The organism is Streptomyces sp. NPDC050548 (genome assembly GCF_044457385.1).
GTDB lineage: Bacteria > Actinomycetota > Actinomycetes > Streptomycetales > Streptomycetaceae > Streptomyces.
On the sequence record NZ_JBITGV010000020.1, the window covers coordinates 1 to 57,671 of the forward strand.

The 57,671-nt window shown below is 71.4% G+C and carries 44 protein-coding genes, 1 tRNA gene and 2 pseudogenes (1 of these 47 running past the window's edge); 27 read left to right on the forward strand and 20 right to left on the reverse strand.

The features are described 5' to 3' along the window. Positions 1-794 (reverse strand): annotated as a pseudogene (locus tag ACIBJH_RS39385) (LuxR family transcriptional regulator); the annotation flags it as partial. A 405-nt stretch (positions 795-1,199) separates the two neighbouring features. Continuing rightward, positions 1,200-1,271, reverse strand: a pseudogene (locus ACIBJH_RS39390) (alpha/beta hydrolase); the annotation flags it as partial. Between ACIBJH_RS39390 and ACIBJH_RS39395 the strand changes: the two are divergent. Then, positions 1,257-1,778 carry a sigma factor-like helix-turn-helix DNA-binding protein gene (locus tag ACIBJH_RS39395; protein ID WP_399121745.1) on the forward strand — a complete coding sequence of 174 codons (522 nt, stop codon included), beginning with the start codon at positions 1,257-1,259 and terminating at the stop codon, positions 1,776-1,778. The pseudogene ACIBJH_RS39390 and the gene ACIBJH_RS39395 sit on opposite strands and share 15 nt — an antisense overlap. A gap of 67 nt (positions 1,779-1,845) precedes the next feature. Next, positions 1,846-2,493, forward strand: a complete 648-nt coding sequence (locus ACIBJH_RS39400) for a hypothetical protein (protein WP_399121746.1) — start codon at positions 1,846-1,848, stop codon at positions 2,491-2,493. Here ACIBJH_RS39400 and ACIBJH_RS39405 read toward each other — a convergent pair. Continuing rightward, positions 2,490-3,137, reverse strand: a complete 648-nt coding sequence (locus ACIBJH_RS39405) for a hypothetical protein (protein WP_399121747.1) — start codon at positions 3,135-3,137, stop codon at positions 2,490-2,492. The genes ACIBJH_RS39400 and ACIBJH_RS39405 overlap by 4 nt on opposite strands. Before the next feature lie 82 nt (positions 3,138-3,219). Further along, positions 3,220-4,179 (reverse strand): thaumatin family protein, encoded by a 960-nt coding sequence (locus tag ACIBJH_RS39410; protein ID WP_399121748.1) that lies wholly within the window; start codon positions 4,177-4,179, stop codon positions 3,220-3,222. Positions 4,180-4,452: 273 nt separating this feature from the next. On the opposite strand from ACIBJH_RS39410, the gene ACIBJH_RS39415 reads away from it, so the two are divergent. Then, positions 4,453-6,309: a sigma-70 family RNA polymerase sigma factor gene (locus ACIBJH_RS39415; RefSeq protein ID WP_399121749.1), complete on the forward strand. Its 1,857-nt coding sequence runs from the start codon at positions 4,453-4,455 to the stop codon at positions 6,307-6,309. Positions 6,310-6,330: 21 nt separating this feature from the next. On the opposite strand, the gene ACIBJH_RS39420 is transcribed toward ACIBJH_RS39415, so the two are convergent. After that, a complete protein-coding gene (locus ACIBJH_RS39420; RefSeq protein ID WP_399121750.1) occupies positions 6,331-7,332 on the reverse strand; it encodes a thaumatin family protein in 1,002 nt (333 codons plus the stop codon). Between the two features lie 313 nt (positions 7,333-7,645). Between ACIBJH_RS39420 and ACIBJH_RS39425 the strand changes: the two genes are divergently transcribed. Beyond that, complete coding sequence (locus ACIBJH_RS39425; RefSeq protein ID WP_399121751.1) at positions 7,646-8,200, forward strand: DUF3455 domain-containing protein; 555 nt, start codon at positions 7,646-7,648, stop codon at positions 8,198-8,200. A gap of 82 nt (positions 8,201-8,282) precedes the next feature. Here ACIBJH_RS39425 and ACIBJH_RS39430 read toward each other — a convergent pair whose 3' ends face one another. Then, positions 8,283-10,361, reverse strand: a complete 2,079-nt coding sequence (locus ACIBJH_RS39430; RefSeq protein WP_399121752.1) for an ATP-binding protein — start codon at positions 10,359-10,361, stop codon at positions 8,283-8,285. 240 nt (positions 10,362-10,601) lie between these two features. On the opposite strand from ACIBJH_RS39430, the gene ACIBJH_RS39435 reads away from it, so the two are divergent. Further along, the gene (locus tag ACIBJH_RS39435; protein ID WP_399121753.1) at positions 10,602-11,861 is read left to right on the forward strand and encodes an alpha/beta hydrolase; all 1,260 of its coding nucleotides are present in this window, start codon (positions 10,602-10,604) and stop codon (positions 11,859-11,861) included. An 8-nt stretch (positions 11,862-11,869) separates the two neighbouring features. Here ACIBJH_RS39435 and ACIBJH_RS39440 read toward each other — a convergent pair whose 3' ends face one another. Further along, positions 11,870-14,644, reverse strand: a complete 2,775-nt coding sequence (locus ACIBJH_RS39440) for an AAA family ATPase (protein ID WP_399121863.1) — start codon at positions 14,642-14,644, stop codon at positions 11,870-11,872. Between the two features lie 200 nt (positions 14,645-14,844). Here ACIBJH_RS39440 and ACIBJH_RS39445 point away from each other — a divergent pair, with 200 nt between their 5' ends. The 3 genes from ACIBJH_RS39445 to ACIBJH_RS39455 all read left to right on the forward strand — a co-directional run bounded on the left by ACIBJH_RS39445 (position 14,845) and on the right by ACIBJH_RS39455 (position 18,383). Then, complete coding sequence (locus ACIBJH_RS39445) at positions 14,845-15,513, forward strand: LuxR C-terminal-related transcriptional regulator (RefSeq protein WP_399121754.1); 669 nt, start codon at positions 14,845-14,847, stop codon at positions 15,511-15,513. A 177-nt stretch (positions 15,514-15,690) separates the two neighbouring features. Further along, entirely contained in the window at positions 15,691-16,374 is a 684-nt protein-coding gene (locus ACIBJH_RS39450; RefSeq protein WP_399121755.1) for a DUF4255 domain-containing protein, read from the forward strand. Beyond that, a complete protein-coding gene (locus ACIBJH_RS39455) occupies positions 16,371-18,383 on the forward strand; it encodes an ATP-binding protein (protein WP_399121756.1) in 2,013 nt (670 codons plus the stop codon). The genes ACIBJH_RS39450 and ACIBJH_RS39455 overlap by 4 nt, the downstream gene beginning before the upstream one ends. A 16-nt stretch (positions 18,384-18,399) precedes the next feature. Here ACIBJH_RS39455 and ACIBJH_RS39460 read toward each other — a convergent pair whose 3' ends face one another. Next, positions 18,400-19,821 carry a hydrolase gene (locus ACIBJH_RS39460; RefSeq protein WP_399121757.1) on the reverse strand — a complete coding sequence of 474 codons (1,422 nt, stop codon included), beginning with the start codon at positions 19,819-19,821 and terminating at the stop codon, positions 18,400-18,402. Between the two features lie 281 nt (positions 19,822-20,102). On the opposite strand from ACIBJH_RS39460, the gene ACIBJH_RS39465 reads away from it, so the two are divergent. The 12 genes from ACIBJH_RS39465 to ACIBJH_RS39520 all read left to right on the forward strand — a co-directional run bounded on the left by ACIBJH_RS39465 (position 20,103) and on the right by ACIBJH_RS39520 (position 33,882). Beyond that, complete coding sequence (locus tag ACIBJH_RS39465; protein WP_399121758.1) at positions 20,103-21,686, forward strand: phage tail sheath family protein; 1,584 nt, start codon at positions 20,103-20,105, stop codon at positions 21,684-21,686. A 57-nt stretch (positions 21,687-21,743) separates the two neighbouring features. Continuing rightward, complete coding sequence (locus tag ACIBJH_RS39470; RefSeq protein ID WP_019063375.1) at positions 21,744-22,187, forward strand: phage tail protein; 444 nt, start codon at positions 21,744-21,746, stop codon at positions 22,185-22,187. After that, entirely contained in the window at positions 22,187-22,666 is a 480-nt protein-coding gene (locus ACIBJH_RS39475) for a hypothetical protein (RefSeq protein ID WP_399121759.1), read from the forward strand. Before ACIBJH_RS39470 ends, ACIBJH_RS39475 begins: the two co-directional genes overlap by 1 nt. Next, entirely contained in the window at positions 22,663-22,821 is a 159-nt protein-coding gene (locus ACIBJH_RS39480; protein WP_200716683.1) for a DUF6760 family protein, read from the forward strand. The genes ACIBJH_RS39475 and ACIBJH_RS39480 overlap by 4 nt, the downstream gene beginning before the upstream one ends. Before the next feature lie 2,466 nt (positions 22,822-25,287). Then, positions 25,288-26,328 carry a hypothetical protein gene (locus tag ACIBJH_RS39485; protein WP_399121760.1) on the forward strand — a complete coding sequence of 347 codons (1,041 nt, stop codon included), beginning with the start codon at positions 25,288-25,290 and terminating at the stop codon, positions 26,326-26,328. Between the two features lie 94 nt (positions 26,329-26,422). Beyond that, positions 26,423-26,845, forward strand: a complete 423-nt coding sequence (locus ACIBJH_RS39490; RefSeq protein ID WP_019071368.1) for a phage tail protein — start codon at positions 26,423-26,425, stop codon at positions 26,843-26,845. A gap of 23 nt (positions 26,846-26,868) precedes the next feature. After that, complete coding sequence (locus ACIBJH_RS39495; protein WP_200716866.1) at positions 26,869-27,588, forward strand: LysM peptidoglycan-binding domain-containing protein; 720 nt, start codon at positions 26,869-26,871, stop codon at positions 27,586-27,588. Next, positions 27,588-29,495, forward strand: coding sequence for a VgrG-related protein (locus ACIBJH_RS39500; RefSeq protein WP_399121761.1), 1,908 nt, complete (start codon positions 27,588-27,590; stop codon positions 29,493-29,495). The genes ACIBJH_RS39495 and ACIBJH_RS39500 overlap by 1 nt, the downstream gene beginning before the upstream one ends. Positions 29,496-29,532: 37 nt before the next feature. Beyond that, positions 29,533-29,979: a GPW/gp25 family protein gene (locus ACIBJH_RS39505; RefSeq protein WP_362974273.1), complete on the forward strand. Its 447-nt coding sequence runs from the start codon at positions 29,533-29,535 to the stop codon at positions 29,977-29,979. 3 nt (positions 29,980-29,982) lie between these two features. Beyond that, positions 29,983-31,941, forward strand: a complete 1,959-nt coding sequence (locus tag ACIBJH_RS39510) for a putative baseplate assembly protein (RefSeq protein ID WP_399121762.1) — start codon at positions 29,983-29,985, stop codon at positions 31,939-31,941. 31 nt (positions 31,942-31,972) lie between these two features. Continuing rightward, positions 31,973-32,539 carry a phage tail protein gene (locus tag ACIBJH_RS39515; RefSeq protein ID WP_399121763.1) on the forward strand — a complete coding sequence of 189 codons (567 nt, stop codon included), beginning with the start codon at positions 31,973-31,975 and terminating at the stop codon, positions 32,537-32,539. Beyond that, a complete protein-coding gene (locus ACIBJH_RS39520; RefSeq protein WP_399121764.1) occupies positions 32,536-33,882 on the forward strand; it encodes an NADase-type glycan-binding domain-containing protein in 1,347 nt (448 codons plus the stop codon). Before ACIBJH_RS39515 ends, ACIBJH_RS39520 begins: the two co-directional genes overlap by 4 nt. Before the next feature lie 34 nt (positions 33,883-33,916). Here the strand turns inward: ACIBJH_RS39520 and ACIBJH_RS39525 are convergent, their stop codons facing one another. Continuing rightward, on the reverse strand, positions 33,917-34,375 hold the full coding sequence (locus tag ACIBJH_RS39525; RefSeq protein WP_399121765.1) for a cupin domain-containing protein: 459 nt from the start codon (positions 34,373-34,375) through the stop codon (positions 33,917-33,919). A 166-nt stretch (positions 34,376-34,541) separates the two neighbouring features. Between ACIBJH_RS39525 and ACIBJH_RS39530 the strand changes: the two genes are divergently transcribed. Beyond that, entirely contained in the window at positions 34,542-35,156 is a 615-nt protein-coding gene (locus tag ACIBJH_RS39530; protein ID WP_399121766.1) for a TetR/AcrR family transcriptional regulator, read from the forward strand. A 29-nt stretch (positions 35,157-35,185) separates the two neighbouring features. On the opposite strand, the gene ACIBJH_RS39535 is transcribed toward ACIBJH_RS39530, so the two are convergent. The 3 genes from ACIBJH_RS39535 to ACIBJH_RS39545 form a co-directional block, all read right to left on the reverse strand. After that, positions 35,186-37,537 (reverse strand): hypothetical protein, encoded by a 2,352-nt coding sequence (locus tag ACIBJH_RS39535; protein WP_399121767.1) that lies wholly within the window; start codon positions 37,535-37,537, stop codon positions 35,186-35,188. Between the two features lie 3 nt (positions 37,538-37,540). After that, a tRNA-Gln gene (locus tag ACIBJH_RS39540) sits at positions 37,541-37,613 on the reverse strand. Positions 37,614-37,664: 51 nt separating this feature from the next. After that, positions 37,665-38,690: a YbhN family protein gene (locus tag ACIBJH_RS39545; RefSeq protein WP_399121768.1), complete on the reverse strand. Its 1,026-nt coding sequence runs from the start codon at positions 38,688-38,690 to the stop codon at positions 37,665-37,667. Between the two features lie 174 nt (positions 38,691-38,864). On the opposite strand from ACIBJH_RS39545, the gene ACIBJH_RS39550 reads away from it, so the two are divergent. Further along, positions 38,865-40,340, forward strand: a complete 1,476-nt coding sequence (locus tag ACIBJH_RS39550; protein WP_399121769.1) for a glycoside hydrolase family 3 N-terminal domain-containing protein — start codon at positions 38,865-38,867, stop codon at positions 40,338-40,340. 3 nt (positions 40,341-40,343) lie between these two features. Here ACIBJH_RS39550 and ACIBJH_RS39555 read toward each other — a convergent pair whose 3' ends face one another. Then, entirely contained in the window at positions 40,344-41,600 is a 1,257-nt protein-coding gene (locus ACIBJH_RS39555; RefSeq protein WP_399121770.1) for a glycosyl hydrolase, read from the reverse strand. An 8-nt stretch (positions 41,601-41,608) separates the two neighbouring features. Here ACIBJH_RS39555 and ACIBJH_RS39560 point away from each other — a divergent pair, with 8 nt between their 5' ends. After that, positions 41,609-42,616, forward strand: a complete 1,008-nt coding sequence (locus ACIBJH_RS39560; protein ID WP_399121771.1) for an N-acetylglucosamine kinase — start codon at positions 41,609-41,611, stop codon at positions 42,614-42,616. After that, positions 42,613-44,835: a glycoside hydrolase family 3 N-terminal domain-containing protein gene (locus ACIBJH_RS39565; protein ID WP_399121772.1), complete on the forward strand. Its 2,223-nt coding sequence runs from the start codon at positions 42,613-42,615 to the stop codon at positions 44,833-44,835. The genes ACIBJH_RS39560 and ACIBJH_RS39565 overlap by 4 nt, the downstream gene beginning before the upstream one ends. On the opposite strand, the gene ACIBJH_RS39570 is transcribed toward ACIBJH_RS39565, so the two are convergent. The 6 genes from ACIBJH_RS39570 to ACIBJH_RS39595 all read right to left on the reverse strand — a co-directional run bounded on the left by ACIBJH_RS39570 (position 44,825) and on the right by ACIBJH_RS39595 (position 54,099). Beyond that, a complete protein-coding gene (locus ACIBJH_RS39570; protein ID WP_399121773.1) occupies positions 44,825-45,709 on the reverse strand; it encodes a carbohydrate ABC transporter permease in 885 nt (294 codons plus the stop codon). The two genes, ACIBJH_RS39565 and ACIBJH_RS39570, sit on opposite strands and share 11 nt — an antisense overlap. Then, positions 45,706-46,722, reverse strand: a complete 1,017-nt coding sequence (locus tag ACIBJH_RS39575) for a carbohydrate ABC transporter permease (RefSeq protein ID WP_399121774.1) — start codon at positions 46,720-46,722, stop codon at positions 45,706-45,708. The genes ACIBJH_RS39570 and ACIBJH_RS39575 overlap by 4 nt, the downstream gene beginning before the upstream one ends. Continuing rightward, positions 46,722-48,092, reverse strand: a complete 1,371-nt coding sequence (locus tag ACIBJH_RS39580) for an extracellular solute-binding protein (protein WP_399121775.1) — start codon at positions 48,090-48,092, stop codon at positions 46,722-46,724. The genes ACIBJH_RS39575 and ACIBJH_RS39580 overlap by 1 nt, the downstream gene beginning before the upstream one ends. Before the next feature lie 128 nt (positions 48,093-48,220). Further along, positions 48,221-48,850, reverse strand: a complete 630-nt coding sequence (locus ACIBJH_RS39585; protein WP_399121776.1) for a peptidyl-prolyl cis-trans isomerase — start codon at positions 48,848-48,850, stop codon at positions 48,221-48,223. After that, the gene (locus ACIBJH_RS39590; protein ID WP_399121777.1) at positions 48,847-53,082 is read right to left on the reverse strand and encodes an NEW3 domain-containing protein; all 4,236 of its coding nucleotides are present in this window, start codon (positions 53,080-53,082) and stop codon (positions 48,847-48,849) included. The genes ACIBJH_RS39585 and ACIBJH_RS39590 overlap by 4 nt, the downstream gene beginning before the upstream one ends. A gap of 132 nt (positions 53,083-53,214) precedes the next feature. After that, positions 53,215-54,099: a MurR/RpiR family transcriptional regulator gene (locus ACIBJH_RS39595; RefSeq protein ID WP_399121778.1), complete on the reverse strand. Its 885-nt coding sequence runs from the start codon at positions 54,097-54,099 to the stop codon at positions 53,215-53,217. A gap of 118 nt (positions 54,100-54,217) precedes the next feature. Here ACIBJH_RS39595 and ACIBJH_RS39600 point away from each other — a divergent pair, with 118 nt between their 5' ends. Further along, on the forward strand, positions 54,218-54,982 hold the full coding sequence (locus tag ACIBJH_RS39600; RefSeq protein WP_399121779.1) for a sugar isomerase domain-containing protein: 765 nt from the start codon (positions 54,218-54,220) through the stop codon (positions 54,980-54,982). Between the two features lie 160 nt (positions 54,983-55,142). Here the strand turns inward: ACIBJH_RS39600 and ACIBJH_RS39605 are convergent, their stop codons facing one another. Continuing rightward, on the reverse strand, positions 55,143-55,928 hold the full coding sequence (locus ACIBJH_RS39605) for a DeoR/GlpR family DNA-binding transcription regulator (RefSeq protein WP_399121780.1): 786 nt from the start codon (positions 55,926-55,928) through the stop codon (positions 55,143-55,145). 107 nt (positions 55,929-56,035) lie between these two features. Between ACIBJH_RS39605 and ACIBJH_RS39610 the strand changes: the two genes are divergently transcribed. Both ACIBJH_RS39610 and ACIBJH_RS39615 read left to right on the forward strand, forming a co-directional pair. Then, positions 56,036-56,683 (forward strand): bifunctional 4-hydroxy-2-oxoglutarate aldolase/2-dehydro-3-deoxy-phosphogluconate aldolase, encoded by a 648-nt coding sequence (locus ACIBJH_RS39610; RefSeq protein ID WP_399121781.1) that lies wholly within the window; start codon positions 56,036-56,038, stop codon positions 56,681-56,683. Between the two features lie 85 nt (positions 56,684-56,768). Further along, positions 56,769-57,671, forward strand: partial view of an MFS transporter gene (locus tag ACIBJH_RS39615; protein ID WP_399121782.1) — the 5' portion only. 402 nt of this gene lie beyond the right edge of the window; the window shows 903 of its 1,305 coding nt (coding positions 1-903); the start codon lies at positions 56,769-56,771; its stop codon lies off the right edge, out of view.

Here is a 57,671-nt window from a genome sequence, read left to right on the forward strand (position 1 = left end):
GGGGCCCGCAGCGCGGTGGTGAGCACCCGGAAGGCCGAGACGACGTCCGCGTCGGAGTACAGCATGAGCGAGGCAGCGGCCGAGGCGGTCGCCAGCGAGCCGACGTCGGCGTCCAATCGGCGCGCGTCGGCGAGGAGTTGGGAGACCGACCGGAGATCGCCCATCACCTCGGCCGCGAAGTACGCGGCCCCGGCCAGGCGCTGCGACCGGTGCTCGGGATCCGGGCTCAGATCGGCCGACCGTGTCATCGCCGCCACCGCCGCGGACGGGTCGCCGCGTTTGAGTGCCTGGATCGCCTCGTTCTGGAGGAGGGTGGCCACCTCCTCGTCGGGGCCGAAGGAGGCATCGGCGAGGTGCCAGGCGCGGCGTCCCGGATCGGCGCGCCCACAGCCGGCGAGTGCCCGGTGGGCCTTGCGCCGTTGCTCGGGCCGGGCCAGTTCCACGACGGCGGAGCGCACCAGTGGATGGCGGAAGACGACCGAGTGGCGGCGGTCGACGACGACGATGCGCTCCCGTTCGGCGATGTCGAGGTGCTCGGCGGCATCGGGCCCCACCACGCTCTCGGCGGACAGTGCCTGGCCCGAACCGTCCAGGGCGAGCAGCAGGAGCAGATCCCGGGTCTCCGGCGCGAGCGCGGCGATCCGGGCGGTGAAGATCCGGGTGAGCCGTTCGGTCAGTGGCAGCACGGCGGGCAGCATGTCCGCCGTGGGGTACCGGTCCGAGGCCAGCGTCGCCGGCAGTTCGACGAGGGCGAGGGGGTTGCCCTGGGACTCGGAGACGATGCGCCGCCGCACGTGCTCGGCCAGCTCCGGGTAGCGGGCGAGTGGCGACCAGCGGCCGTTCCCGGGCGGCGAGCAGGAGCAGTGACAGGGCCGCGGTCGAGATGAGGATGCGTGAGGGTGTCGCGCCCTGGCCGAAGCCCAGTGCCACCCGTAGAGCGCTCTCGTGGTCCGGGCCCTGGGCTTCATCCCGTGGTTCCCGATGGCCACCGGCCGGCGCGCGCGCCAGTCGTCCGGGCCCGAGCGGGAGAGCCCGCCCTTGGTGGCGATCACCAGGTGCTCGGAGTACGGGTGCAGGGCCTTGCGGATGAGCCCCGGCCTCCTCGGGGTCCTTGGGGTCGCCCCACACTCCGGGGCCCGTCAACTGCATCGTGCCTGGCGACCAGCGTCCAGGAGGGGATCGTGTGCCAGGCGGCGGCCGTGGCCGAGGAGGCGAACGACCACGCCGTTCCAGCTCGAAGCGTCGGCGAAGGCGCCGTGCACCAGTACCACCGTGGGCTTGGGGCGGCGCGGCTGGTATGGGCGGAGGCCAACGGGATCAGGGACAGGCCGGCCGAAGCGGTGACAGCGGCGGTGATGAGAAGGGTGCGCAGCCGGGTGCTCCTGCTGCAGCAGGAGGGCAAGATCCGCCCGGAACGCCTCTACAGCACCGAGGGATCGGTACGCGGCTGGCTCCTCACCGTGACCCGCAACCTCGTCGTCGACCGGATGCGCAGCGCCGTCGCCCGCCACGAGACCGTCGGCGCCGAGGACAAGGACATGCCCCTGCCCGACCACACCGGCGCCGTACTGGCCTCCGTGGTCGCGACCGGCCTGCTGCGCCGGCTGTCCCACGAGCACCGGGAGGTCCTGCTGCACACCTATCTGTGCGGCCGGACCGTCCAGGAGACCGCGCGCGTCCTCGGCATACCCGCGGGCACCGTCAAGTCCCGCCGGCACTACGCCCTCAACATCCTGCGCTCCGAGGCCGGCGAGAACATCCGACGCGAAGTCGCCTGAACCTTCACGACACAGACCCCGTGTACCTGCCGACCACACGTCACGGGCAGCGCACCGGGGGATCGCAATGGCACGTCGGCACTCCAGACCCGAGGAGAAGGCGGTCTCGTACGAGGAAGCGCTCGCCCTGCACACCCAGGGTGGGCCGATGCGCCCGCTGGTCGCCGTGGGCGGTGACGTCCTCACCCCGCTCGGCCCCGACCTGACGGACGAACCGGCCTTCGTGATCGCCGGACCGCCCCGCACCGGACGCAGCACCGCCCTGCTCGTCGCGGCGGAGTCGCTGCTCGCCGCGGGCTCCGGCCTCGTCGTCCTCGCGCCCCGGCGCTCGCCGCTGCGCCGACTGCGCGGACGGCCCGGCGTGGCCGCCCTCATCACCGACGCCGAGGTGACGGCCGACGAGTTCCGGCAGATCCTGGGCAGTGTGCCCGAGGAGTACGGCGTGATCGTCGTGGACGACGCCGAACTGTTCATGGGCGCCGAGATCGACTCCGACCTCGCCCGGCTCGCCCGCGGCGGCTCCGGAACCGGCTGGGGCGTCCTCGCCGTCGGCGACGCGGAGTCCCCGGCGCCGAACCGGAACGGCTGGATGGGCCGGGTGAAGCGCAACCGCACCGGCATGCTGCTCTCCCCGCAGCCGGGCCGGGGCCTGCTCCACCTCGGCGACGGCATACCGCGGCCGGTCCAGGTACCGCTGCTGGAAGCGGAACTCTAGAAGCTGGCGGCGACGCCCTCGCTCTCCTCGGGAGAGACCTGGACACCGTCGTCCGTCACGAAGCGGAACGTGCACGTGATGGCGTCGAAGAGGTCGTACACCTCGTGTTTCAGCGGCAGGTTGGGGCTGGCGAGGGTCACCACTAGGAAGTCCTCCGTGCTGCCGGGCACCGGCATCATCGTGTGCGTCGTCAGCAGCTTGACGTCGACGTCCCCGGTCAGCCGGGTCGCCTCGGTTCCGGTGACGCGCACCACCGTGCCGACGTGGGGCACCTTCACCGAGGTGACGACCCGGTCCTTGGGCGCCACACCGTTCGCCGAGGAGACACCGAGCCGCGCGGACAGCACGGGGAGGGCGAGTTCCTCGCCCTTGGGCGTGTCGACGGCGAAGACCATGCCGTACGCCATGAAGAGGCCCTCGGTGTACATCGTCGCCGTGCCCGCGGCGAGCAGCGCCCCGTGGCGGCGGGCCGACATGGCCACCTCCCGGCCCTGCCGGAACATGTCGTCGATCCGGGCCTTCTCGAAGGGGTCGTCGGTCGAGGCCAGGGCCTGAGCCCGAGTCCTGGCCAGTTCCTTCCCGCTTCGGTCGACCTGCTCCCAGGAGTCCGGGATGTCCAGCAGAAAGCGCTGTGCGGTGTTCATCGGTCAGCTTCCACCTTTTCCGCTGTCCAACGTGTGGTGTCCGCCGTGAACACGAGGTCGGAGGCCCGAAACGTTCACCGGCCTACGACCCGGTCGTCCCGAAGGTGATCCGGTAGTAGCAGGCCCCCTTGCACGGCATCGTCGCCCCGTCGTCGAAGGCGTACGAATAGGCGTAGGGGGCCGCCTTCTTGAAGACCTGGGTGTAGTCGACCGGCCACTTCGACGGGACGCAGTTCTCGCGGCCCGCCCAGGCACCGCGACAGCAGTACGTGGCTCCGCCGAAGGCCGCGCAGGGCGGCTTGCAGCCGACGACCTGCCCGCCCGACACCGCCCGCATCGCGGTGGGGCAGTTGACGTCCGAGGTGCAGACGCCCTTGTAGCAGCCACTGGAGCTGACCGGGTCGACGGTCGTGGTGTGGGAGATGTTGATCCACATCGGCAGGTTCGAACCGTCGACCATGCTCACGTCGTAGAAGTCCATCCCCGCGTACGCGTCGAACGTGAACTCACCCAGTGTGGTGGGCGGGTTGGCGCCCTCGCAGACGCTGGTGCAGTCGCCGGTCGCGCAGTGCCCTGCGGCCGTCGAAGTACACCCTGTCCGACCCCAGATCCGGCCGCCCCAGTTGTTCGCCACGGTCACCGACAGGCTCTGGCCCGGGGCGAGTTCGCGGCCCTTCGGATAGACGGCGGTGTTGGTGACGATCGCCCAGACCGTCTTCGGGGTGCGGTTGACGACCGTGATCAGGCGCTTGCCGGCGGGGGCGGTCGAAGGCTGGTTCGCCGCGGGTGCGTCCGCCTTGGCGGTCGGCTCGGGCGTGCCCTTCTTCGACGCGCCGGCCTTGGGGGAGGGGGAGGCCGAAGGCGACGGGGAGGCCGAGGTGCTGTCGCTCGCCGAGGGGGAGGGCGAGGCGCCGCGGGACGCGGCCGGGCGCGCGGCCGCGTCCTGGTGGGCCGTAGCGCGGGTGCCGCCCGTTCCGGACGGCGTCCACACGCTGTAGGCGATCAGCACGGTGGCGGCCGTCGCGAAGGCGGCCGCCGCCACGTACCACCAGCGTCGGCCGTCCCGCCGTCGGCTCGCACTGTGTCTTCTGCGTCCTCGTGCCATCGTCCTCGGGCCTTCCTGATGCGCTTCGGATGCGGTCCAGATGCGGTCCTGCGTATCGGTGACCTTTTCGGCGGCGGCTCGACAACATAAATTCGGACGCGACCGGCTGATTTCTTTTGTTGTCCTGTTTTCTGTAGTCCCTGCGCGCGTCGGCGGTCTCCGAATCAGAGAGTTGCCACGGCCGGACCACACGCGGAGGAACGAACCCAGATGCGCAAGAAGCCCAGGAGTGGCCCCGACGCGGGCGTGGTGACGGCCGCGTGCGCGGGGGACCGGCAGGCCCTGGATCACCTGCTGACGCAGTGCCTGCCGCTGGTCTACAACATCGTCGGCCGGGCCCTGAACGGTCACGCCGACGTCGATGACGTCGTACAGGAGACGCTGTTGCGCATGGTGCGGGGGCTGCCGAAGCTGCGGGATCCCTCCGCGTTCCGGTCCTGGCTGGTGGCCATCACGATCAGGCAGGTGCGGGACCGTGAGCAGGCGCGGGCCACGGACCGCGACCGCAGGGCGCATCTGGAGGACGCGGAGGCGATCACCGACCCCGCCCTCGACTTCGCCGGACTGACCATCCTGCGCCTGGGACTGACCGAGCAGCGCCGTGAGGTCGTCGAGGCCACCCGCTGGCTCGATCCGGACGATCAGGAACTGCTGTCCCTGTGGTGGCTGGAGGAGACCGGCGAACTCGAACGGGCCGACCTCGCCGGTGCGTTGGGCCTGTCCGACCGGCACGCCTCGGTCCGCGTGCAGCGCATGAAGAAGCAGATGGAGGTCTCGCGAGTTGTGGTGCGGGCGCTGGTCGCCGCGCCGCGCTGCGTGGAGTTGGACGAGACGGCCTCGACGTGGGACGGCGCGCCAAGTGCCTTGTGGCGCAAGCGATTTGCCCGGCACATCCGCGACTGCGGGGTCTGCCGGGGACTGGACGAAGGCCTCCTCCCGATGGACCGGCTGCTCAGCGGCCTGCCGCTGCTGGCCGTACCGGCCCACTTCGACGTGTCCCGGCTGCTGGACGCCGCCCCAACTCCCGCTCCCTCAGGGCACGGTGGAACACACCGGCGACTTGGGAGCCGCTCCGCCCGTATCGGCGGCAAGCAGCTCGTGGGCGGTTCGGCGGCGGTCGCCGTCGCCGTGGTGGCCGCGCTGGTCGCGCCCCGGCTGACGGGCGGTTCCTCCCCTACGACGGCGGTGGCGTCGCCGTCTCCCACTCCCGTGGTCAGTGTCACGCCGAGTCCCACGCCCTCACCCTCGGCCTCTCCCAGTCCGTCCCCGAAGGCCAAGCCGAAACCCTCGCCCTCGAAGCACACCCCCGCCGCTCCCGTGCACATCGCCTCCGGCGCCAAGAAGGGCGTCGGGGTCTGGTCGTTCGGCGGGGTCAGCCAGGCGCTCGCGGCCAGCGGGGCGAGCTGGTACTACACCTGGTCCACCCAGCACTCCGGCATCACGACCCCCTCCTCGGGCTCCTTCGTGCCCATGATCTGGGGCGCGAAGTCCGTCACCGACTCCTCGCTCGCCCAGGCCCGTTCGTACGGCCCGTATCTGCTGGGGTTCAACGAACCGGACATGGCGCAGCAGTCGAACATGACGGTCGAGCAGGCGCTGCAGCTGTGGCCGAAGCTCATGGCGGCGGGCAAGATCCTGGGCAGCCCCGCGGTCGCCTACGGCGGGGACACGGCGGGCGGCTGGCTGGACCGCTTTATGTCCGGGGCCAAGGCGAAGGGCTACCGCGTCGACTTCATCACCCTGCACTGGTACGGCGGCGACTTCCGCACCCCGCAGGCCGTGCAGCAGCTGAAGTCCTACCTGGCCGCCGTGTACGCGCGCTACCACAAGCCGATCTGGCTCACCGAGTACGCGCTGATCGACTTCTCCCAGGGCACCCGCTTCCCGACCGCGCAGCAGCAGGCGGACTTCGTCACCGCGTCCACCAAGGCGCTCGACGGACTGTCCTACGTGCAGCGCTACGCGTGGTTCGGGCTGGGCGCGGACCCGTCGAAGCCGAGCAGCGGGCTCTTCACGAACGGTACGACGACGACCGCGGCGGGCCGGGCCTTCCAGTCCGCGGACTGACCGGCCCGGCCGCGCGCACGGTCAGGGGCTCACTCCCCAGGTGATGCGGTAGCCGCACTCTCCCGAGCAGGTGAGGACGCTGGTCGCGTCGTCGTTGACGTAGGAGTAGGCGAAGGGCTCGGCCTTCTTGAACACGGCGGCCGAGTCGACCGGCCACGACGAGGGGACGCACTGGGGGCGCGCCGCGTAGGCGCCCGTGCAGCAGGTCTTGTCGGTCTTGAACACCAGGCAGGCGCTGAGGCACGCGACGACGCGACCGCCCCTGATCCGCTGCAACTCGGCGGGGCAGGTCGCGTTGGCGTCCCGGGTGCACCCGGCGGCGGAGCAGCCGTTCGCGTCGATCCTGTCCTTGGACGAGCCGCCGTAACTGTTGATCCACATCGGCAGGTTGTTGCCCTCGACCAGGCTGACGTCGTAGAAGTCCATGCCGTTCCAGGCGTTCAGGTTGAACTCGGCCAGTGTGGAAGGGAATTCACCCCAGGTAGACCCGCACTGGAAGTGGCCGCAGTCCCCGGTCGTGCAGTGGCCGTTGCCGGCCGCGTCGAAGGAGCAGCCGGTGCGCGCCCACACCCGGACGTCCCAGTGGTCGGGGACGGCGAAGCTGACGCTCGCCCCGGGCTTCAGCACCCAACCCGTGGCCTCCACAGGGTGTTTGGGGTCCGCGGCGATCGCCGGCCAGATCGTCCGGTCGAGCCGGTTGACCAGGGTGACGGTCCGCTTGCCGACGGCCTTCGCCTGCCCGGCGGTCGTACGGGACGGCGAGGCGCTGACGTGAGGCGACTTGTGCGCGCGGGGAGTGGGAGAGGGCGAGGACGTGGTCCGCGCCGACGAGGTCGTCGTGGGCGAAGTGCGGGGGAGCGACGGGGAGTTGGCGGTCGCCGTGGCGTGCGTGGTCGACGGGTCCGCGACGGTACGGCCGTCCGACGACGACCCGGTCTGCGCGCGGGCCAGCAGTACTCCGGTCACCACCGCGAGGCAGGTGAGGACCGCGGCGGCGATCATGGCGGCCTGTCTACGAGGCATCTCTCAACACTCCTGTCCGTGCCACGTCTCCGCCGTGCGGTGACGCGGCCGGCGGAGCTTCCGTAGAGGAGACCGGCGGCCGTCGTGCCGGACAACCGAAAACGGGACGGCAATACCTGTTTCGGACGAGCGCGCCGTGAGTGAGCAGTACTGGCCACAAGTCGATCAGAAGTTGGCAACCCGGTCGCGATTGATCGGCCGTACATTGCGTCAGCGGGGCCGAAGATCATCTGATCGGCCCGGAAGTCCGGATACCCGCGACCTTGTCGCAGGAATCGCGACCATGTTCAGAAAGTGCTCTGGAGACACACCGATGAAGATCGCCAAACGTCTCGTCCTCACCACCGCGGCCCTCACCGCCGTAGCCGGCGCCACGCTCGCGAGCGCGACCGTCGGCCAGGCCGCCACCCCGAAGCCGCCCCTCCGCCTCGGTGTCACCGTGCCCGACGCGCTGAAGGTCCCCGACGGCAACAAGCTCACCGGCGTCTTCTCCGCCGCCGGCGTCCAGACCTACACCTGCACCAACGGCGCCTGGACCCTGCTGGAGCCCGCCGCCACCCTGTGGGCCAAGAACGACCGCACACACCGCTCCGTCGCCCTCCACTCCCGTGGCCCGGTGTGGGTGTCCACCGTCGACGGCAGCGCCGTCAACGGCTCCGCGGTCGCCAACTCGCCCAAGACCGGCACCATTCCGGAGCTGCTGCTGAAGGCCACCGCCACGCGCGGCACGGGCGTCTTCGGCGGCGTCTCCTACATCCAGCGCCTGGGCACCGACGGCGGTGTCGCCCCGGCCGGTGCCTGCACGGGCACGGACCAGGTCAGCGTCCAGTACACGGCCACGTACGCGTTCTACAAGCCCGCCGAGTAACAAGGCAGTTGATACGAGGGCAGGGGCAGTGGCCCTCCGGGCGACCGGGGGCCACTGCCCCTGCCGCTGGGCGGTAAGCCCCTCAACTCCCTTGCGGCGGCTCCTGTTCGGCCCTGATCCGGCCGTGTACCTCCCAGTCCCACACCGTCTCGCGCACCTCGTCCAGCGCGCGGGCCAGATGTCTGCGATACGTGCTGAACGCCAGGTTCAGCTTCCGCGCCACGGCCTCCTGCGTCGACGTCGAGTGGTACGTCGCCGTCAGCACCTCGTACAGATGCCGGGTCCGGGGATGGGCGTTCAGCCGCTGTACGGCCTTGCAGATCAGGTCGCGCAGCGCGGTCACCGGGTCGCCCTCGCTGAGGTCCTCCACCAGCCGGCTGCGCAGCAGCGGGTTGTCGGCGAGCCCGCCCGGGTCGAGCCAGCCGCGCAGCGCCTCGCGGACCGCGGCGTCCGACTCCTCCCGACTCAGCGATGTCAGACGGGACTTGGGCTCTCCGGCAGCCACCGCCGGTGCCCCGCCGAGCAGTCGGGCGTCGATCCCCTCGGCCCACTCCTCCACCCGCGCCGCCCGCCAGTCGTGGCAGAACAGGCCGTACCCGCGATCCGCGCGGACGGTCTGGCGGGGCGGCTGGAACATGCCCATGTAGGTCATCAGCGGCGCCCAGAACTTCGGTTCGGCACTGACGAAGCAGGACCAGGCACAGTGCTTGGCGCGCAGCAGCTCGAAGACGATCCGCATCCGCACCAGGTCCCACGACCGCGAGGGCCGGTGATGGTTCTCCTCGTGCACCATGAACCGGGCCACACCGAGGTGTTCACCCTGGCGCGGGGGAGTCATCGCCGACACCAGGTCCCAGGCCTCGGCCGTCACGGGGTCGGCCGCCCGGGTCTCGTCGTCGAGTTCGTCGATCCTCAACCAGGCCATGAATCCCAGCAGTCGGTCCGTGTCGCAGCTGCGGTGGACGTGGAACGCCTCGGGCTGCCGCGCCAACCAGTGGGCGACGACACGGGCGTTGTGCTCGCCCTCGACCCTCCGGGTCAGCTCGATCAGCACCGGGGCGTCCTCCGGCCGCAACGGTTGCTCATGGACGGCCGCTTCGTCCCGGCCGCCCTGGAACTCGCGCAGCCACTGGGCCCTGGAGACGATGTGGTTGAACTCGCGGGCGGCCCGCAGGGCTTCCTTCTCCGGCGCCTCGCGGACGCGCTCCACCAGATGACGGCGCACCCTGCGGTGCATGGCCTTGTAGCGCTCCGGATCGCGCCAGCGGAAGTCACTGTCGAGGGCGTCCCGGACCACGTCGTACGGGCACACCCCGAAGGGACCCGACTTCATGAACGACAACTGCCGCAGCCAGGCGAAGAGTTCGGTGGCGTCCTCGTCGGGGAGCGCCACCCGCAGCAACTCCTCGGTGGTGTCGGCGACATGGCCGCACACCTCCAGAGCCCGCCGGTGCGCGGACGACGGCGGCCTGCCGACCAGATGCGTCAGCAGCCGGTCGACGACCGTGCGCAGCGGCGCCCAGAAGACCTCGTCCGTCGACGTGTTGTCGTGCGCCGCCGCCTCCGCGGCCAGCCGCAGGGCGAGCGGATGGCCCGCGGCGAACCGGAGCAGCGCCGCGTGCGAGGACGGGTCGACCCCCTGAGAGGTGAGCAGGGCCGCCGAGTCCGCCGGCCCCAACTCCCGTAGCGGCACTACCTGGAGCACCTCGCTCCACCCGAGGTCCGCCTTCCAGAGCGGGTCGGGGGCGAGCCGTCCCGCGACGACGACCAGGGCACCGGCAGGTAACCGGGGGAGGAAGCGGTCGCGTATCCACTCCTCCATGTCCCGGTAGCGCTCGAAGTCGTCGACCAGCAGGACAGCGTCGTCCTGGACGAAGACCTCGGCGGTCGCCGACTCGAAGGCCGACGGGGAGCGGTCGATCGTACGGGCGTCGACGCTCACGACCGGCCGGCCCATGGCGCGTGCCTCCGCGGCGAACCGCTGGAGCAGGGCGCTCTTGCCGATGCCGCCGGGTCCGTGCAGCACGACGACCGTCGGGGCGCCCGGCTCTCCGGCCGCCGCGCGGCGGAAGAGAGCCAGTTCGCGCTCCCTGCCGACGAAGTACTGCAACCGGGCGGACGCCAGTCTGTCGGCCAGCACGGCGGAGTCCTCCTGCGCCATGGCGTTCCTTTCCCCGGAGCCGACCTCTTCGGGCCGCTGCGAAACCTACCGGGTCGGACCGGACCACGGGACATGGCCGGACCTTACGTAGGTCTTACCGGAGAGGGTGGGGCGTCCATGGAAACGGTAAGAGACCCGCTTCTTTGTCCTATTCGCGCTCGTTGAGGAACGCGAAGGGGTTCGTAGCCCTCCTTCTGTGTGAAGGAACGAGCACAGGCAAGGAACCGGGGACTGAGTGGCATGGGTTTGACCAGCGAGACTACCGTTTATGTGATGGCGGCCGTCGCCGTCGTCTGCGTGGCGCTGCTTGTCTGGCTGTGGCCGCGGCTCGCCAAGACCGGCGTCCGGCAGGTGCTCGGGCGGCTGACGGCCATCGGAGTGACACAGGTCACGATCATCGCCGCATTCGCGTGCTGGCTGAACTCCTCGTACCAGTTCTTCGGATCCTGGGACGAGCTGTTCGGCAACACCGACACCACGCCCGTCGGCGTGACCCAGGCGGCCGACCACAACGGCGGCGCGACCGGCGTCTCCGTCAAGGGCGCGCTGGTGCAGCCCGCCTCCGACGAGCAGCTGAACCGGGTCAGCGGACTGCCCACCGGCAATCCCGCGGTCAACGGCAAGGTGGAGTCCGTCAAGGTCATCGGCCGCCGCACCGGCGTCGTCGACCCGGCCTTCGTCTACCTGCCCCCGCAGTACTTCCAGAAGGCGTACGCCAGGCAGCGCTTCCCCGTTGTCGTCGCGCTGAGCGGCTACCCGGGCAGCATCTTCAACCTCGCCCAGTACCTGCGGGTCTCGCAGACCGCCGGTGAGCTGCAGAAGAACGGCCAGATGCAGCCGACCATCATGGTGATGATCCGGCCCACCATCGCCCCGCCGCGCGACACCGAGTGCGTGAACGTCCCCGGCGGACCGCAGACCGAGACCTTCCTCGCCAAGGACCTCCCGCAGGCCCTGAAGTCCGTCTACCGGGTCGGCCACGACGCCAGCGCCTGGGGCGTCATGGGCTACTCCTCCGGCGGCACCTGCGCCCTGCAGCTGGCGATGCGCAACCCGCACGTGTACACGACGGCCGCAGGGCTCTCGCCCGACTACAGGATCAAGGACGACCCCACCACCGGGAACCTCTTCGGCAGCGGACTGGGCCGTGTCAACCGGGTCAACGGACACGACCTGATGTGGCGGCTGAAGCACCTGCCCGCACCTCAGATCTCCGTCCTGGTCGCCGAGAGCAAGCACGGAGAGCGGGGCTATCCGCAGACCCTCGCCTTCATCAAGGCCGTCAAGGCGCCCATGCGGGTCGTGTCCATCCTGCCCGAGTCCGGCAGCCACAACTTCCCCACCTGGGTACGGGAGATGCCCGCTACCCTGAAGTGGATGAACCAGCAACTCACCTTCCCCCAGGACGTCGTGCCCCGCCACGTCGCCCCGAAGAAGGGCCACAGCACCGTACGCGCGGAGGGCACCGAGCCCACCCCGACCGCCCGCACTCGCAAGTAGCGCCCGCCTCAGGGGCGTTGGCCCCGGCCCAGCGTCCGGGGCAGCTGGCCCCGGCGCTGGATGCCCAACTTCCGGTAGGAACTGGTGAGATGGGTCTCCACCGTCCGGCGGGCCAGGTGCAGCAGACCGGCGATCTCGGTGTTGGTGCGGCCGTCGGCGGCCAGCTCGGCGACCCGGCGCTCGCTGTCGGTGAGCGACCCCGAACCGGTACGGGCCGGGACCCTGCGCCGCGCGCCGCTCTCGCCCAACGCCCGCTCCGCCAGGGCCCGTAGCCGGGTCGCGCCCAGCCGCTCGGCGCGCTCCGCGGCCTCCCGCAGACACCCGCGGGCCCGCCTCCGGTCCCCGACCGCGGTCAGCGCCCGGCCCTGCGCGATCAGCGCCGGCACCAACTCGGTCTCCGTCCCCTCCGGCGCCTCCCGCAACAGCCCCACGGCCTCCTGGGCCAGCTCCACACCCCGCCGCCCACCCGTCGCCGCGGCCAGCACCCGCAGCGAACGGCCCACCGTGCGGGGCGTGTTCCACACCCGGGCCAGCCGCAGCTCCTCCTCCGCCAGAGCGATCGCCTCCCGGGAGCGGCCGAAGACGAGCCGGCACTCGGCGGCGGCCGAACGCCACGGCGTGACGACCGGGCTGACCACCTCACGGGCCGACTGCCGGCGCCCGCACTCCAGGAAGTCGTGCAGCGCGCCCGCCGGATCCCCGCCCGCCGCGCGCAGCACACCCCGCGCGTACAGGAAACGGTTCAACTCCCAGGAGTCGGGCGCCGATCGCAGGTCGAAGCCGTCCGCGAGCCGCAGCGCCCGCGACTCCTGTCCGGTCGCCAGCAGCGCCAGCAGGATGTGGGCGTGCCCGTTCGACGGCGTGCCGCGCGCCCAGTTCCGCGCCCACGCCTCCGTCAGCAGCCGCCCGTGCTCGCCCCGGGCGGACAGGATGTCGGCCCGTACGTTGGTCAGCGCGTCGTGCATCGGATGCAGCAGGTCGGGACGCTGCCCGACCAGCCCGCGCTCCACCAGCCGCTCCGCCTCCGGGAGTTCGTCGGCCCACTGGGCCACGGCGGCGGCCGTGCCGAGCAGGAACGGCTCGGTCAGCGGGTCGGCGGGCTGGGCCAGCAGACCGCGCAGCCGCCGCATCGCCTCCGCCGCCGAGATCAGACCCGCCGTCGCCGCATGCCGTACGACCAGCGCCTGACCGGCCGTGCCGACCAGCTCCGGTGAGTCCTCCGCGGCACCACGGAGCCACCGGTACACGTCCTGCCGCACCGACTGGTCCTGCTCGGCCAGCAGCACCGAAGCGGTCTGGAGGGTGCGCACCAGTAGCGGACGGTCCGTCAACTCGTCCTCGGCCGTGCGCAGTACGCCCACGGCGGCCACGGTCCTGCCCCGGCCGGCCAGCGCCGTGCCGAGAGCGACGGCCGCGCGCATCGTGTCCTGCGGCGCCCCCGACAGCCGTAGCGCCTCGCTCAGCCGGGGGATGCCGGCCGAGGAGGTCCGCGTGTACTCCAGAGAGCCCAGCTCGGTCAGCAGCCGCTGTCTGCGACCGTCCGGCAACGGCTCCTCCAACACCCGGCGCAGAAAGGCGACGGCGTCGTCCGCGCGCCCGTCCCGCAGCGCGAGCGAGGCCGCCTCCTGGAGCACGGCCGACGTCCAGGGCGCGCCCACCGGGTCGGCGAGCAGCAGCTGCCGGGCGACCGTGTCGGGGGAGCCGCCGTGGCGCTGCATCGTCTCGGCCGCCGCCGCGTGCGCGGCCCGCCGCCTGACCGCGGGCACGCCGGTCAGCACCGCGTCGCGCAGGAGTGGATGCGCGTAGCGCGGGCGCCCGTCGGGGTCCGGGCGCAACACCCCGAGCCCGGTCATCGCGGTCAGCCAGCCGGCCACCCGCGCCGGGTCGGCACCCGCCAACTCGGCGATCAGCGCGGCCAGTTCGTCGACGGGAGCGGGCGCGGTGCGATCGGCGGGCAGCGCTGTGGGCGCGTCCCCGGCCCAGCCCTCGTCCAGCGCGGCGAGGATCCGCGCGACCTCGCCGGTGGCCGGGCCCGCGCACTCCAGCCACCAGGACACGGCCGCCGGATACGCCCCCGGGTACAGCGCGGCGGCCGTCTCCGGCACCTTCGGACTCCGGCCCGCGCCGAGGTCGTCGAGCAGGGCGCGCAGCAACAGGGGGTTGCCGGCGCCGGCCCGGACACAGTCGTCCACCCAGGGCCCGGGAGCGTCGGCACGCACCGAACGGACCAGCCCGGCCGCCGACTCGGCGGTCAGCGGGGCCAGGGTGAGGGTGCGCACCAGCGCGGGCGACAGCGTGTGGGTCAGCCCCGGCTCGGCCGGCTCGATGTCGTACTGGCTGCGCTCGGTGACCACCAGCAGGATCCTTAATCGGTCCACGTGCCGCGCCGACTCCACCAGCCATCGGTGCGAGGCGGCATCGGCCAGATGGACGTCGTCCACGGCGATCAGCAGCGGCGCCCGGTCGGCGTACGAGCGCAGTACCCGCCCCAGCCGGGCGGCGCTCGCCCGCTCGTCCCCGCCGACCGCGAGATCCGCGAACTCCGGTACCGGGCCGAGGAGTTGCTGGACGGCGGCGTACGGGACGGCCTGGTCGCGGGGCGAACAGCGGGCCCGCAGCACCCGCATGCCGTGCGCCGCCGCGTCCTCGACGGCGGCCTCCAGCACGGTGGTACGGCCAGTCCCGGTGGCCCCGCGCAACAGCACGAGACGCCCCGAACCGGCCCGGGCCTGCGCGGCCTCCGCCGCCAACAGCCGTGCGGCGTCCCGGTGTTCGCAGGGCATCACGGACTCTCCGGCGTCAGGTGTGGTCCCCGTCATCGCGGCCTCCTCGTATCCGTAGTGGTCCCTCGTCCGTCCGATCTCGTGGTGCTGCTCGTGGTGCTCCACGATTGCGCGCGTCCCACCCGCCCCACGAGGGTGAGGAGTACACGGCCGCCACCAGCACAACCGGGGTGGCACGTATGTGGATTCGAGGGAGAACGTTGCTCAACTCATCGCGGACCGCACATCCCGGTACTGCCGACTCCGGCGACCGGATACCCGTGGCGGTCCACGCCCCGGACCCGATCTCGCGCGAGGGAGCCCTCAGCCAGCTGCGCAGATACCCGGAGATCGACCTCCGTGAGGAGAACGACACGGGCCCCGGCAGGGTGGCCCTGTTCATCGCCGACACCCTCGACGAATCCGCGCTGACCAAGCTGCGCAGACTCGTACGCAGCGAGGGCGGGCGCGCTGTACTCGTCGTAGGAGCCCTGCGCGAGGCGGAGTTGCTCGATGTGATCGAGTGCGGGGTCGGCGCCATCGTCTGGCGCCAGGAGGCGACCGCGCAGCGCCTGGTGCAGGCCGTGATCGCGGCGGCCCGCGGCGACGGCGACCTGCCGGCCGATCTGATCGGCAGACTCGTCGAACAGGTCGGGACGCTGCACCGCAGCGCGGCGGGTCGGTCCGGAGTCCAGACGGCGGGGCTCGTACCGCGCGAGGTGGACGTCCTGCGGCTGGTCGCCGAGGGACTCGACACCGGAGAGATCGCCAGCAAGCTCTCCTATTCCGAACGCACCGTCAAAAACGTGATGCACGGGCTCACCACCCGCCTCCATCTGCGCAATCGGGCACACGCCGTGGCCCATGCCCTCCGCGAAGGCTACATCTGACCGAACGGGCACTCGAAGCCGGACACGCGGGCAACCTGTCGTGCCCTCCCTGTGTCCCCAACGTGCTTGCGGGCACGGCCGGTTGGCACGGCACGATCGGAGTACGGCCGACAGGGGCGTATCGGGCGCCGACGCGTACGGCGGGGCACGACAGCACGGCAGGGCGGGAGCACGGCGGTGATCCACGAGGTGGACGAGGTCCTGGGGGACCTGATCGGCGGCGGCGCACTCGCCGGTTCGGGCATCGAGGTCTCCTTCGACGCCCCGACCCGCGACTGGGCGGCCCGGCGCAACACCCCCACCATCAACACCTACTTGTACGACATCCGGGAGGACGTGCACCGGCGCCAGCGCGGGCATGTCGCCGTGCGCGACGAGCGGGACGTGGTCGTCAGACGCCGCCAGCCGCCGCGCTGGTTCCGGCTGTCGTACCTGGTGACCGCGTGGACGAAACGACCGCAGGACGAACACCGGCTGCTGTCCGCCGTGTTGGCCACCCTGATCCCGCGCGAACTGCTCGCCCCCACCGAACTTCCGGGATCCCTCCGCGACTTGGGCCTGTCGGTGCCGATCTCGGTGGCCGGCATCCAGACCGAGTCACGGTCCCTCGCGGAGATCTGGTCCGCCCTCGGCGGCGAACTCAAGCCCTCCCTCGACCTCGTCGTCACCGCGCCCTTCCCGGCCTACCCCGAGTACGACGCGGGCCCACCGGTCACCGAGGGCGCCGCGGTCCGCGTCCACGGCCTCGACGGCATGTCACCGGGACCGGAGGAACGGGCCCACCGCCCGCGCCAGGTGGCGGCGGCACGGGAGGCCCGAGAGGTGGCACGGCGCAGGAGGACGTCGGGGACGGGGACGTGACGGTCGGGGAACTGGGTGTGTCCCTCGGCGTGACTCCCGCCACCGAGCCGGAGGCCGACGCGCTCCTCGCCCGGCTCGGCCGCCTCCGCGAGCGTGTCGCCCTGCTGGTCGCGGAGCGCTCCGCGACCGACCCCACGGCCACCGACCCGCTGCGCGGCCTCTATCTCTCCGGGGAGGCCGTGGAGTACCTGCTCCTGCGATCACCCGAACCGGCGCCGCCCGTACGGGAGTCGGCGCCCGACCGCCTGGCCGCCCTGCGTCTCACCGGCCTCGACACCGCCCTCCTCCTCATCGCCCTCGCCCCCGACCTGGACCGCACCTTCGAGCCCCTCTACGGCTACCTCAACGACGACGTCGGCCGCCGCCGGGCCACCGTGGGACTGGCTCTCGACCTGTGCGGCATCCCCGCCCACGAGGCGGAGGGACGGGCCCGCTTCCACCCCACGGCCCCGCTCTCCGCCCTCGGCCTGCTCACCGTGGAGGAACCCGAACGCCCCTTCCTCAGCCGCTCGTTGCGGGTACCGGACCGCGTCGTGGCCCACCTGCTCGGCGACGACACCCCGGACGCTGCTCTCGCCGGCCACCTCCACCCACTGCCGACGCCGAGAACGCCGTACGACGGCCAACACCCGGACGGGGACGGCGAGTTCACCCACTTCGTGGACCGACTGACCGTGCTGCTCGCCGGCGGACCGCCGCTCTCCGTGTATCTGAGGGAGCGTCACGAGGGCGACGGACTCGTGTGCGTGTCGGCCGCGCTGGACGCGGCGGGAGTGCCCGCCGTCCGCTTCTCCGGTCCGGTCGAGCGCGTGCCGGAGCTGCTGCGCGAGGCACGGCTGGGCGGCCGTACGGTCGTGGTGAGCGGGCTGCCCGACCAACCCGGCTCGCTGGTAAGGGCGTTGGCGGCTGCCACCGATGTCGCTGTGGTGTTCGCCGGGGTCCGCCCGTACGACCCGCTGTGGTGCGAGAGCGACCCGCTGATCCTGGAGGCGCCCCGGCAGCGCGCGGCGGCGGTGCGGGCCTGGACGGAGGCAGTCGGAGAGGACAGCGGCTTCGACGTACGGGCCACCGTCGCGCCGTACCATCTCGGCGCCGACCGCATCGCACGCGCCGCCCGTGCGGCCCGGGGGCTCGCCGCGTTCGACGGCACCCCGCTGACCGCCGCCCATCTGCGGCTCGCCGCACGCCAGCAGTCGGCGTCGGGGCTCGAACAGCACGCCCGCCGCATCCAACCCGCGGTCGACTGGCGGGACTTGGTTCTGCCCGAGCGGTCACTCACCCAGCTCCACGAACTCGCCCTGCGCGCCCGCCACCGCGACCGCGTGCTCGGCGACTGGCGGCTCAGTGCGGGCGGCGGCCGGGGGCGGGGCGTGCTCGGGCTGTTCGCGGGGGAGTCCGGGACCGGAAAGACGCTGTCGGCGGAGGTCGTCGCGGCCGAACTCGGCCTGGATCTCTACGTGGTTCAGCTGTCGTCGGTCGTCGACAAGTACATCGGCGAGACCGAGAAGAACCTCGAACGGATCTTCACCGAGGCCGACCGCACCGACGCCGTGCTCCTCTTCGACGAGGCCGACGCGGTCTTCGGCAAGCGGTCCGAGGTCAAGGACTCGCACGACCGCTACGCCAACATGGAGAGCGCCTATCTGCTCCAACGCCTGGAGTCCTTCGACGGGATCGCGCTGCTCACCACCAACCTGCGCGCCAACATCGACGAGGCGTTCACCCGGCGGCTCGACCTGGTCGTCGACTTCCCGTTCCCCGACCCGGCGCAGCGGCTCGCCCTGTGGCGGCACGGCCTGACCCATGTGCCGAGCGCACCGGACCCCGAACTGGCCCCGCTGGCGAAGGAGTTCGAGCTGGCGGGCGGCTCCATCCGCAGCGCGGTCGTCACCGCTGCCTACCTCGCCGCCGGACGCGGGGACTCGGTCGGCGCGGCGGACCTCCTGGAGGGGGCCCGCCGCGAGTACCGCAAGGCGGGGCGGCTGGTGCCCGGCGAGGGCACCTGGTAGCCGCCCAACAGCCCCGCTACACCGTGAACTTGACGGCCACCAGCCAGCGGGAGTTGTCGAGCGTGCCGCCGAAGATGTACTTGGGGCGCGCGTCCGCACATCCCTGACCGCCCCAGTCCCAACCGGTGTTGCGGGCCGTCTCGCAGACCTGGCCGCTGCCGATGTTGAGGGCGAAGCCCGTCATGTACGGAGCGCCGTCCTTCGAACTGCCGATGTAGTTGTCCGCGTTGTCGGCGATGATCGCCGTCCACTTCGGCATCCACATGCCGTTGCCGTCGGTCGAGGCCGGGTTGTGGATGAAGGCGTTGGCGCCCGAGCCGAGGGAGCCGGACACCGCGATGTTCAGTGCCGTGATCTGCTTGGCGTCGTCGACCGTGCCGGTCGCGGCCCCGTCGCAGACCGCGTCCGTCCAGCCGTCGCCCGCGATGAACGCGCGATAGCAGATGTGCCGGCCGGAGTCCTTCGCGGCCAGCTTCTTCACCGCGGTCGCCGCCGTCGCCGGTTTCGGCTTGGGCTTGGCGGACGCCGTGGATCCGCCCCCGCCGCCCCCGCCCGCCGCCGCGGCGGTCGAGGTCACGGCGACCGGCGGGGCAGCCGCGGCCGTCGCGGCGGGCGGCGCCGGCACGCTCGCGGTCGGGGAGGGAGCGGGCGCGAGGGTGCTGACACCCGCGTCCTTCAGCTGCTCGGTGGCGGTCGTCTTCACCTGCGGCTTGTACGCGATCCACAGCATCAGGAAGGTCAGCGCGAGCGCGAGGACGGCCCCGAGGAAGGTCGCCAGCCAGCGCGGCAGGAACCCACGCTGGAGGTAAGTCCCCTCCACGGGAAGGGGGTTGGCACCGGACCGCAGCACGTTCAGCGTGTACGGCCGCTGCTCCTTCGGCCCGAACCAGATGATCTTCCGGGGCTTCAGGGACGCCTTGACGAACGCCGCCCGGCCGGGCTCGATCTGCACATTGCCCGGATGGATGTCGTACGACAGCTGGTCGCCGTTGTCGCTGCCGCTGATCGACGCCGTCAGCTTGGTGTTGCCGAGGTTGTCCACGGCCAGCCGGGGACGGCCCCGGAAGCGTCCCTTGACGGTCGGCGGCACCAGCTCCGCCCGCACCTCCGTGAACGGGGTGATCGTCAGATTGCCCTCGGGGACGGTGACCGCCTCCGGGTGCTCGGTCGGCGTGATGCGGACCGCGTAGGGGTTGGGGCCGGCCGTCGCGTCCGGGGTGCGGGGCGGCGCGAACGTCAGGTCGACCGTGCCCGTCGTACCCGGGTAGAGCCGCAGTGTCTGCGGCTCCACGGTGGTCCAGGGCGCGATGCCCCCGACCGGCTCGAAGCGGTACTCGTCCACGACGTCGCCGGTGTTGCGCAGCCGTAGCCGCACTCGGGTACTGCCACCGGGATCGACGGTCGCGGACGCGGGCTCCAGGGAGGTCCACAGACTCATGTGCCGACGCTACGACGGATGGTGAGCGAACGTCAGGAGCCGCCGGGGCAAGGGGCGTTGCCCAAAGGGGCGCCGTCGTAAACGCGGTTGCCGCCTCAGCGGCGAGGACTTCCGCCTCGACGGACCGGAAGGGCACCGCGGGGCAGGTCGCGGCAGTTGCCCGGACTGCCCCTGAGGGCACGGAAGTTGCCCCGAGACAGGCACCCGAGGACGTTTCGGCGGCCGGGGGACGCGCGTGAGGCTTAAGAGCGTCTTATCTCGTACCCCGAGGAGAGCAGAGCATGCCGTCCTACCTGTCGCCCGGCGTCTACGTCGAGGAGGTGGCCAGCGGCTCGCGCCCCATCGAGGGAGTGGGTACCTCGGTGGCGGCCTTCGTGGGTCTGGCCCCGACCGGTCCGCTGAACGAGCCGACCCTGGTGACCAACTGGACGCAGTACGTGGCTGCCTTCGGTGAGTTCACCGACGGGTACTTCCTCGCCCACTCCGTCTACGGCTTCTTCAACAACGGCGGTTCGGCCGCCTACGTCGTCCGCGTCGGCGGCACCGCGGAGGGCGCCTCGGCGGAGATCAAGTCCCCCTCCGCCGTTGCCGGTTCGGCCGCCCCGGCCGCGCTGCCGCCCGGCGAACCGGCCCAGCTCGGCACCTTCGCGGTGACCGCCGTGGCACCCGGCGACCTGACCGTCGAGGTGGCCGACGCCGAGGGCGAGGGACCCGCCGAACGGTTCCGGCTGATCGTCAAGGACGCCGGCCGGGACGTCGAGAACTTCGACGTGACCGCCAAGAAGGGTGGCCGCAACTACGTCGTCACCCAGGTCAAGGAACGGTCCAAGCTCATCGCCGTGACCGAGGCCGCGCCCGCCGCGCAGCTGGCCCGCCCGGACAACCAGACGGTCGCGCTGAGGGCGCCCGCCGCCGCACCGGCCGTACCTGGCACGGCAGGTGACGTACCGTCACACCCCGGCCCCGCCACCTACCTCGGTGACTCCGCCGACCGCACCGGCTTCGGCGGCCTGGAAGCCGTGGACGAGATCTCCATGGTCGCGGTCCCCGACCTGATGGCCGCCTACCAGCGCGGCGCGATCGACCTGGAGGCCGTCAAGGCCGTCCAGTTGGGCCTGATCGCCCACTGCGAGCTGATGGGCGACCGCGTCGCCGTCATCGACCCGCCGCCGAGCCTGAACGCCCGTCAGATCCGCGTCTGGCGCCAGGAGACCGCCGGCTACGACTCCAAGTACGCGGCCCTGTACTACCCGTGGATCAAGACCTTCGACCCGTCCAGCGGGCAGTCCCGGCTGATCCCGCCCAGCGGCCACATCGCCGGCATCTGGGCCCGCAACGACTCCGAGCGCGGAGTGCACAAGGCGCCCGCCAACGAAGTCGTACGCGGCGCGGTGGACTTGGAGACGCAGATCACCCGAGGCGAGCAGGACCTGCTCAACCCCATCGGCGTCAACTGCATCCGCGCGTTCCCCGGCCGCGGCATCCGCGTCTGGGGCGCCCGCACCATGTCCTCCGACCCGGCCTGGCGCTACCTCAACATCCGCCGGTACTTCAACTACCTGGAGGAGTCGATCCTGATCGGCACCCAGTGGGTGGTGTTCGAGCCGAACGACCACGCCCTGTGGGCGCGCATCCGGCGCAACATCTCGGCCTTCCTGGTCAACGAGTGGCGCAGCGGCGCCCTGTTCGGGCAGCGGCCGGAAGAGGCGTACTACGTCAAGTGCGACGAGGAGACCAACCCGCCGGAGTCGGTCGACGTCGGCCGGGTCGTCTGCGAGATCGGCATCGCACCGGTGAAGCCGGCCGAGTTCGTGATCTTCCGGCTGGCTCAATTCTCCAGCGGAAGCGGGGAGTTGGAGGAGTAGGCGAGCCCCCCGTCAGCAAACAGCCAGCCGCCGTAACGCCATAAGGACAGCGCATTCATGAGTCTCCAGCCGGGTGACGCCCTCACCTCACACAATTTCGGCCTGCAGATCGACGGCGTGATGGTCGAGTACCTCGCCGAGGTCAGCGGCCTCAGCATCGAGCAGGACGTCATCACTTACCAGCAGAACACCCCCAACGGCCAGAACGTGGTGAAGAACCTGCCGGGCGTGAAGAAGAACGGCACCTGCACCGTGATCCGGGGCATGACCCAGTCGGCCTCGTTCACGCAGTGGATCAACGAGTCGATCTCCGGCCAGATGACCACTGCCCGCAAGAACGCGTCGATCATCATGATGGACTTCCAGAACAACCCCGTGAAGCGCTACCACCTGCGCAACGCCTGGTGCAGCAAGATCGACGCGAGCACGGTGAAGGCGGGCGAGGCCGCGGCTCTCACCGAGTCCGTGACCATCGTGTTCGAAGAACTGGTCATCGAATAATGCGGCGTTCGGGGGCGGGGGCGCCGGCTGCGGCGATGCCGGGTGCGGAGTCTCCGGCCGAGGTGGGAGCGGGCCCGGTACAGCCCCCGGCTCCGGCCGTACGGCAGACGCTGCGGACCGAGTTCCCCTTCCAGCTGCCGCGCGGCTACGTCGACGAGTCCGGCACGGTCCACCAGGACGGTGTGATGCGACTGGCCACCGCACGCGACGAGTTGGTGCCCCTGCGGGACGTCCGGGTGCAGGAGAACCCGGCGTACCTGTCCGTGGTGCTGCTCGGCCGGGTGATCACCCGGCTGGGGTCGGTCCCCATGGTCCACGACGGGATCGTGGAGAACATGTTCGCCTCCGACCTCGCCTTCCTCCAGGACTTCTACCGCCAGATCAACGCGGAGGGCCACACCCGCGCGGCAGTTCAGTGCCCGCACTGCGCGGAACCCTTCGAGGTGGAGCTCGGCGGGAGCCGCCTGGGGGAATCGTGACGTACGCGACCGACCGGCTGCACGAGGAGATCGCGTACGTCGCCTACCACTTCCACTGGAGCCTGGAGGACATCCTGGACCTCGAACACCACGACCGCCGCCGCTACACCGGCGAGATCGCGTCCCTGGTGACGCGAGCCGGGGCGGAGGGCTGAGCGGTGGGGTTCTTGGACCGGTTGCGGTCGCGGGGGCGGCGGGCCGGAGGGGCGGACTCCGACTCTGGCTCCGTAGGTCCTACGGGTCCTACGGGACCTACGGGACCTGCTGTAAGGGTGGCCGCCTGGCCGGGGCTGGCGCCGATCCAGCGGGCCTCGGCTGAGGGCGGTACCGGGGTGGCCGACGCCGGGTTCGGCGCGCGACTGCCCACGTGGCAGAACCCGTCCTTCACCGGCACGGGGTTCCGCGCGGTACTGGACGCGGAGCGCAGCGCCTCGATCGCGGGGTCCGCGCCCACGGCGGCGGCTACGGCGCGGGCGGTGCCGAGTCTGGGGCGGCCTGCGGGGGAGTTGCCGTTGGCCGGTCGTGCCGCAGCGGTGCCGGCGGTTCCGTTGCGGGCCGGTACGAGTGCGGATGCCCTTGCGGGACCGCGGGTGTCCGGGCCTCTCACGCGGGGCGGTTCCTTTGGCGTACGGCCGGAGGCGGTGAGGCCGGGTGGGTCGGATCCCGCGGCCGACGCGGTGCGTCCGTCTTCGGGTGTACGGGTGACTCCGGTGCCGTCGGTGCCGTCGGTGCCACCTCGGCCGGGGTCGTTGACGCGAGCCCGGGCAGGTGCGGCTGCGGTGGAGCGGCGGCTCGTTGCCCGGCCGAACTCGGCCGCTGCCGGAAGCGGTTCGGGCGATCGGGGTGGGCAGACGGTCGTGGGTTCCGGTGCGGCGAGGCCCGCCGTGCAACGCCGACCTGCGGCCAACACGGTTGCGCCGCAAGGCCCTTCGCCTCGCTCCGCAACTCCGCAGGCGCGTCCGGCAGGGGGTGGTGACGAGCCCGTCGGCCCCGCCCCGACGCCACCGACGGCACCGGGCAGCCAACGCGCGCTGCCGGCCTCCGCCCCGAGCGACGACGGCTCCGCCGAGCCCCGCTCCCACCCCCTGGCGGCAACGCCGCCCCCGGCGCAATCGGGAATCACTCCAACCCCTGGTCCTACGACCCCTCCCGCGCCCCAGGTCCAACGCGGCCCGGCGCCCCGCGTACCCCTCGGCGCCCCGCTCACCACACGCCCGAACGAGACACGGCAACGGCCGACGCCACGCACGGCCGCTCACTCCGCACCGGCGGGGACAGTCAACGCCCGCTCTCCGCAAGGCGATTCGGCCACGGCTGCGGGCACGGTTCCGCTGTCGGCGTCAGGTTCGGCAACACCCGCCCCGCCACTGCCCTCGCGGGCGGCCGACTCCCCGGCTCCGGCGGGGGTCAGCCCCGCCCGACGCCGTTCACCTCTCGGCGCTCCGGTCACCACGACACCGGCAGACGCCAAGCCCCTCACGGGTTCGCCGATCCCGGCGGCGGGCACCGGTCGCCGTACGGAATCAGGTTCGAGGCCGACAGGCCAGGTTCAGGGCCCGGCGATCCAACGCAGCGTGGCCCCGAACACATCTGCACCCCCTCCGCAGGCACCCCCTCCGCAGGCACCCTCGACCACTGCTCCTTCAGCCACCACCGCGTTCCCGACCACCGCACACCCGCCCGGCACGCACCGGCCCGCCGCAGCCCCGGCGACACAGGAGTCGGAGCCGACGACCCAACGCGGCGTCACCCCGAGCACGCCCGTACCGTCAGCGCAGGCCTCCCCGGAAAGCACGCACCCGAGCACCGCGCACAGTTCGATCGGAGCCTCGGCCGACGAGACTGCCTCGCCGACACCGGCCTCGGAGCCGGCGATTCAGCGAAGTGCCGTCCCCGGTACACCTGTTGTGCCCGCGAGCACCGCGCCGCGGTCGACCGGAGCCCCGGCTGGCTCAACTGTCGCGCCGACATCGGGTCCGGGGTCGGCGATTCAGCGAAGTGCGGTGCCGGGCCCGCCTGTTGTGTCTGCTGCGCAGGTTCCGTCGGCCTCGACGCAGCCGACTGCCGTGCACCCGACCGTCGCGGGCCGGCTGACCGCAGCCCCGCCTGGCTCGGCTGCCTCGCGGACATCGGCTTCGGGGCCGGCGATTCAGCGAAGTGCGGCCCCTGGCACACCTGTTGTTCCTGTCCCGCAGACCCCATTGGCCATCGTGCGTCCAGGTGCCTCGCGGACACCGGGGGTGGATCCGGTGATTCAGCGAAGTGCGGTGCCGGGCACGCCCGTTGTACCTGCTGCGCAGGTTCCGTCGGCCGCGACGCGTCCAGCCGCCACGTACCCGTCTGCCGTGCGCCCGACCACCGCAGACCGACTGACCGAGACCCCGGCCGACTCGACACCCCCGCCGACATCGGGTCAGAGGCCGACGGTCCAGCGAAGCATGGCCCCCAACACGCCTGTACCGCCCCCGCACACTCCGTCACCCACCACACCCCGGCCGACCGCAGCCCCGGCGGTAGGCCCGTCACCCGCCCAGCTCCCGTCGTCGACCGTGGCCCCGTCCCTCTCCCCGTCCTCGGCCTCGGCCCTGACTCCGTCCGAGGCCGGGCCCCGGCCCCCGGTTGTGACTCCGACCTCGGCCGCGACGCCACCCTCGGCAGCGAGCCAGTCCCCGGCCGGACCCCCAGCCCCCGTCGGACCCTCGCACGGACCCCAGTCCTCGGCCGTACCCCCGCGCTCAGCCACGATCCAGTCCCGCGCCACGAAGCCGACTCAGCCCGGCCCGACCGCGCCCGACCTCACGCTTCCCCGAGCGACCTCCCCTACCGAACCCCCGCTCAACGCGCCCTCCCGCATCGCGCGCGCTCTCACCGCACCCCGCCTCACCCCACAGGCACCCGCGACACACACCCCTGCCACACCGGCACCCCCCACCGCTCAGCTCCGCACCCCACTCCCGCCGCAGCGCCTCTCACCCCCGCTGTCCTCCACCCCCGTACAACGTCACCGCCGTACAACCCCCGACAGCCTCTCCACCCCCGTCGGCCACACCACACCACCCACACCCGTAATACCCGCAACTCCCACAGCCCCCAGCACCCCCGGAGCCCCGGTCACCCCCGTACTACCCAGGACCCCCGGCCTCTCCGCCACCCCCAAACCCCCAAGCACCCCCGCGCTCCCCGTAGTACCCCTACGCCCCGCCGCCCCGCCCCACTCCCTCCCCGTCCAACGCAGCTTCTCCTCCGCGGTCTCCTCCACCCTCAACCGAGTCCGCCCAGCCAGGAAGGCGCCCGGCGTTCGCACCACGGGTACCGGCATCACTGCCGGCATCGGCGCCACCCTCGGCCCCTCCATCGCCCCTGCCCTTCCCGCCGCCACCCCGCCCGCCGGCCCCCCACCGCCCTACACCCCACCCCCCTACTCCTCAACCACCGCCACCGCCACCGCCACCGCCACCGCCACCGCCACCGCCACCGCCACCGCCTCCCCACCCCCCGCCTACGAAGCCATCCCCGCCGGCCAGTTCGACCCTCGGGACCTCACCGACTTCCAGCTCGACGAACTCGTGCACCGGATCATCGGCCGCATCACCCGCCTGATCCGCACGGAACTCCGCCTGGACCGCGAACGCATCGGCAAACTCCGCGACCCCCGCCGCTGACCGCCGCACCAAGGCACAGCCCCGCACCCCACCGAAGCCTCGCACCGCACCGCCTGCCCCCACCGCCCCGCCCCGACAGAAAGGCCCACCCCCGATGTCCCGCCTCGACCCGGGCTCCACCATCTGGTTCACCCTCAGCATCGACGGCGAGAGCCTCGGCTACTTCAACGGGTGCGAAGGGCTGTCGTCGCAGGTGGAGATCGAGCACCGGCAGGAGGGCGGCAACAACGGCTTCGTATGGCAACTCCCCACCCGTGTCACCTTCTCCACCATCCGGCTGACCCGCCCGCTCACCCCGGACACCTCCAAGGTCGCCAAGTGGATCTCCTCCGTGCAGACCGGGATCAGGCGCCCCACCGGGCAGATCGCCGCGCTGCGCGCGGACGGCTCGGAGGTCGCCCACTGGGGGCTGATCGACGTGCTGCCGGTGAGCTGGCAGGGGCCGTCCCTCGACCCGGCCGGGCCCGCCGTCGCCACCGAGGTGCTGGAGATCGCCCACCACGGGTTCACGGACTAGACGGCGCGGGCGGGAGACACACCATGGCCACCAGCAAAGGCGCGGGCAAGAGCCTCGTCCGTGCCAGCCTCGCGATCCACGAGCCGCCCGTCGGCGGGAGTACCACCCCGGGCGGGCTCATCAAGACCTTCGCCTTCGACTTCAACCCGGCGCAGCTGTCACTCACCCGCCGCGCCCAGTGGAAGACGACCCCCGCACAGATCGAACGGGACGGCTCACTACCGGAGTTCATGGGTTCGGAGCCACGCGAGATGAGCGTCGAGATCTTCCTCGACTCCTCCGACGAGCCCTCCAGCAACTCCGTGCTGAAGAAGGTCGAGTCACTGCTCGCCTGCTGCGATGTGACCACCAAGTCCATTGCCGCCAAGCAGCCTTCACCGCCGTGGGTGGTGTTCCAGTGGGGGTCCTTCTCCACCGCCCGCTTCACCGCCTACGTCTCCTCCGTCGAGGCCGCCTACTCGCTCTTCGGGACGACCGGCGTGCCCATCCGCGCCACCTGCCGACTTCAACTGCACGAGATCCCGAGCAACACCAAGGGCCAGAACCCGACTTCGGGCGCGCTCACCGCCCGCCGCGTGCACCGGGTCGTCGCGGGCGACTCGTTGCAGTCGCTGGCCTGGCGGGAGTACGGCGACTCCGCCGCCTGGCGGGCCATCGCCGAGGCCAACGGGATCGACGACCCGACGCGGCTGGCGAACGGTGTCGAACTCGTCCTGCCCGCCGCCGAGGAGGTGCGTTCCTGATGGTGAAAGCCGCGTTCTCCAACGTCGTCGAGGTGAGGATCGGAGGGGTCAAACTGCCGTCCGAGTACGCCCGTTGCCTCGTCGACAGTTACGTCGACCAGGGCGTCGGCGTCCCGGCGGCATTCCGGCTCACCTTCCGGGATCCGTACCGGCTGATCCTCGGCAAGCTCGGCGTCACCTTCGGGACGAAGGTCGTCATCGCGCCGGTCGCCGACGGACAGGGCGCCTCCGATCCGCTACTGACCGGTGAAGTCACGGGACTTGAGGCCGACTACGACGGCACCGGCACCTTCACCGTCGTACGCGGCTACGACTTCGGGCACCGCCTGCTGCGGCAGCGCCGCGTCGCCGCCTACCGCAACCAGAGCGCCTCCGACATCGCCCGCAAACTCGCCGCCCAGGACGGCGTGCCGATCGGACGGATCACCTCCACACGCACGGTCTACGAGTTCATCTCCCAGTCCAACGTGACCGATTGGGACTTCCTTGCCCGGCTCGCCGACGAGAACGAGATGGTCATGTCGGTCGACGCCGACGGCAAGTTCCAGTTCGTGGCGCCGAAGCCCTCCTCGGGTGCGCCGTCTCCCGAAACCGACGGCGACAAAAGTCCGTTCGTGCTCCAGGCCGGGCACGACATCCTGCGGCTGCGGGCCGCCGTCACCGCCGCCGATCAGGTCGGCAGCGTAGAGGCGCGCGGGTGGGACGTCACCACCAAGAAGAAGCTCACCGCCAACGCGCCCGGCACCTCCAACCCTGGTATCGGCATCGGTACCACCCCGGGCGCGGCGGCGGGCAAGTTCAAGACGGCCAAGCTGGTCGAGACGGGCACGCCCTACGACAAGCAGAACGAGGTCAAGTTCGCCGCCGACGCCCTCGCCGACGATGTCACCTCCTCCTTCGCCGAGCTGGAGGTCGTCGCCCGCGGAAATCCCAAGCTGCGCCCGGGAGTTCCGGTCGCGCTGGCCGACGTGGGCACGCCCTTCGAGGGCAAGTACACCGTCACCTCCGTACGGCATGTCTTCGGCGACGGCAAGCACTACGAGACCTGGGTGACGGTCAGCGGACGGCAGTGGCGCTCGCTGTACGGGCTGGCCTCGGGCGGCTCGGAGACCGCGCCCCGGCTGCCCGGTGTCGCCAACGCCCTTGTCACGGACGTCAACGACCCGCTGAAGCAGGGGCGGGTGCGGCTCCAGTTCCCGTGGCTGGACGACACGTACGTCAGCGACTGGACGCGGACCGTGCAGCTGGGCGGGCTCGGTGGCGGCGGGGTGTTCCCGATGGACGTCAACGACGAGGTGCTGGTCGCCTTCGACCGAGGGGCACTCGACCATCCGTTCGTGATCGGCGGGCTCTACAACGGCAAGGACCAGCCGACCGTCGTGAGTGATGTGCCGTTGCACGACGCCGTACGCAAGAAGGCCAGCCGGCACACCCTCTCCGACCGGGACGGCAACCGGCTGGACCTGCTCAGCCAGAAGACCGGCGGCCGTAAGCAGGGGGTCCGACTGACCTCCGGGGACAAGCAGTTGACGATCAACCTCGACCGCACGAACACCGAGATCGTCGTCGACAGCAAGGGCGACGTCACCATCAAGGGCAGCCACTCGGTGTCGGTCGAGGCCGGTCGCGATCTCACCCTCAGTGCCCGGCGCAGTCTCACCATCAAGAGCGGCGGGCCGCTGACCATGGAGGGGCGGGGGCTGATCAACATCAAGTCGACCACCGGAGCCATCACGTTGGACGCGATGGGCGCCCTCAACATGAAGGCGATCGGCAACGCGATGCTCACGGCGGGCGCGAGCGTCCAGATCAACTCCATTGCCAACGTGGGCATTCGGGCCGTCACCGTGCCGATCATGGGCGTGGTCACCCTCAACGGCCTGGTACCGATGGTGATTCCGGCATGAGCGGCCCAACAGGCAGGGAACAGGCAGGTGTTGGCTGATGGCCGAACAATTCGTGGGCTCCGGATGGTCGTTCCCGCTGCGCATCGGGCCGACCGGCGGTATCGCGCTGGTCAGCGGGGAGCGCGAGGTCGAGGAGGCGATCCGGCTCGTGCTGTCCACCGCGCCGGGTGAACGCCCGATGCGGCCCGACTTCGGCTGCGCGATCCACGACCTGGTCTTCGCACCGGTCAACGAGCAGACCGCGGGCCGTATCCAGCACGAGGTGCACGTCAGCCTCGACCGCTGGGAGCCGCGCATCGAGGTCGAGGACGTCGAGGTCACCGCGGGCACCGAGCAGAGCGTGCTGTACATCGACGTCCGCTACTCGATCCGCGGCACCAACAACCCGCGCAGCCTCGTCTTCCCCTTCTACGTCATCCCGTCCCACGACGAGCCGGACGACACTCCCGGTACGCCCGGCACGGCTGCTGAAAGCGACTACTGACCGATGGCTCTGCCCTCCCCGAACCTCGACGACCGGCGCTTCCAGCAGTTCGTCGACGACGCCAAGCGCTACATCCAGCAGCGCGCCCCGGAGTGGACCGACCACAATGTCTCCGACCCCGGCGTCACCCTCGTCGAGACGGTCGCGCACATGGCCGACCAGATCGTCTACCGCCTCAACCGGGTACCGGACAAGAACCACTTGGCCTTCCTCGACCTGGTCGGCATCACGCTCTTCCCGCCGTCGGCGGCCCGCACCGACGTCACGTTCTGGCTGTCGGCGCCCCAGGAGGAACCGGTCCAAGTGCCGCTGGGCACCGAAGTGGCGACGATGCGCACCGAGGGCGAGGAGGCGGTCGTCTTCGCCACCGAGCGCGAACTCGCCGTCGTACCCGCCGCGTTGCGCCACCTTGTCGTGCAGCAGCGGGGCAAGCAGGTCGTCGACCGGACCCACGACCTGGCCGAGGGCAACCATGTGATGTGCTTCGCCGAGTCGCCCGACCCCGGCGACGCCATGCTGTTCGGCCTGACCGCCGCCGTCCCGCACTGCGCCCTCGCCCTCGAACTGGACAGCCGCGTGGACGGAGTTGGCGTCGACCCGCGCCAACCGCCCCTCGTGTGGGAGGCCTGGACCGCCGACGGCTGGCAGGCCTGCGAGGTGGACCGCGACGGCACCGGCGGCCTCAACCGGCCCGGCGCGGTGGTCCTGCACGTGCCCGGCGGCCACACGCTGTCCCGAAACGGCGGCCAGGAAGCCGGCTGGCTGCGCTGCCGCGTCACCGAACCGCACCCCGACCAGCCCTTCTACACCACCTCACCGACTGTGCGTTCCGCCGAGGCCTTCACCATCGGCGGCACCACCACCGTCGTGCACGCCGACACGGTCCACGACGAGGCGCTCGGTGAGTCCACCGGCCTGCCGGGGCAACGGCTGCGGCTCGCCCACACACCCGTCGTCGGCGACAATCCGCCGCTCCTCCTCCAGACCGCCGAGCACGAGGGCTGGACGGACTGGCAGGTCGTCCCGCACTTCGCCGCCTCCGGCCCGTACGACCGCCACATCACCCTCGACGCGGCCACCGGGGAACTCGCCTTCGGCCCCGCCGTCCGCGAACCCGACGGCACCCTGCGCCAGTACGGCATGGTCGCCCCCAAGGGCTCGGTGATCCGCGCCCGCCGCTACCGCACCGGCGGCGGCCGGTCCGGCAACGTGGCCCGCGGCGCCGTGCAGATCCTGCGCAGCTCCATCCCGTACGTCTCCGAGGTGATCAACCGCGAGGCGGCACGCGGGGGAGTGGACGGCGAGACCGTCCAGGAGGCCAAGACCCGCGCCCCCATCACCCTGCGCGCCCAGGAGCGGGCGGTCACCCTCCGGGACTACGAGGAGCTGTCCCGCCGGGCCGCCCCCGAGACCGCCCGCATCACCTGCCTGGAGGGCGACGAGGGCGAGCACGGGGCCTACGCCGTACGGGTGTTGGTGGTCCCGCAGGCGGTGCCCGATCCCGGCGGACGGCTCCGCTTCGAGCAACTCGTGCCCGGCGACGCCCTGTTGGACCGCATCACCCGGCATCTCGACGAACGGCGTCTGATCGGGACCCGGTTGGCGGTCGGCCCGCCCTTCTACCAGGGCGTCACCGTGGTCGCCACCGTCCACGCCTTCCGGGGCGTCGACACCGACCGGGTGCGCCGTCAGACCCACGACGCCCTCTACCGCCACCTCGATCCGCTCACCGGCGGATCGGACGGCAAGGGCTGGCCGTTCGGGCGCCCGGTGCAGTCCGGCGAGGTCTTCGCGGTGCTCCAACGGGTGCCCGGCGTCGAGCTGGTCGACCAGGTCGTCCTGCACCCGGCCGACCCTCTCACCGGCAAGCGCGGCGACCCCACCGACCGCATCGACCTGGAGCGGCCGTCCCTGGTGTTCTCCTTCGACCACCGCGTCCGCGTGATCGGAGACGGCGCGTGAACACTGCCAACTCCCCCTCAGGAGGCCCGCGTTGAGAGGATCTGTGGACGGCCTCGGCTCGTCCGCGCCCATCGGGGCGATGCTGCCCGCCGTGTTCGCCGACGACGACCTCGCCCAGCGTTTCGTCGCCGGGCTCGACGAGGTCGTAGCGCCGATTCTGAGTGTGCTGGACTGCCTGGACACGTACTTCCGGCCGTCGCTCGCGCCGCTCGACTTCGTTCAGTGGCTGGGCAGTTGGGTCGGAGCGGAGACCGACGGCAGCGAACCGGAGGCGCGGCTGCGGGCCGCCGTGGCCGCCGCCACGTATCTGCACCGCATCCGCGGCACCCGGCGCGGTCTGGCCGAGGCCGTCCGGCTCGCCTTCGGGGTCGAACCCGAGATCACCGAGAGCGGCGCCGCCGACTGGAACGCCCGCCCGCTTGGACCGGTCCCCGGCGAACGCAGCCCCCGGCTCCACGTCCACCTGCGGCTGCCCGCGCCGACCACCCTGGACACCCACCGCCTCGACGCCCTCGTGGCGGCGGCCCGCCCCGCCCACATGCCGTACACGGTCCAGGTGACCGCCACCGTGCTCGCCGAAAGGAACCCCGAGAGATGACGACCACCCAGAGCTGCGCCGAATGCGGAACCCGCGCGGAACCGGGCCAGTCGTTCTGCGACGCCTGCGGGGCCGTCCTCAGCTGGACGGACCGCGCGGGCGCCCGTGCCGGTGCCGGTGCGGCGGCCGAACGCGGTGAGGGCAACAGGGTTCCGGGGCAACGGAGTTCGGCCGAGGACGATCCGGCGGCCCGACTCGACGCACTGTCCCTGCGGCTCGACGCGATGGCCGCCGGGTCGTACGACTCCGTCGGCGCGGGCAGCCTGCCGGAACCCGAGAACGGCGATGCGTCCCACCCCGCGACCCGCCTGGACGCGGACCCGGCGGTCGCCGCGGCCCCGCCCCAGACCCCGTACCCGCACCCCTCCTCGGCCCTCGCGCCCCACCTTCCCCACGACGGCGACGGGACCGTTCCAACTCAGCCGGTGCCCGCCACCCCGCCCGAGTCGGAGGCCGAGCGAGCCCGACGTCTCCTCGTTCCGGTCGACGACCCCGAGCCCCGGCAGGCGCCCTCCGTGGCGCCCGTGCTGCCCGGGCGCCCGGTGGCCGCGCGTCCGCAGTCCGTGCGGGCACCCGGTGTCGAACCCGGCGCGGTGGGCGGAGTGCCCTGCCCCTGGTGTGCGACGGCGAACCGGCCGGACCGGCACTACTGCACCCGGTGCGCGATGCCCATGGCAGGCGAGGAGCAGGTCGCCGGCCGGCTGCCCTGGTGGCGGAGGATGCTCACGTTCCGCAGCGGCGAGATCCCGTGGGCGGGGGACCGGCCGCGGCTGCGCCGTACCTTCGACCGGGTGCTGACCTGGATCGGTGCCGCGATCGTCCTGACCCTGCTGATCGTGCTGGCCGTCAACATCCCGCGCGGTGTGCAGGCCGCGAAGGACCACTTCGCCAAACGCGCCCCCGTCTCCCCGGACCGCGTGACCGCCTCCCGCTCCTTCCCGGGCCACAAGCCGGAGTTGGCCTTCGACAAGCTGAACAACACCTGGTGGGGCCCGGGTGTGTCGCAGTCGGGCGAGGGGCAGTGGCTGGAGGCCAAGTTCGACGAGCCGACACGGCTGCTCGATGTGCTGATCACCCCGGGTGTCTCCACCCGCGCCGACCAGCTCGGCCAGTCGGCGCTTCCGCACCGGATCGAGGCCAGGATCACCACGGCCGACGGAAAGACCACCACCCGCGAACTCAGCCTCGACCAGGGGGCCGGAGCCCAGCGCCGGGCCTTCCGGGTCGGCGAGGTCACGTCGGTGCGCTTCACCATCGAGTCGGCCTACGGAGCCTCGGGAAAGAAGCAAGTGGCCATCGCCGAGATCGAGTTCTTCGGCCCGTCGAACTCGGGCGGCTCCTGACCCACGGCGGCGGGTGTCTCAGGCCAAGTCGGTCTCAGGCGTAGTCGGTCGCGGGGACCGTGGCGTAGTGGCTCATCATCTCGATCGTCGACTCGGCGTTGAACTCGCGCCCGCCGGCGATCATGTCCCGCAGGTCACGGAAGTACTGCACGAACAGGTCGGGCGTGAAGGTGTTGATCATCACGGCGGGTTCGTCGCCGGGGTTGGCGAAGGTGTGCGGGGCGCCGGGCGGGATCATCGCGAGGGTGCCGGCCGGGGCGACGTGGACGGTCTCGCCGATGGTGAAGTGCACGGTGCCGGAGACGACGTAGAAGCCTTCGTCGTGCCGGCCGTGGCGGTGCTGCGGCGGCCCCTGGGTGTGCGGGGCGAGGGTGATCTCGCCGATGCCCAGGCGGTGGCCGGTGGTGCTGCCGTCCTCCAGGATGCGCATCGTGACCGGGCCCAGACGGATGGACTCGCCGTCCTCCGGACCGACCACGGAAACCTCGCTCATCTCGAACTCCCTTGTCTTCGCAGCGCGTTGTGCGCCCTCAGGACAGTAGGACAGTAAGCTGGCAACCCTTGTCATGCAAGTGCACTCTCATGATGAGAGTCGGTCGTGATAAAGTGCGGAAGGGACGGACGGCAGCGACGAGCGAAGACGGGGATGTGACGAACCGATGGCGACAACCCAGACGGACACGGGCCGCAGCAATCAGAAGAGGCGCACCCGTGCGGCGATCGTCGAGGCGGCCCGGGTGCTGATCGGCGCGGGCAGCGAGGTGACCATGCCCGAGATCGCCCGCGCCGCCCTGGTCTCCGAGGCCACCGCCTACCGCTACTTCCCCGACCTTCCCTCCCTGATCGGCGAGGCCCTGGCCGGCGTCTGGCCCGACCCGGCCGAGGCGCTCCGGCCGGTCGCCGACTCCCGCGATCCCGTCGAACGGATCGCCTACGCCTGCGAGTTCCTGCTCCGCGGCATCCTGACCCGCCAGGGCGGAGTGCGCGCCATGATGGCCGCGACCATCGTCCGTCCGGACGCGGAGAGCATGCGGCCCGGGATCCGTTTCGGCCTCATCGACCACGCCCTCGCACCCCTGGACGGCACCCTGGGCGTGACGGATCCGGACGCGTTCACCCAGCTCAAGCGGGGCCTCGCGGTGGTCGTCGGCGCGGACGCCCTGTTCACCCTCACCGACCAGCTGGGGCTCACCCCCGACGAGGCCGTCGCCAGCGCCGTACGCACCGCGACCACCCTGACGGAGGCGGCGGTGCGCACGGCGGCGGTGGGCTAGGAGACCCGGCCCGAGATCTCTCGACTCTCCTACGGCGTACGGTCAGTCGGGTCACTCGCCAGCCAGTGCCCGTCCGTGGTCCAGCCGAGCAGCCGACGGGCCCGGCCCCGGTCCGCCGTACCGTCCGGGCCGAAGCCGCCGCCGTCCACGACCAGCCGCAGCCCCGCCAGGGCGGGCGCGAGACGGGCCGCGACATGGAACGGGTGCCGGCCCGTCTCCGCGTCCAGGCCGGCGAGCACCCGCCGCTGCTCGGCCGGCGGGCAGAGCGACAGATGGAACACCAACTGCCGCCAGGCGTAGGCCGCGTCCTTGATCGTGGCGTACGGCCGCGGGTTGCCCCGCACTCGGCCCGTCAGCCGGCACACGGCCACGAAACAGCTCCGCGCCAGCTCGGCCCAGCCCGGCTCCGGGGCGATGCCCACCCGGTGGACCAGCGTGGCCAGATTGTGCGTGGTCAGGATCTGCGCCTGCTCGATCACCTTGCCGTTCTCCGCCACCCAGGACCCGTGCGAGCCACCGGACTTCGTCCCGGCCGGCGCCGAGGACGCCGCCCGGGCCCGCTCCGCACACAGCCGCGCGAACCCCGGAGAAGTCCGGGGCTTGACCGAGCGGCCCGCCGCCTCACTCGCCTCGGCGACCGCCAGCCGACGGATCGCCTCGTAGTCGATGCCGTAGTACCGCTCGTACAGCGAACCGCCGAGCAACTCGCCCGCGATCCGGGCCGCGACGAGGAACTTCGGCCCGAAGGTATTCATGAAGATGTCCGCGGCCAGCTCCTCCACCAGCGGAGCGCCCAGCTCCGACTGGCGGACGAGCACGCCGAGTTCGCGTACGAGCGGGTTGGGCAGGATCGTCCCCGGGAAGCCCCGCACGGCCAGCTCGCCCAACTGCCGTAATACCAGGGCCGCTTCGGCCGAGCCGTCGCCCCGCTGCGCGGCCACCGCCCGCACCCAGGGCAGTTCCTCGATCCGGACCTGCCGCTCCAGGTTGAGCAGGAGCAGCGAACGGCGGTTGCGGAACGCGCGGTAGTTCACGGCCATCAACGCCCGCAGCGCATCGTCGTCGTAGGCCCGCGCGCTGGTGACGGCGACCAACTGCGGTACCAGCTCGGCCAGTACCTCGGCCGAGGGGACGACTCCCCGCTCCACCAGGACACCGACCGGTGCGCTCAGCGCGCCCTCGACCACCCGGCTTATCACAGGCGGGAGTCGGGCGCCCGCGGGGACGCCGGTCTCCTGCTCCTCCGGACCGGACACGGGGGCCAGTACGGGGGTGAGGTCGGCGATGCCCGACTCCTGGGGCAGCACGGCGAGCCGGCCCAACACCACCTGCGCCAGGGCGTGATGGGAGGGCTGAGCGGCCTGGACCCGCTGCGCGCTCCGCAGTTCGGTGTGCGCCGCCGATCCCGGCAGCCCGCGCCGCCGCACCATCGACGCGACGGCGTGCCGCAGCAGCCCGAGCCGGCGCGCGTCCAACTCCCGCCCGGCGACGGTCTTCTCCAGCGCGCTCCGCAGAATGCCCAGGTTCTCCTTCGGGCTGCGGTGCTTTCCGCAGCGGGTGTGCTCCTCGGCCAGCAACCGGTAGCGGCTCAGCAACTCGCCACCTCGTGCCAACCAGGCCTCGTCCGGGGCGAGTTCGAGCACCTGCCCGTCCGCCCCGCCCGCCGTCTCCAGCCAGTGCGCGAGCAACTCGTCCCCGAACGGCTGCCATACGGCGAGTGCCTCGCGCTGTGTCTCCACGGCATCGTTCGGACGGCGCCGGACCAGCCTGTTCACGGTGTCGTCGACGGTACGGCGGTGCAGCGCGTCGGTGTCGTCCGAGGCGGGTCGGCCGGTCGACGGGCGCGGCAGGAACCGGAGTTGACCCGCGAACGGCTCCAACTCCGCGACCAGGTCCAGCGCGGCGGCCGTCTCCCCGTGTCGCACCAGCCACGCCATGGTGAGCAGCGCGCCCTCCTCCGGCACGGTCACCTCGTACCGCCCGCTGTTCAACCGTCCCCACAGCCAGGTGAGTCCGCTGTCGGTGAGGCAGTGCGCGAACAGTGCCCGCCGGTCCGCGGGCACCCCGAACCGCTCCGCGAGCGCGCTCTCGTACGGCTGGAGCGGGCCGCCCGCGCCCGCGGCGCCGGTGGCGAAACCACCGCGCACCACCTCGGGGGTGACCCAGGCCGGGAACCCGGCCACCGGGGTCCGCGAACCGACCGCCAGCCACCCACCCGCCATTCCGGTGAGCACGGTACGCCAGCGCTGCGCGCGGCCCTCCGCGCGACGGCGGGTGTCGGCGTCCTCGTGGGTCCGCGCGGTCGTGAAGGCCTTGGCCAACTGGCCCAGGGCATAGCCCGGGGCCGCGGTGAGGTGCTGCTGCTCAGCGTCGTCATCCATAAGCCGACGTGGCGGGTACTGCCCCCGCGCCCTCCGGGTCCAGAGCCCGGTGCTCTCCTGACTGAGCTACACGTCGATGAGCAGCGACGTTAGAGGTGGAACAGGTGGCCGTACAAGTGGATTTCGGTCACAGCACCTTCCGGTGGACCAGCGCCGACAGCAACAACGCCCCCGGCAGCAACGGCACCCACACCGTCAGGACGCGGTAACCGATGACGCTCGCCGTGGCCAGATCCATGGGGGCGCCGAACGCGACCATCGTGAACACCGTCGCCGCGTCCACGGGACCGATTCCGCCGGGTGCGGGCACGGCGCCGACCGCGGTGCTGGCGGCGAGGAACGCGAGGACCACCTGCGCCCAGGACAGCGGCATGCCGAGCGAGGCCCCGACGGCGAAGATCACCGTGGCCTGCAGCACGGGAGCGGCGGCGGCCCCGCCCCACAGGGCGAGGATCCGGCTGGGCATGGTGTGCAGCTGCCGTACGTCGGTCAGGGCGGTGCGGACGCAGCGGAGGACCGGGCTGCGCAGCCGTCGTACTGCGCACAGCAGGACGGTGACCGTGGTGAGAACGGTCGCCAGGCTGCCGACGGCGAGGAGCAACGACCAGCCTCTGGGGGCGAGTTGGCCGAAGCGCAGCATCTCGGGGAAGGAGATCAGGAAGACCAGCAGTACGAGTGTCTTGGCGATCGGCCGGACGAGTGAGTAGAGGGCGAGCGAGGCGGTGGCGCGGGGGAGCGGGATGCCCTGGCCCTGGAGGAAGCGCAGGGTGACGGCGTGGGCGCCGATGCTGGCCGGCAGGGCGTGGTTGGCCGCGCCGGCCGCGAACTGCGAGGCGATCAGCAGACCGGTCGGCAGCCGGTCCGGCACGGCACCCTGGCGGACCAGGGCGGCGGTGCCCCAGCCGAGGCAGGTGAAGAAGAACGCGGCGAGCAGCCACCAGGGGTCGGCGGAGGCGAGCCGGGCGGTGCCCTCGTACATGGCGCGCCAGTCGACCGCCGCCCACACCACGATCAGCAGCAGGGGCAGCAGGGTCAGGACCTTGGTGGCGAGGCGTGCGACGGAGGGGAGTCGGAAGGGGGCGGGGGCGGGAGTGGGGCCGGTGGTGGAGGCGGGGAGCGGCCCGGGGATGTCTTCGAGCGGAAGCAGGGACACGAGGCGAAACGTTCCCATCCGGTATGACGCAGTGGTGTCGGGAAGCGGAAGGGGCGCGGGCGGCTGGGCGAAGCGAACGGCTCTGAAGAAGTGTAGTCGGCGTCAAATCATTGCCTGAATCAACAATCCATCGGTTTGTTGACTTTAGGTTGAGCGAGCCATTTGAATTCCAGTATGACCCACGCCGAGCGTTCGTCCGCCGCCCTCGCCCTGCCCGTCGACCTCGACGAGGCGGCCCACCGCTGTCTGGTCGCAGGCTTCGACGGCGTGACGACCGTGCCGGACACCCTCAAGCGGCTCATCGACCGCGGCCTCGGCGGGGTCATCCTCTTCACCCGCAACATCCGGGACGCCGGGCAGGTGCGTCGGCTCACCGACGAACTCCGCGCCCTGCGCCCCGACCTGCTCGTGGCCATCGACAACGAGGGCGGCGGCATCGGCCATCTGGTCAACGCCGACGCCCCGGACGCCCCCGGCTCCTACGCCCTCGGAGTCGTCGACGACCCGGCCCTGACCGCCCGCTGCGCCGACGCCCTCGCCGGCCATCTCGCGACCCTCGGCATCACCGCCTCGTACGCCCCCGTCGCCGACCTCCAGCACCAGCCGCGCAACCCGATCGTGCGCACCCGCTCCTTCGGCGCCGACCCCGAGCGGGCCGCCCGCCATCTGCGCGCCTGGATCACCGCCACCGACGTACGCGGCATCGCCTCCTGCGCCAAGCACTTCCCCGGCCACGGCGGCACCGTCACCGACAGCCACGACGGCGTCGCGATCGACCCGCGGCCCTACGACGAACTCCTCGTCGACCTCGAACCGTTCCGCGCCGCCGTCGCCGCGGGCGTGCCCATGCTGATGAGCGCCCATGTCGTCTTCCCGGCCCTGGACGCCAACCGCCCCGCCACCCTCAGCCGCCGCATCCTCGGCGATCTGCTCCGCCTCGACCTCGGCTTCGACGGCGTCCTCGTCAGCGACGCGCTGGAGATGAAGGCGATCGCCGACGAGTACGGCGAAGCGGCCGGCGCCCGTATCGCGCTCGCCGCCGGAGCGGACCAAGTCATCGTCGCCGTACCGGACTTGGCGGTCACCCTGGCCTGCCGGGACGCCGTCCTCGACGCACTGCACGCCCGCATGCTCGCTGAGGAGCGGGTCTGGGAGGCGGCCGGCCGGGTACGCCGGCTCGCCGAGCGGTACGCGACGCCCCGCCAGGCGGTCGCCGCCTGGGACGCGACCGCCGGCCTTGAGGCCGCCCGCCGCGCCGTACGCACCCGGCCGCTGCCGCCGCCCGTGCGCGGCGCCCATGTCGTCGACCTGTTCCCGGCCCCGCACCCCGCCCTGAACTGGGGCGGCGAGGACCTCCTCACCGAACTCCGCGCCATCGACCCCACGGCCACCGGCATCGCCCTCAACGAGGAGCCGGTCGACCCCGCCGCCCTCGTCGACGCGATCGGGGACCGCAGCGCACCGCTGGTCATCGCCACGTCCGACGCCGTCCTGCACCCCTGGCAGGCCCGGCTGCGCGACACCCTGGTGGCCCGCCGGCCCGGCGCGATACGCGTCGACACCGGCCTGCCGGAGGGCGGCACCCTCTGTTCCTACGGCCGCGGCCGGGTCAACCTGCGGGCGGTCGCGGAGGTACTGGCCGTCGGGTGAGTGTCACGGCAGGTGTACGACTTCCTTGATGCCGCGTGCCGCCAAGTACCCCTGGTCATCCGCCCGTTCGGCCAGTACGACCGCCGGACGCAGGCCCTCCGTGCGCAGCCGTATCCACTCCTCGAAGTACGCGCCTCCGGGACCGGACACCGAGCGGGTGCCCGGGGTGCAGTCCAACACCAAGGCGATGTCACGGAGTTGGACGGTGTGCGGCTCGGCGATCGCGGCGGCGAAGGCCTCGGCGATCGGCTTGGCGCGGCCCTCCGAGTCGAACAGGCCCAGCGTGTATTCGAGTTCGGGATAGTCGGCGAGCGAACGGTCCACGTCGTGCGAGCACCACCACGTCACCCCCCACAGCCCCTCGCACTCGGCCGCGTTGCGTACGGTCGCGCGCGCGAACTCCGGGGCGTCGGACGCCGGGATGTGCGGCTCCGGCGCACCCGTCTCCTGGACCCAGACCGGCCGGGCCGGGTCGGTGGCGTACGCCTTCGCCAACTCCGTGCCGTACTCGGCGAGATGGAGCACCTGCGGAGAACGCGGACCGTAACGGCGGGCGCAGTCGCCCGAGAACACCCACGGGTGCACGGTGGTCAGATCGCCCTTGCGGGCCGAGGCCTCAGGGGTGAACGGATGGTCGTCGCCGTACCAGGCGGCGTCGTACGCGGAGTGCGTGACCAGCCGGTCCGACGGCAGCTGCTCACGGGCGGCGGCCAGCAGCGTGTCGAGATAGTGGTCCACCTCGTCCGCCGTCACCGGGTTGTGCTCCACCAAGTTGTTCAGCTCGTTGCCGAGTTGGAGACCGATCAGGTTCGGGCGGTCGGCGAGGGCGCTGCCCAGGGTGCGCAGCAGCTCCGCCTGGGCCGTGATCGCCTCCGGGTCGGTGAACACATTGCGGTGGTGCCAGCTGCGGGTCCACTCCGGGTAGAAGTCGAAGCTGGAGAGATGTCCCTGAACGCCGTCCACGAGGACGTCGAGGCCCGCCTCGCCCGCCAGGTCGACCAGGTGCACGAGCTGGTCCACCGCGCTCCTGCGGATCAGCGTGCGGTTGGGCTGGAGCAGCGGCCAGAGATGGAAGATCCGCACGTGGTCCAGGCCGAGCCCGGCTATCTGGGCCAGGTCCTCACGCGCGTGCGCCGGGTCGAAGTCGTGCCAGGAGTGGAACCAGCCGCGGCGCGGCGTGTAGTTGACGCCGAAGCGAAGCGTAGGAATGGGATCCTCCCCGGGTCCGGTCTTGCCCTCCGTGAATGTATCAACCACCATAGTCAGTAATGAGCAATGATTTGAACCAGGAATTCATCGGTGATCTCGTCGTCGGCCTCGATGCCGGCGGCACCCGCACCCGCGCCGTCCTCGCCGCCGCAGAGGACGGACGCCCGCTCGGCGAGGGCGCGGCCGGGCCCGGCAACGCCCTGACCGTCCCGGTCCCGCGCATCACCGATCACCTGGCCGAGGCGATCGCCCAGGCCGTACCGGAGGAGGCGCGCGCCCGAGTGGTCGCCGTCGCCGGCGGCTTCGCGGGCGCCACGGCGGCCTCCACCGAGGAACCGGGCCACGTCAACGCCCGCACCGCCCTCACGGCGGCGCTGCGCCGCCTCGGCATCCCGGCCGACCGGGTCCGCGTCTGCAGCGACATCGAGGCGGCCTTCGCCTCCGCCCCCGGCACCCCCGCCGACGGCCTCGCCCTGGTCGCCGGCACCGGCGCGGTGGCCCTGCGCATCACCGACCGCCGCTCCACCGCCACCGTGGACGGCGACGGCTGGCTCCTCGGCGACGACGGCAGCGGCTTCTGGATCGGCCGCAGCGCGGTACGGGCGGCGCTGCGGATGGCGGACGGACGCGGACCTACGACCACCCTGGCCGGGTCCGTCGGACAGGCACTCGGAGTGCCGGCCGAGGCGCTCCCCGGCACCCACTGGTCCCGCGCCCACCGCGAGGCCTACCGCATGCACGTACTCCCCGCCGTCATGGCCGAACTCCCCATCCGCCTCGCCCGCTTCGCCCCGCTGGTGGTCGAGGCGGCGGAGGAGAAGGACACGGTGGCGGAAGGGATCCTCGGCGAGGCGGCGGACCAACTAACCGACACCGTACGGGCGTTGAACCCGGCCCACGGGGAACGGATCGTCGCCACCGGAGGATTGCTCGGCCCCGAAGGCCCCTTGACGACCCGCCTCACCGCCCGCCTCCACCCCCTCGGCCTGACCCTCGACTGGGTACCGGACGGCTGCCGGGGCGCGGTCGCCCTCGCCCGGCTCGCGTACGACGGTGACGACCGATGACCGACACCACCACGCCCCTCTACCGGGACCCCAACGCCCCTGTCGACACCCGGGTTTCCGACCTCCTCGCCCGCATGACCCTGCGGGAGAAGGTCGGCCAGCTCAACCAGCGCATGTACGGCTGGGACGCCTACCGCCGCACGCCTGAGGGCTTCCACCTCACGGACGCCCTACGCGCCGAGACCGCCCGCTTCGCCGGACTCGGCGCGCTCTACGGCCTGTTCCGCGCCGACGCCTGGTCCGGCGTCGACCACTCCAACGGACCCGGGGCCGAAGACAGCGCCGCCCTGGCCGAGTTGGTGCAACGCCATGTGATCGACAGTAGCCGGCTCGGCATCCCGGCCCTCTTCGTCGAGGAGGTACCGCACGGACACATGGCCCTGGACGGCACGGTCCTCCCGGTCAACCTGGCCGTCGGCGCCACCTGGGACCCCGACCTGTACGAACGGGCCGCCGCCCACGCCGCCGCCGAACTCCGCGCCCGTGGCGCCCACTTGGCCCTCGTCTCCGCCCTGGACATCGCCCGCGACCCCCGCTGGGGCCGCACGGAGGAGTGCTTCGGCGAGGACCCGCACCTCGCCGCCCGCCTCACCGAGGCGCTCGTGCGCGGGATGCAGGGCGAGCCCGGTGACGGCTTCGCCGCCGACAAGGCCCCCGTCGTCCTCAAGCACTTCGCCGGACAGGGCGCCACGGTCGGCGGACGCAACTCCGCCGAGTCCGAACTCGGCCTCCGCGAACTCCACGACATCCACCTCCCCGCCGCCCGCGCCGGAGTCCGCGCCGGGGCCGCCGCCGTCATGTCCGCCTACAATGAGGTCGACGGCCTGCCCTGCTCCGGCAATCGCGCCCTGCTCCACCAACTCCTGCGCGAGGACTGGGGTTTCGACGGCCTGGTCATGGCCGACGGCCTCGCAGTGGACCGACTGGCCCGCATCACCGGCGACGCCGTCTCGGCGGGCGCCCTCGCACTCAACGCCGGAGTCGACCTCAGCCTCTGGGACGAGGGTTTCACGCATCTTGAGGAGGCGGTCGAGCGGGGCCTGGTGAGCGAGGCCACCGTCGACGTGGCCGTGGCACGCGTACTCCGCCTGAAGTTCCGCCTGGGCCTCTTCGAACGGCCCTACAGCACAAGCGAGTGTCCACCGGCCGCGCAGGGCAGGGAGCTGAGCACCGCATTGGCGCGCGGCGCGGTGACGCTGTTGCACAACAACGGCGATGTCCTGCCCATCCCGCGAGCCGTCTCCCGCATCACCGTCATAGGTCCCCAATCTGCCACCTACGCACACCAGTTGGGCGACTACACGGCACCACAGCGTTCCGGCGTCAGCGTTCTGGAAGGTCTACGGCGACTCGCCCCGCCCGGCACCGACATCCGCCACGCCCCCGGCTGTGCCCTCACCGGCGACGACCTCTCCGGCATCCCCGAGGCGGTCGCCGTGGCTGCCGCCTCCGACCTGGCCGTCCTGGTGCTGGGCGGCAGCAGCGCCCGTACCCCCGACACGGACTTCGACGCCAACGGAGCGGCACGGAACGCCGTTTCGGAGATGACCTGCGGCGAGGGCGTCGACCTCGCGGGCCTGAGTCTCGGCCGGGCGCAGCACGCCCTGCTCGACGCGGTCACCGCGACCGGCACACCGACCGCCGTCGTCCTGATCCAGGGCCGCCCGCATGTCGTCCCCGAACGGGCGGGAGCGCTGCTCACCGCCTGGTACCCCGGCCCGTGGGGCGGCGAGGCCATCGCCGAGGTCCTGCTCGGCCGCGCCGAACCGACCGGCCGCCTCCCTGTCTCCGTCCCGCGCTCGGTGGCCCAACTCCCCGTCCACTACAACCACAAGGACATCGAGTACGGCGGCTACGTGGACGCCGACGTCGAACCGCTCTACTCCTTCGGGCACGGGCTGTCGTACACGAGCTTCGAGTACGGGACGCCTCGCTTGGCGGGAGACACCGTCGAGGTCGAGGTCACCAACATCGGTAAGCGGCACGGGCGTTCGGTTGTCCAGCTGTACATCCGCCGCCTGCTCGCCCCGGTCTGGCCGCGCACGCTCGAACTGCACGCCTTCCAGGGCGTCGAGTTGGCGCCGGGTGAGCGCCGTACGGCCGAAATTCCCTTCGGCACCGACCAGTTGGAGCGGGTCGGTGCCGTCGAGATCCGGGTCGCTCAGTCCGCGCGGGCCGCACTCGCCGTGGAACCCCTCGTCGTACGCCTCAGAGCTTGACCGCTCCCGCCGAAACGCCCTTGTAGAACCAGCGTTGGGTGATGACGAACAGCACCAGGACCGGGATCACGGAGATCACCGAACCGGCCATCACCACCCGCTGGTCGTAACCGAACGACGAACTCTGCAACCGGGACAGGCCCAGCGTCAGCGTCATGTGGTCCTCGGAGCGCAGCACGATCAGCGGCCACAGGAAGTCGTCCCAGGCGCTGATGAACGTGTTGATGGTGACCACCAGGATCGCGCCCCACGCGGACGGGAGGTACAGGTAGCGGAAGCGCTGCCACTCGCTCGCGCCGTCCAGCATCCCGGAGTCCTCGATCTCGCGGGGTACGGCGAGGAACGCGCCGCGCATCAGCAGGACGTTGATCGCGCCGACGAAGCCGGGCAGCCACACGCCCACCACGTTGTCGACCAGGCCGAGATCGCGGATGCTCAGGAAGAGCGACACCATGATCGACTCGAAGGGGAACATCATCGAGGCGACCAGGAGGATCCAGACCGCCCGACGGCCCTTCCAGGCGGGCTTGGAGAGCATGTAGCCGGCCGTCGTCGAGAACAGCAACTGGCTCGCCACCGACAGGAGTACGACGATCAGACTGTTCCTGATGTACGTCGCCACCGGTACCTGGCTGAAGACCTCGCGGTAGGCGTGCAGGGTCGGGTGGTGGGGCAGCAGGGAGGCGTTCGCGCCGAAGACGTCCTCACCCGTGCCCTTGAGCGAGGCCAGGAACTGCCAGATGAGCGGGCCGACCGTGAGGCCCAGGACGAGGAGCAACAGCAGGTAGCGGAGGACGAGTTCGCGGGGGCGGCCGTAGTCCCGCCAACGCGGGGTCAGGCGCCGGGACTTGGGCCGCACGGCGGTCGCCGTCATGACTCGTCCTCCTTGGTGAGGCGCTGTGCCAGCAGGGTCAGGCCCAGGGTGAGGACGAACAGCGCCACGCTCACCGCCGAGCCGTAACCGGCGTTTCCGGTGATGGGGTCGAGGCCGACGTCCCGGATGTAGAAGGGCAGCGTGCGGTCGGCGCCACCGGGGCCGCCGGTGGAGCTGCCGAGCATGTAGATCTCGGTGAACACGCGCAGCGAGCCGATGCCGGTGAGGGTGCCGACCAGCATCATCGCCTGCCGTACACCGGGCACGGTGATGTGCCAGAAGCGGCGGGCGGCACCGGCACCGTCCATGGACGCGGCCTCGTGGAGTTCCTTTGGAACGTTCCCGAGGGCGGCCAGGTAGAAGACCATGTACCAGCCGAGGCCCTTCCACAGGGTCAGGCCCATCGCGGAGAGCAGGATCAGCCACGAGTCGGACAGGAAGGGGATGGCCGACCGGATCAAGTGGGCCTTCTCCAGCCAGGTGTTGACCAGTCCGTCGTCCGCGAGCAGCCACTGCCAGCTCAGGCCGACGACCACGCTGGAGGCGAGCACCGGCGTGTAGAACGCCGAGCGGAAGAAGCCGATGCCGGGGAGGTTCTTCTCCACCAGAACGGCGAGCAGCAGCGGCAGCAGCACCATCAGGGGGACGACGATCACGGCGTACAGGACGCTGTTGCGGGTCGCCAGCCAGAAGTCCGAATCGTCCAGCATCCGGGTGTAGTTGGAGAGGCCGACGAAGTTCGCGGCGCCACCGAGCGGTTTGGCGTTCGTGAAGGACAGCAGCACGGTGTTGAGGAACGGGAACACCCCGAACACCGCCGCGCAGACGATCGCTGGAGCGGTCCAAAGCCAGGGCAGCCACCAACGGCGGTACAGCGCGGCCCCGTTGGCACCGGGGGCCGGGCCGGGGAGGACCGCTCGGGCGAGTCGGCGCACGCGGGACGTGCCCGGTGCGGAGACGACGGCCTCCGCACCGGGCACGGTCACCGGCTTCGCGGTCTGCGTCGCCACCATCAACCAGCCTGCTTCAGCAGCTCGTTGGCCTTCGCCTGGGCGTCCTTCACGGCCTGCGCCGGGCTCTTCTTGCCCTGCATCGCCAGCTGTACCTGGGACACGATCGCGTTCTGCACGGCCGGCGAGAGGTTCGTCTGGTAGGCCGTGGTCGTCTTGAGCTGGTCGGCGACGAGCTTGCGGGCCTGCGCGAACTGGTCGCTGCCGCTGACGTTCTGGAAGAACGGGTCGTTGAGCGAGGTGGTCGTGGTCGGGAAGATCACCACGTCCGGGTCCTTGGCCCAGGCCGTCTGGTTCTCGGCGTTGGTGAGGTACTCCGCGAACGCCAGTGCCACGGGCGCGTGCTTGCTGGTCGCGGCGACCGAGACGTACTGCGGGGCGCCGGTGGTGCGGCCGAGCGCGTCGAAGGGCTGCTGCCCGACCGCAGTCTTGGCGTAGATCGAGGGGCTGTTCTGCTTCACGAACCGTACATAGCTCGGGTTCGTCGAACCGTAGGCGACCTTGCCCTGCGTGTACGGCGTGGACGGGTCGTTGCTGGAGGACAGCGAGTCCTTGGGCATCGCGCCCTCCTTGTACAGCTTCGCCATCCACGCGACCCACTGTGTGGTGCGCGGATCGTCCGCGAACACGGCCGACTTGCCGTCGCTGGAGAGGGTCTTGATGTTCATCTGGTCGAAGTCCGCCGGGATGCGCCAGATCGGGTTGGCCATCGTCGCGTAGTACTTGCCCTTGGCCGACTTGGCGATCTTCTCGTAGTCGGCGAAGAGCCCGAAGATCGTCGTCGGCGGCTTCGCGGGGTCGATGCCGGCCTTCTTCAACAGGTCGGTGTTGTACGTCAGGACGATGCCGCCGGTGTACCAGGGCAGCACGGTGTGCAGCGCGGAGCCCGAACTGTCCTTGAACGTACTGGACTTCCAGAACGCGGGGACGAACGGCTTCCCGGCGTCCGGGTCCTTGACCCCGAGATTGAGCAGATACCCGGCCTTCGTGAGAGCCGTCGCCGTCTCCGCGTTGAGGTTGATGACGTCGGGCAGCGTGCAGGCCTGGGCGTCGGCCACGTTGCGCTGGGTGAAGGTGCTGTCCCCCGGATCGTCGATCCACTTCACCGACGTACCGGGGTGCGCCTTCTCGAAGGACTTGATGACCCCGTTGAAGAAGGTCCCGAAGTCCTTCTTCAGGTTGGTGGTCTGGAAGGTGATGCCGCCCTTCACCTCACCGGTCAGCTTCCCGGACCCCACGTTCCCCTTGTCGACCTTGCAGCCGCCCGCCGTGGAGTCGCTGTCGCCCGAGCTGCCGGACAGCCCGCAGCCGGCGGCCGTCAGGGTCAGGACGATGATCCCCACCATCGATCCGGTCAGTCTTCCTGTGCGCATCGCTGCCCTCCTGAGCATCAGCCAACAGCTGGTTCAATTAACCAACTTCGACTCCGATTGATGAAAAGGTGGACCAGAATTCATCGGAGGTCAATGGTTCTCGTGTTGCTTTTAGGTTCCGGGGGAGATCAGTGCCGGTGCTCGTGGTCCGGGTGTGCCGGATCGCCGGGGTGCTCGTGCCCGGCGGTATACACGACTCCGGCCTTGGCCTGGTCCAACCAGCCGAAGAAGGCCCGCCGCCCGGCGGCCCGCCGCAACTCGCGCGCGACTCCCTCGCGCGCCTGGTCGTACGACACGAAGTCCTCCGATGACACCCGGCCGAACGGGTCGACGCCACGCCGTAGCGCCTCCGCCGTGAAGAAGCGGTCCCGGTTGCGGTCGTAGTAGTCCCGAACGGCCGCCTCCGCGACCTCCTGCTCGCCCTCCAGCTCGGCCAGCAGCAGCCGGGCGGCCGGGGAGTGCGCGAGGGCCGCCGCGACGATGCTGCCGAGATCCGCGACATCGGTCTCGGCTACGGCGAGCACCCGGTCCGGCGCCACCTCCGCCGGAGGCTTCAACCCCCGTTCCGCGCAAGCCCGTTGGGCCAGTTCGTCGATGACCACCACCTGGGTCGCCCATCGCCGCCGCTGCCGCTCGGCCCGGGCGAGCGCCTCGGGCCGGGTGCTCTCCCGGTCCCGCGCCGGTACGGCCGCGAGCAGCGCGTCCACCCGCCTCTTTGGAACGGTCCTGCCGCGCACCACGGCCGCGTGCTCCGTCACGGCGTCACCTCCAGCTCGACGGCCTCCGTGTAGGCGACACAGCCGTGCCAGGCGATCTTCGCGAGCAGCCAGTACGACCCGGGCGGCACCGCCGAACCGTCCACCTCGATGACGCATTCCTGCTCCGCGCCCCCGGCCACCGTGAACCCCTGACAGCCGGGTGTGACTCCGGCCCAGGTGCCCCACGAGGAGACGGCCCAGAGGGTGCCGTGGACCGGTCCACGGGTGGTGTTGCGGACGGTGACGGGCACGCGGGCGCGTTCACTCGCCCGTACGGTGATCCGCTCAACTCCAAGGCGGGACACGAGCGTTGGCCCGTGGTGCCCGTCCAGCACGTCCAGCACGTCCATCGCCACGGTGTCCTCGTAGGTCTGCCCGCCGTAGGACAGCCGGGCGGCGAGCCAGTGGCGGCCGGGGATCGGGTCGGGCGGTGGTGTCACCGTGATCTCGGAGAGGGTGAATCCGGACGGGCCCAGCGCGTACGGCAGTTCGGCGGGCTCGGCGCTCCAGCCGGGCGGCACCTCGAAGGCCACCGTCCCCGACACCGGCGCGTCGGTGAGTTCCGAGCCGACCCGGACGGTCGCGGTCACCGGACCGGCGGCGGTGAGGGTGCCGGGGGAGAGGTACACCGACACCGGCATGTTCCCGCGCGGCGCGGGGCCGGAGTTGTGCAGCCAGTAGCGGGTGTGGATCGGCTGGGCGGGTTCATGTGCCGCGATTCCAGGCCCCGTTGGAGACTCGACAGCCGTGGTCGCCAGTACCGTCGCGACCTCGAAACCGGTGAGGTCGACGACGAGCCCGCCGTCCCGCTCCGGGGCCAACTGCTCGCCGGGCGACTCCAGTACGTCGGCCCGGGCACCCTCGGTCCAGGACTGCGGCCCGCGGATCCGGGCCCGTACCGGCTGCCCGTTCACCTCGTGCATCCGTACGACGACACCGCGCCCCGGGTCGACCGGTACCGCGCAGCCCCGGGCGAGCGGGGAGCCGAGCGGCTTGAGGGCGTCGAGGACCACCTCGCCCGCCGGTTCCAGGCCGAGGAGGGTGAACTTCCTTGGCAGGGTGCCCTGTTGAGTGGAGGTCCGCAGGCGGGCCGTCAGCGGGTGGTTGAACTCGTGGCCGGCCTGGGGGAGTCGGACGTCCCGCCAGTCACCCGCGCCCGCGACCACCGCGTACTCGAACTCATGGGTCCAGCGCTGGAGTTGGAAGGCGGAGCCGTCGGGCGCCGTGCGGCGGGGCGGGTCGACCCAGATGCCGGAGGGCCAGCCGGTGCAGGAGCGCATGAGGGACATGTAGAGATCGCCGGAGGAGGTGACGACACAGCCGGGCGTGCCCCGGTTGAGGACGGCGAAGCTGCGGCCGTCCCAGGTGTCGCCCGGTGGCAGGGCCTCGCCGCCGCCCGCCGCCGTGGCCGTGAGGACCGCGTCGTCGAGGTCGGCGATCAGCGCGTCGACCGCCTTGGCGTCGTCCTCGGGGCGGGCGCCCGCCACCACCAGCAGCGGCAGCCGCTCCAGGTCGCGCAGGTCGGCCCCGGGCACCCACTCCTCGCGCAGCCCGGCCCGCGGCGCGACCCACACCGCCGCCACACCCCGCTCGGCCAGTTGCCGACGCAGCTCACGCCCGGCGGCCGGGTCCCAGCCGAGAGCCTCCGCGACCACCGAGTTGCGCTCGGGCGCGCCCACCGCGATCCGGAAGTCCGGGAGATTGGAGTCGACTTCGAGGTCGCCGTAGCGCGGCCCGCCGGCGATCGACGAGGTCGCGGTCACCCCGACACGGACGAGGGCTGCCGCGAGCGGGGCACCGAGTTCACCGGCCAAGTCCCAGTCGGCGTAGATGAGTTCGGCCACCCCGATCGACCGGTGCCCGAGCAGCCGGCCCGACTCGTCGTGCACCGCGACCCGCGCGGTGGACCCCAGCCCGAACCAGGTGTTGGCCGGGTTGTCGAGCGTCCACGGGAACTCCTCGCTGTCCACCTCGACGAACCCGAACCCGCGCCCGATCACCGCGTCCGCCACCTCGTGCACGGGCAGTCCGCCGGTCACGTCGGACGGCCAGCGCACCCGGATCAGCCGGTCGGCGCCGTCGTAGCCGTCGATCGTGGTCGTCACGTCGAGGCGCGGTACCCCGGTCCACAGCGTCAGCCGCTGCGTGTACCGGAACAGTCCGAGGTCGGCGCTGACGGTGATCCGCGAACCGGCGGGGGAGTGCTGGACATCGATGTCGGCGGTGACGTCCCGGCTGCGTGCGGCGGTGGTCCCGGTCGGCGTGAGATGCCATGGCCCCTCGCCGAAACGCGGGTGCCGCGCGTACTCCTCCTGTACGACGAGTTCGTTGCCGATGTCACCGGCGCGCAGCAACTCCCGCCCCTCCGCGGCCAGTTCGCGCAGGCTGCTGACGCCGCCGCCGCGCGCGGGGTCGACCGTCACCTCGTAGAACTCGTTGCGGATGGTGACGCCTTCGCCGGGCGTCCACTCGGGTACCGAACCCACGGCGAGCGGGAGGGCCTTGAGGCCCATGCCGGGTACATCCGGTACGACGAGCCGGAGTTGGTCGCCCTCGCGTACGGCGGGCAGCGGCAGGCCGGTGTCGTCGAGGGGGACCATGCCGGGGTCGGCGACGGTGAGTACGTCCCGTCGGTCCCAGGTCGCCGAGTTGAACACCACCAAGTCATCGGAAGCGCCCGGGAGTCGGGCGACCTTCGCGGCGATGGCCTCCGTCGCCTCGGCGTGCACCGAATCCGCCAGGTCGTACAGCTCGCGCCAGCCGGTCATCAGGTCGATGTACACCTGGTCCGACTCGGAGCCGGTGATCGCGTCGTGGTGGGCGCCGTAGATCAGCTGCCGCCAGGCCTTGTCCAACGCGGCGTCCGGGTAAGGGTGTTGGGCCACCAGCGAGGCCAGGGTGGCCCAGGCCTCGGCATCGGCGAGGAGCGTCTCGCCGTATCGCTGGGCCTGCTTGGTGTCGACGTAGGAGACGTCCTTGCCGGTGTAGATCGGGTTCATGTCCCGGGTCTGCGGGGACGCCTTGCGGCCCTCCTGGTCCAACTCGGTGCGGACGGCGGCGAAGAAGTCCCGTGGGATGCCGCTGACGAAGCGTGGCCAGACGTAACGGGCGTTCCAGTCGCGGTGGATGTCCATCACCCAGCGGCACGGCGGCGCGTAGTCCCCGCCGACCGGGAGCAGGACGTTGCGGGTGAGCGCGACCTTCTTCAGACCCCGGAACAGCTTCAGTGCCGCCGCTTCGGCCTCGGGGAGCGTGGGCGCGTTGTCGATGGCCCAGCCGGCGCCGTAGTGGTTGACCATGTAGGCGGTGAGCAGCCCGCGCCCGGATGGGGCGATCCAGCTGAACTCGGCCGGGAACTGCATGCGTTGGGGATCGCGCGGCTCCTCGCCGAAGACCGAGAGCGTCGGCCCCCACTGGTGGAACGGTCCACGCGCCCACGAACTGGACGACACCCCCGCGTCCGCCATCAGCCCGGGGAACTGCGGGTCGTGCCCGAACGCGTCGAGCTGCCAGGCGGTTTCGGGTGAGGCGCCCAGGATGCCACGCTGAAAGCCGTCCCCGTACAGGGCGTTGCGTACGGTTGCCTCGGCGCCGGTGAGGTTGGTGTTCGGCTCGTTGTAGGTGCCGCCCATGATCTCGACGCGGCCGGTGCGGATCAACTCCCTTAGAAAGGCGCGCTCTTCCGGGAAGGCGTCCCAGTAGGGCTTGAGGTAGTCGACCTCGGCGAGGACGAAGGTGTACGCGGGGTCGCGGCGGGCCAGGTCGCAGTGGGCGCGGACGAGACTCATGCCGGACCGGCCGCGCGAGTCGAAGGTGCGGGCGGGGAGACCGGTGGTGGCGGGGTCGTCGGCGACGTCCCAGGTCTCGGTGTAGGCGCCCTGGGTGTTCCACCAGACGGGGTCGTAGTGGAAGTGGCTGACCATGAACATGGTCCAGCCGGGCTCGGCGGCCGTGAACTCGGCGCTGTACGTGGCCAGTTGGACGCCGTCGGCCGCCGTCACCTCGATCGCGCACCGCTCGCCGGGCGCGAGGTCCGTCGTCACGGGTATCTCTGTGTGCGCGGTGCCGTCCTCGCCGACGACCGTCTCCGCGCTGCCGTGCACGCCCGGGCCTTCGACCGTGAGGCGCACCGGCCGGCCGGGGAGATGGGCGAGTTCGGCGGTCACCACCTGGAGCGGATGCTCGGCGGTGCCGACGAACAGCTCGGTCGACAGGGCAGCGGTCACGCGCATGGGTCTCCTACCAGAGGCTCGGCGGAGCGCCCATCCTGACACCGCGAAGATGATTCAAACAACCATCCCCGCGTAACTTCGGTGGTTCATCCATGCAGACTCGGCCGTGATCGGGGCCGGTCCGGGTTCAGATCACCGGCCCCTGCGGGACTTCACTGTGTGCTCCCCGGCGATGTGGTCGGTGAGGGCCAGCGAGGCGCTCGCGCGCTGGTAGGAGAGCTGCGCGATCCGGACGTAGAGGCAGTCGATGAGGACCAGCACCGAGTGGCGGGCGCCGATGATGCCGGTGGGGAAACTGGTCGCGGAGGACGAGGAGATGAGCCGGATGTCGGCGGCGCGGGCGAGCAGGGAGCGCGGGTCGGAGGTGAGGGCGATGGTGGTGGCGCCGCGTTCCTTGGCGAGTTCGAACGGTTCGATGGTCTCGCGCGTCGAACCCGAGTGGGAGATGCCGATGGCGACGTCCGCCGGGGTGAGCAGGGCCGCGGAGGTGGCCGCGGCGTGCACCTCGGTCCAGCCGCGCACCGCGCAGCCGATGCGGAACAGCCGGGTCTCGGTCTCCTGCGCGACCGCCCCGCTGCCGCCGATGCCGTAGACGTCGATGCGCCGGGCGCGAGCCGCGGCGGTGGCGGCGCGCTCCACCGCGTCGAGGTCGATGCGGTCGATCGTCTGTTGGACCGCTCTGAGGTCCGCGCTGCCCACGACCTGCACGACCCGCTCCAGATCGTCGTCCGGGGAGATGTCCGGGCCGATCTCGGCGGTGCCCCAGTCGGACACCTCGCCGCGCCCGCGCTCCTGGGCCAGTTCGATCAGCAGATGCTGGTACGAGTCGAGGCCCACCGCGCGGCAGAACCGGGTCACCGTCGCCTGCGAGGTTCCGGTGCGGCGGCCCAGTTCGGCGGCCGAGCAGTGGGTGACGGCGGCCGGATCCTCCAGGATCAGTTCGCCGACCTTCCGCAACGAGCCCGCCAGCCGGGGCAGCTCCGTGCGGATGAGGGTGGTGACGTCTGTCGGGGGCATGTGGAGAAGGTATCAGCCACCCCAGAGGCCATCGATTGAATACCAGGACCGCGTGTGATTTATTGATTCATTGATCGGGAAAGAATAGGTGGTTTGATCCACCGGTGGGGAGTATCGTGTGTCCGCCGAGTCCGTGAGCGCCGGGATCTTCGCGCGCGAGAGCCTGGCCGTTCTCCAGCACATCACCGAATCCAGCCGCGAGACCGTGTCCAGAGCCGCCGCACTGATCGCGGACTGCGTCCGCAGCGACGGCGTCATCCAGGCCTTCGGCACCGGCCACTCCCAGGCCATGGTCCTCGAACTCGCGGGCCGCGCAGGGGGTTTGGTGCCCACCAACCGCCTGAGCATCGCCGACCTCGTCCTCTACGGCGGCGACGCCCCGAGCGTGCTCGACGACCCGCTGCTGGAGCGGCAGGCCGGAGTCGCCGACCGGCTCTACGAGTTGGCCGCGCCCCACCCGCAGGACCTCTTCGTCATCGTCTCCAACTCCGGTGTCAACAAGGTGATCGTGGAAATGGCCCTGCGGGTGAAGGAGCGCGGCCACCGCCTCCTCGCCATCACCTCGCTCGCCCACACCCACGCCGTCCCCGCCGGTCACCCCAGCGGCAAGAAGCTCGTCGACCTCGCGGACGTCGTCCTCGACAACGCGGCCCCGCGCGGCGACGCGCTCCTCGAACTCCCGGGCGGGGGTGCCGTTTGCGCCCTGTCCACACTCACCGGCGCGATGCTCGTGCAGCTGACGGTCGCGGACGCGGCGGCCCAGCTGCTCGCCTCGGGGGACCGTCCGCCCGTGTACGTCTCGGCCAATGTGCCGGGCGGCTTCGAGGGCAACCTGGAGCTGGAGCAGCGCTACGAGGGGCGAATTCGCCGTACCGCGAGCTGAGTTCAGGGTCCCTGGACGAGCGGCCGGAGCCCCCGGAACCGGGCCGCGACCGCTCGTCGTCACCTGTGCCGCACTGGTCGGGACTCAGACGGGAATTGCTGGAATCACCGGCTGATGCTAGGCGCGGTGAATGCATCATTCAATGGGGGCTAGCGGGGGCTCACCCCGCGCGCAGGACCGTCGGCCCTTCCTCCGCGATACGGTCCACCACGGCCTCCGGCAGGCCCTCGTCGGTCACCACGGTGTCGAGCCGGTCCAGCGTGGTCACGTTGAACCGTTCCACCGTGCCCCACTTGGTGCTGTCGGCGAGCAGCGCGACCGAGCCGGCCGCCGCCATCACCGCCTGCTTGAGCAGCACCTTGTCCGTCGAGAAGCTCGTCACGCCGTGGGACAGGTCCCAGGACCCGGCGCTCAGGAACGCGAGGTCGAGATTGATCGCGCCGACCGTCCTGGCGGCCAGGGGCCCGCTGCTCGAACCGCTCGACACATCGACCTCGCCACCGGTGTGGACCGTGTGCACTGACGGCAGTTCGCACAGCGCAAGCACCGCGTGGAAGTCATTGGTGACGACGGTGAGATCCTTGCGGCCGACCAGGAACGGCACGACCGACTGACAGGTCGTCCCCGCGTCGAGAAAGACGACCATGCCGTCCTCGACGAGTTCCGCGGCCCGCCCGGCGATGGCCTGCTTCCGGGGCATCTCCAGCGCCGCGCGCGACGCCCGCTCACGCGGTGGCGCGTGCCCGGTCCAGTCGGCGAGCCTGACCCCGCCCTGCACCGAGACCACCTGCCCGCTCTTCTCCAGCGCGGTGATGTCCCGGCGCACCGTCATATGCGAGACGTTCAGCGCCGCCGTCAGGTCGTGGATGCTCAGCACCCCGCTGCTCCTCAGCAGGCGCAACAGCTCCTGATGGCGTTGCTCGGGAATCAGGGGTGCCCTGCTCAATGCGTCTCCTCGAAGCCTGGGTGGAGCGGTGGCCGATCGGGGTCAGCCTAACTTCGTGTGACAAGGGGCGTGACAAGATGTGAATTCATGTTCTAGCGTGTGCTCTCATGGTAACAAAGTTTAACGCCCTGGAATCAATCACCCATACGGGCGCGCTGCTCATCGTCCGCCTCGACAGCGCCGAAGAGGCCCTTGCCGTCTCCGAGGCGGCCATCGAGGGCGGCATCCGGGCCCTGGAGATCACCCTCTCCGTCCCGGGTGCGCTGGACGTCATCACCAAGCTCTCCCGGCGCTACGGCGACGACGGCATCCTCGTCGGCGCCGGCACCGTCCTGGACGAGCACTCCGCATACGAATGCATCTCCGCCGGCGCCCGTCTCCTGGTCAGCCCGAACCTCAACCCGGCCATGCTGACCACCGCCAACCGCTACCAGGCCGTCACTATCAGCGGCGCCTACACCCCGACCGAGATCGTCGACACCATGCAGGCCGGCGCCGACATCGTGAAGCTCTTCCCCGCGGAGTTCGTCGGCCCCGAGTACGTCCGCACGGTCCGCGCCCCGCTCCCGCAGGCCCCGCTCATGCCCGCCGGTGGCGTCACAGCCGACAACGTCAAGGAATGGTTCGACGCCGGAGTCGTAGCGGTCGGCGTCGGCAGCTTCGTCACCAAGGCCGCCCGCGCCGACGGCAATTACCGGCACGTCACCGAGGCCGCCGCCACGATGCTGCGCGCCATCGAAGGCGCCAGGGCCTGATAACCCGTCAGGGGGGAAGCACTCGCCTTCGCCCCTCGTCCCCAACTCCCCATCACCCGCACGGTGGTTCCCCGAGGAGCTCTCCATGGTTCAGCAGTCCCTCACCCCCGAAACCCCCGAATCCCTCGACCTGGGCGACACCGCCCGCCGGACCTCGCTCCGCATCCGCTGGGTCCTGGTGGCCCTCCTCGTGATCGGCGGGGTCGTCAACTACCTCGACCGCGCCACGCTCAGCGTCGCCAACACCACCATCGCCGGTGAATTCGGCCTGAACGCCACCGAGATGGGACTGCTGCTCGCCGCCTTCTCCTGGCCGTACGCCATCGCCAACCTCCCCGCCGGCTACCTCGTCGACCGCTTCGGCCCCAAGCGCATGTACGCCTGGGCCGCCGGACTCTGGTCCCTGATGACCATGGTCACCGCCGCCGCCCACTCCTTCGGCCTGCTCTACGCCGCCCGGGTCGCCCTCGGCGTCGCCGAGTCGCCGTTCTTCACGGCCAGCCTCAAGGTCAACGAGCGCTGGTTCAACAAGGACGAGCGCGCGCTGCCCATCTCGATCGTCAACACCGGCTCGCAGATCGCCAACGCCATCGCCCCGCCGATCCTCACCGGCCTTCTCCTGACGGTCGGTTGGCGCGGCATGTTCGTCGCCGTCGGCGCCCTCGGCATCGTCGTCATGCTGGTGTGGCTGCGCGTCTACCGGGACCCCTCCCTGCGTGAGCAGGCCCTCGTCCGGGGTGAGGAGTTGGCGGCGGCCCGCGCGAACGAGCAGGCGAAGCCCGCGAGTTGGGGAGCGCTGTTCAAGCAGCGCAACACCTACTTCATGATCCTCGGCGCCTTCGGCATCTTCTACACGGTCTGGGTCTATCTGACCTGGCTGCCCAGCTACCTCCAGACCTCCCGCGGCCTCAGCCTCTCCGAGACCGGGTGGCTCTCCTCGCTGCCCTACCTCTGCGGCATCCTCGGCGTCCTCTTCGGCGGCTGGCTC

Bases quoted from the DNA above. Each gene is read 5' to 3' on its own strand.
- ACIBJH_RS39580 (WP_399121775.1), bottom strand. From the start codon at position 48,092: ATGCGCACAGGAAGACTGACCGGATCGATGGTGGGGATCATCGTCCTG.
- ACIBJH_RS39425 (WP_399121751.1), top strand. From the start codon at position 7,646: ATGAAGATCGCCAAACGTCTCGTCCTCACCACCGCGGCCCTCACCGCC.
- ACIBJH_RS39490 (WP_019071368.1), top strand. From the start codon at position 26,423: ATGTCCCGCCTCGACCCGGGCTCCACCATCTGGTTCACCCTCAGCATC.
- ACIBJH_RS39510 (WP_399121762.1), top strand. From the start codon at position 29,983: ATGGCTCTGCCCTCCCCGAACCTCGACGACCGGCGCTTCCAGCAGTTC.
- ACIBJH_RS39560 (WP_399121771.1), top strand. From the start codon at position 41,609: ATGAGCAATGATTTGAACCAGGAATTCATCGGTGATCTCGTCGTCGGC.
- ACIBJH_RS39535 (WP_399121767.1), bottom strand. From the start codon at position 37,537: ATGGATGACGACGCTGAGCAGCAGCACCTCACCGCGGCCCCGGGCTAT.
- ACIBJH_RS39610 (WP_399121781.1), top strand. From the start codon at position 56,036: ATGGTAACAAAGTTTAACGCCCTGGAATCAATCACCCATACGGGCGCG.
- ACIBJH_RS39550 (WP_399121769.1), top strand. From the start codon at position 38,865: ATGACCCACGCCGAGCGTTCGTCCGCCGCCCTCGCCCTGCCCGTCGAC.
- ACIBJH_RS39470 (WP_019063375.1), top strand. From the start codon at position 21,744: ATGAGTCTCCAGCCGGGTGACGCCCTCACCTCACACAATTTCGGCCTG.
- ACIBJH_RS39595 (WP_399121778.1), bottom strand. From the start codon at position 54,099: ATGCCCCCGACAGACGTCACCACCCTCATCCGCACGGAGCTGCCCCGG.
- ACIBJH_RS39430 (WP_399121752.1), bottom strand. From the start codon at position 10,361: ATGGCGCAGGAGGACTCCGCCGTGCTGGCCGACAGACTGGCGTCCGCC.
- ACIBJH_RS39400 (WP_399121746.1), top strand. From the start codon at position 1,846: ATGGCACGTCGGCACTCCAGACCCGAGGAGAAGGCGGTCTCGTACGAG.
- ACIBJH_RS39575 (WP_399121774.1), bottom strand. From the start codon at position 46,722: ATGGTGGCGACGCAGACCGCGAAGCCGGTGACCGTGCCCGGTGCGGAG.
- ACIBJH_RS39565 (WP_399121772.1), top strand. From the start codon at position 42,613: ATGACCGACACCACCACGCCCCTCTACCGGGACCCCAACGCCCCTGTC.
- ACIBJH_RS39530 (WP_399121766.1), top strand. From the start codon at position 34,542: ATGGCGACAACCCAGACGGACACGGGCCGCAGCAATCAGAAGAGGCGC.
- ACIBJH_RS39440 (WP_399121863.1), bottom strand. From the start codon at position 14,644: ATGCCCTGCGAACACCGGGACGCCGCACGGCTGTTGGCGGCGGAGGCC.
- ACIBJH_RS39525 (WP_399121765.1), bottom strand. From the start codon at position 34,375: ATGAGCGAGGTTTCCGTGGTCGGTCCGGAGGACGGCGAGTCCATCCGT.
- ACIBJH_RS39520 (WP_399121764.1), top strand. From the start codon at position 32,536: ATGACGACCACCCAGAGCTGCGCCGAATGCGGAACCCGCGCGGAACCG.
- ACIBJH_RS39500 (WP_399121761.1), top strand. From the start codon at position 27,588: ATGGTGAAAGCCGCGTTCTCCAACGTCGTCGAGGTGAGGATCGGAGGG.
- ACIBJH_RS39495 (WP_200716866.1), top strand. From the start codon at position 26,869: ATGGCCACCAGCAAAGGCGCGGGCAAGAGCCTCGTCCGTGCCAGCCTC.
- ACIBJH_RS39415 (WP_399121749.1), top strand. From the start codon at position 4,453: ATGCGCAAGAAGCCCAGGAGTGGCCCCGACGCGGGCGTGGTGACGGCC.
- ACIBJH_RS39465 (WP_399121758.1), top strand. From the start codon at position 20,103: ATGCCGTCCTACCTGTCGCCCGGCGTCTACGTCGAGGAGGTGGCCAGC.
- ACIBJH_RS39570 (WP_399121773.1), bottom strand. From the start codon at position 45,709: ATGACGGCGACCGCCGTGCGGCCCAAGTCCCGGCGCCTGACCCCGCGT.
- ACIBJH_RS39460 (WP_399121757.1), bottom strand. From the start codon at position 19,821: ATGAGTCTGTGGACCTCCCTGGAGCCCGCGTCCGCGACCGTCGATCCC.
- ACIBJH_RS39435 (WP_399121753.1), top strand. From the start codon at position 10,602: ATGGGTTTGACCAGCGAGACTACCGTTTATGTGATGGCGGCCGTCGCC.
- ACIBJH_RS39505 (WP_362974273.1), top strand. From the start codon at position 29,533: ATGGCCGAACAATTCGTGGGCTCCGGATGGTCGTTCCCGCTGCGCATC.
- ACIBJH_RS39555 (WP_399121770.1), bottom strand. From the start codon at position 41,600: ATGGTGGTTGATACATTCACGGAGGGCAAGACCGGACCCGGGGAGGAT.
- ACIBJH_RS39590 (WP_399121777.1), bottom strand. From the start codon at position 53,082: ATGCGCGTGACCGCTGCCCTGTCGACCGAGCTGTTCGTCGGCACCGCC.
- ACIBJH_RS39475 (WP_399121759.1), top strand. From the start codon at position 22,187: ATGCGGCGTTCGGGGGCGGGGGCGCCGGCTGCGGCGATGCCGGGTGCG.
- ACIBJH_RS39405 (WP_399121747.1), bottom strand. From the start codon at position 3,137: ATGAACACCGCACAGCGCTTTCTGCTGGACATCCCGGACTCCTGGGAG.
- ACIBJH_RS39420 (WP_399121750.1), bottom strand. From the start codon at position 7,332: ATGCCTCGTAGACAGGCCGCCATGATCGCCGCCGCGGTCCTCACCTGC.